This window comes from Alteromonas sp. AO-Serp (assembly GCF_017849675.1).
In the GTDB taxonomy this organism is placed as follows: Bacteria; Pseudomonadota; Gammaproteobacteria; order Enterobacterales; family Alteromonadaceae; genus Alteromonas; species Alteromonas macleodii.
The window spans coordinates 1-51,142 of record NZ_JAFLMX010000100.1 but is presented as its reverse complement, the minus strand read 5'-3'; the positions used below and the strand labels follow the sequence as shown (position 1 = coordinate 51,142).

Annotated in this window: 48 protein-coding genes; 2 read left to right on the top strand and 46 right to left on the bottom strand. The window is 41.1% G+C overall.

Annotated elements, in window-relative coordinates:
* Positions 1 to 148 precede the first annotated feature (148 nt).
* From QVA83_RS07920 to QVA83_RS07800, 25 genes are all read right to left on the bottom strand, one after another.
* Positions 149 to 1,336: a nucleotide sugar dehydrogenase gene (locus QVA83_RS07920; RefSeq protein ID WP_287498323.1), complete on the bottom strand. Its 1,188-nt coding sequence runs from the start codon at positions 1,334 to 1,336 to the stop codon at positions 149 to 151.
* A gap of 159 nt (positions 1,337 to 1,495) precedes the next feature.
* Positions 1,496 to 3,175 carry a glycosyltransferase family 2 protein gene (locus QVA83_RS07915; RefSeq protein ID WP_287498322.1) on the bottom strand — a complete coding sequence of 560 codons (1,680 nt, stop codon included), beginning with the start codon at positions 3,173 to 3,175 and terminating at the stop codon, positions 1,496 to 1,498.
* Positions 3,176 to 3,262: 87 nt separating this feature from the next.
* Positions 3,263 to 4,345, bottom strand: coding sequence for a dTDP-glucose 4,6-dehydratase (gene rfbB / locus QVA83_RS07910; RefSeq protein ID WP_287498321.1), 1,083 nt, complete (start codon positions 4,343 to 4,345; stop codon positions 3,263 to 3,265).
* 35 nt (positions 4,346 to 4,380) lie between these two features.
* Positions 4,381 to 5,250 carry a dTDP-4-dehydrorhamnose reductase gene (gene rfbD, locus QVA83_RS07905; protein ID WP_287498320.1) on the bottom strand — a complete coding sequence of 290 codons (870 nt, stop codon included), beginning with the start codon at positions 5,248 to 5,250 and terminating at the stop codon, positions 4,381 to 4,383.
* Between the two features lie 35 nt (positions 5,251 to 5,285).
* Positions 5,286 to 5,831, bottom strand: coding sequence for a dTDP-4-dehydrorhamnose 3,5-epimerase (gene rfbC / locus QVA83_RS07900; protein ID WP_287498319.1), 546 nt, complete (start codon positions 5,829 to 5,831; stop codon positions 5,286 to 5,288).
* Positions 5,832 to 5,906: 75 nt separating this feature from the next.
* Entirely contained in the window at positions 5,907 to 6,791 is an 885-nt protein-coding gene (rfbA, locus tag QVA83_RS07895; protein WP_287498318.1) for a glucose-1-phosphate thymidylyltransferase RfbA, read from the bottom strand.
* A gap of 12 nt (positions 6,792 to 6,803) precedes the next feature.
* On the bottom strand, positions 6,804 to 8,144 hold the full coding sequence (gene glmM / locus QVA83_RS07890) for a phosphoglucosamine mutase (RefSeq protein ID WP_287498317.1): 1,341 nt from the start codon (positions 8,142 to 8,144) through the stop codon (positions 6,804 to 6,806).
* A gap of 67 nt (positions 8,145 to 8,211) precedes the next feature.
* Complete coding sequence (gene glmS / locus QVA83_RS07885; protein WP_287498316.1) at positions 8,212 to 10,044, bottom strand: glutamine--fructose-6-phosphate transaminase (isomerizing); 1,833 nt, start codon at positions 10,042 to 10,044, stop codon at positions 8,212 to 8,214.
* Positions 10,045 to 10,501: 457 nt separating this feature from the next.
* Positions 10,502 to 11,365: a glycosyltransferase family A protein gene (locus tag QVA83_RS07880; protein ID WP_168479975.1), complete on the bottom strand. Its 864-nt coding sequence runs from the start codon at positions 11,363 to 11,365 to the stop codon at positions 10,502 to 10,504.
* Positions 11,358 to 13,448 (bottom strand): glycosyltransferase family 2 protein, encoded by a 2,091-nt coding sequence (locus tag QVA83_RS07875; RefSeq protein WP_168482008.1) that lies wholly within the window; start codon positions 13,446 to 13,448, stop codon positions 11,358 to 11,360. Before QVA83_RS07875 ends, QVA83_RS07880 begins: the two co-directional genes overlap by 8 nt.
* Position 13,449: 1 nt before the next feature.
* A complete protein-coding gene (locus QVA83_RS07870; RefSeq protein ID WP_168477701.1) occupies positions 13,450 to 14,067 on the bottom strand; it encodes a hypothetical protein in 618 nt (205 codons plus the stop codon).
* A 118-nt stretch (positions 14,068 to 14,185) separates the two neighbouring features.
* Positions 14,186 to 15,214 carry a hypothetical protein gene (locus tag QVA83_RS07865; protein WP_168482006.1) on the bottom strand — a complete coding sequence of 343 codons (1,029 nt, stop codon included), beginning with the start codon at positions 15,212 to 15,214 and terminating at the stop codon, positions 14,186 to 14,188.
* A complete protein-coding gene (locus QVA83_RS07860) occupies positions 15,207 to 16,112 on the bottom strand; it encodes a hypothetical protein (RefSeq protein WP_168477629.1) in 906 nt (301 codons plus the stop codon). Before QVA83_RS07860 ends, QVA83_RS07865 begins: the two co-directional genes overlap by 8 nt.
* 91 nt (positions 16,113 to 16,203) lie before the next feature.
* Positions 16,204 to 17,172 carry a GDP-L-fucose synthase gene (fcl, locus tag QVA83_RS07855; RefSeq protein ID WP_287498315.1) on the bottom strand — a complete coding sequence of 323 codons (969 nt, stop codon included), beginning with the start codon at positions 17,170 to 17,172 and terminating at the stop codon, positions 16,204 to 16,206.
* Positions 17,173 to 17,228: 56 nt separating this feature from the next.
* Positions 17,229 to 18,344 carry a GDP-mannose 4,6-dehydratase gene (gene gmd / locus QVA83_RS07850; protein WP_168477633.1) on the bottom strand — a complete coding sequence of 372 codons (1,116 nt, stop codon included), beginning with the start codon at positions 18,342 to 18,344 and terminating at the stop codon, positions 17,229 to 17,231.
* Positions 18,345 to 18,415: 71 nt separating this feature from the next.
* Positions 18,416 to 21,241 carry a 6-hydroxymethylpterin diphosphokinase MptE-like protein gene (locus QVA83_RS07845; protein WP_168482004.1) on the bottom strand — a complete coding sequence of 942 codons (2,826 nt, stop codon included), beginning with the start codon at positions 21,239 to 21,241 and terminating at the stop codon, positions 18,416 to 18,418.
* Between the two features lie 53 nt (positions 21,242 to 21,294).
* The gene (locus tag QVA83_RS07840; protein ID WP_168477563.1) at positions 21,295 to 22,056 is read right to left on the bottom strand and encodes an SDR family NAD(P)-dependent oxidoreductase; all 762 of its coding nucleotides are present in this window, start codon (positions 22,054 to 22,056) and stop codon (positions 21,295 to 21,297) included.
* Positions 22,043 to 22,984, bottom strand: a complete 942-nt coding sequence (locus QVA83_RS07835) for a phosphoglycerate dehydrogenase (protein WP_287498314.1) — start codon at positions 22,982 to 22,984, stop codon at positions 22,043 to 22,045. The genes QVA83_RS07840 and QVA83_RS07835 overlap by 14 nt, the downstream gene beginning before the upstream one ends.
* Positions 22,981 to 23,697: an acylneuraminate cytidylyltransferase family protein gene (locus tag QVA83_RS07830; protein ID WP_168477561.1), complete on the bottom strand. Its 717-nt coding sequence runs from the start codon at positions 23,695 to 23,697 to the stop codon at positions 22,981 to 22,983. Before QVA83_RS07830 ends, QVA83_RS07835 begins: the two co-directional genes overlap by 4 nt.
* Positions 23,654 to 24,595, bottom strand: a complete 942-nt coding sequence (locus QVA83_RS07825) for a glycosyltransferase family 2 protein (RefSeq protein ID WP_168477558.1) — start codon at positions 24,593 to 24,595, stop codon at positions 23,654 to 23,656. The genes QVA83_RS07830 and QVA83_RS07825 overlap by 44 nt, the downstream gene beginning before the upstream one ends.
* Complete coding sequence (locus QVA83_RS07820) at positions 24,585 to 25,514, bottom strand: SMP-30/gluconolactonase/LRE family protein (protein ID WP_287498313.1); 930 nt, start codon at positions 25,512 to 25,514, stop codon at positions 24,585 to 24,587. Before QVA83_RS07820 ends, QVA83_RS07825 begins: the two co-directional genes overlap by 11 nt.
* Positions 25,495 to 26,178 carry a 6-hydroxymethylpterin diphosphokinase MptE-like protein gene (locus QVA83_RS07815; RefSeq protein ID WP_168482000.1) on the bottom strand — a complete coding sequence of 228 codons (684 nt, stop codon included), beginning with the start codon at positions 26,176 to 26,178 and terminating at the stop codon, positions 25,495 to 25,497. Before QVA83_RS07815 ends, QVA83_RS07820 begins: the two co-directional genes overlap by 20 nt.
* 2 nt (positions 26,179 to 26,180) lie before the next feature.
* Complete coding sequence (locus QVA83_RS07810; protein ID WP_168481998.1) at positions 26,181 to 28,145, bottom strand: hypothetical protein; 1,965 nt, start codon at positions 28,143 to 28,145, stop codon at positions 26,181 to 26,183.
* 4 nt (positions 28,146 to 28,149) lie between these two features.
* On the bottom strand, positions 28,150 to 29,658 hold the full coding sequence (locus QVA83_RS07805) for a coiled-coil domain-containing protein (RefSeq protein ID WP_287498312.1): 1,509 nt from the start codon (positions 29,656 to 29,658) through the stop codon (positions 28,150 to 28,152).
* Between the two features lie 56 nt (positions 29,659 to 29,714).
* Positions 29,715 to 32,459: a glycosyltransferase gene (locus QVA83_RS07800; RefSeq protein WP_168481994.1), complete on the bottom strand. Its 2,745-nt coding sequence runs from the start codon at positions 32,457 to 32,459 to the stop codon at positions 29,715 to 29,717.
* 166 nt (positions 32,460 to 32,625) lie between these two features.
* Between QVA83_RS07800 and QVA83_RS07795 the strand changes: the two genes are divergently transcribed.
* On the top strand, positions 32,626 to 33,336 hold the full coding sequence (locus QVA83_RS07795; RefSeq protein ID WP_168481992.1) for a hypothetical protein: 711 nt from the start codon (positions 32,626 to 32,628) through the stop codon (positions 33,334 to 33,336).
* Positions 33,337 to 33,363: 27 nt separating this feature from the next.
* The gene (locus QVA83_RS07790) at positions 33,364 to 34,731 is read left to right on the top strand and encodes an alginate O-acetyltransferase AlgX-related protein (RefSeq protein ID WP_168481990.1); all 1,368 of its coding nucleotides are present in this window, start codon (positions 33,364 to 33,366) and stop codon (positions 34,729 to 34,731) included.
* 1,128 nt (positions 34,732 to 35,859) lie between these two features.
* Here QVA83_RS07790 and rplQ read toward each other — a convergent pair.
* The 21 genes from rplQ to rlmB form a co-directional block, all read right to left on the bottom strand.
* Complete coding sequence (gene rplQ / locus QVA83_RS07785; RefSeq protein WP_012519212.1) at positions 35,860 to 36,261, bottom strand: 50S ribosomal protein L17; 402 nt, start codon at positions 36,259 to 36,261, stop codon at positions 35,860 to 35,862.
* 41 nt (positions 36,262 to 36,302) lie between these two features.
* Entirely contained in the window at positions 36,303 to 37,292 is a 990-nt protein-coding gene (locus tag QVA83_RS07780) for a DNA-directed RNA polymerase subunit alpha (protein WP_039226687.1), read from the bottom strand.
* 19 nt (positions 37,293 to 37,311) lie between these two features.
* Positions 37,312 to 37,932, bottom strand: a complete 621-nt coding sequence (rpsD, locus tag QVA83_RS07775; RefSeq protein ID WP_012519214.1) for a 30S ribosomal protein S4 — start codon at positions 37,930 to 37,932, stop codon at positions 37,312 to 37,314.
* A 24-nt stretch (positions 37,933 to 37,956) separates the two neighbouring features.
* Positions 37,957 to 38,349: a 30S ribosomal protein S11 gene (rpsK, locus tag QVA83_RS07770; protein WP_012519215.1), complete on the bottom strand. Its 393-nt coding sequence runs from the start codon at positions 38,347 to 38,349 to the stop codon at positions 37,957 to 37,959.
* A gap of 14 nt (positions 38,350 to 38,363) precedes the next feature.
* The gene (gene rpsM, locus QVA83_RS07765; protein WP_012519216.1) at positions 38,364 to 38,720 is read right to left on the bottom strand and encodes a 30S ribosomal protein S13; all 357 of its coding nucleotides are present in this window, start codon (positions 38,718 to 38,720) and stop codon (positions 38,364 to 38,366) included.
* A 175-nt stretch (positions 38,721 to 38,895) separates the two neighbouring features.
* A complete protein-coding gene (rpmJ, locus tag QVA83_RS07760; protein WP_012519217.1) occupies positions 38,896 to 39,012 on the bottom strand; it encodes a 50S ribosomal protein L36 in 117 nt (38 codons plus the stop codon).
* 38 nt (positions 39,013 to 39,050) lie between these two features.
* Positions 39,051 to 40,370, bottom strand: a complete 1,320-nt coding sequence (gene secY, locus QVA83_RS07755; RefSeq protein ID WP_014977524.1) for a preprotein translocase subunit SecY — start codon at positions 40,368 to 40,370, stop codon at positions 39,051 to 39,053.
* 5 nt (positions 40,371 to 40,375) lie between these two features.
* Positions 40,376 to 40,810: a 50S ribosomal protein L15 gene (rplO, locus tag QVA83_RS07750; protein WP_014950906.1), complete on the bottom strand. Its 435-nt coding sequence runs from the start codon at positions 40,808 to 40,810 to the stop codon at positions 40,376 to 40,378.
* 3 nt (positions 40,811 to 40,813) lie between these two features.
* On the bottom strand, positions 40,814 to 40,993 hold the full coding sequence (gene rpmD, locus QVA83_RS07745; protein WP_014950907.1) for a 50S ribosomal protein L30: 180 nt from the start codon (positions 40,991 to 40,993) through the stop codon (positions 40,814 to 40,816).
* Positions 40,994 to 40,999: 6 nt separating this feature from the next.
* The gene (gene rpsE, locus QVA83_RS07740; RefSeq protein ID WP_012519221.1) at positions 41,000 to 41,500 is read right to left on the bottom strand and encodes a 30S ribosomal protein S5; all 501 of its coding nucleotides are present in this window, start codon (positions 41,498 to 41,500) and stop codon (positions 41,000 to 41,002) included.
* A gap of 9 nt (positions 41,501 to 41,509) precedes the next feature.
* Entirely contained in the window at positions 41,510 to 41,863 is a 354-nt protein-coding gene (gene rplR, locus QVA83_RS07735; RefSeq protein ID WP_014999707.1) for a 50S ribosomal protein L18, read from the bottom strand.
* A 12-nt stretch (positions 41,864 to 41,875) separates the two neighbouring features.
* On the bottom strand, positions 41,876 to 42,409 hold the full coding sequence (rplF, locus tag QVA83_RS07730; protein ID WP_014950909.1) for a 50S ribosomal protein L6: 534 nt from the start codon (positions 42,407 to 42,409) through the stop codon (positions 41,876 to 41,878).
* Between the two features lie 13 nt (positions 42,410 to 42,422).
* A complete protein-coding gene (rpsH, locus tag QVA83_RS07725) occupies positions 42,423 to 42,815 on the bottom strand; it encodes a 30S ribosomal protein S8 (protein WP_012519224.1) in 393 nt (130 codons plus the stop codon).
* Positions 42,816 to 42,828: 13 nt separating this feature from the next.
* A complete protein-coding gene (rpsN, locus tag QVA83_RS07720) occupies positions 42,829 to 43,134 on the bottom strand; it encodes a 30S ribosomal protein S14 (RefSeq protein WP_014950910.1) in 306 nt (101 codons plus the stop codon).
* Between the two features lie 12 nt (positions 43,135 to 43,146).
* Entirely contained in the window at positions 43,147 to 43,686 is a 540-nt protein-coding gene (rplE, locus tag QVA83_RS07715) for a 50S ribosomal protein L5 (protein WP_014950911.1), read from the bottom strand.
* A gap of 17 nt (positions 43,687 to 43,703) precedes the next feature.
* Entirely contained in the window at positions 43,704 to 44,018 is a 315-nt protein-coding gene (rplX, locus tag QVA83_RS07710) for a 50S ribosomal protein L24 (RefSeq protein WP_014950912.1), read from the bottom strand.
* A gap of 12 nt (positions 44,019 to 44,030) precedes the next feature.
* Complete coding sequence (gene rplN / locus QVA83_RS07705) at positions 44,031 to 44,399, bottom strand: 50S ribosomal protein L14 (RefSeq protein ID WP_012519228.1); 369 nt, start codon at positions 44,397 to 44,399, stop codon at positions 44,031 to 44,033.
* A gap of 221 nt (positions 44,400 to 44,620) precedes the next feature.
* A complete protein-coding gene (locus tag QVA83_RS07700) occupies positions 44,621 to 46,729 on the bottom strand; it encodes a GAF domain-containing hybrid sensor histidine kinase/response regulator (protein WP_156078904.1) in 2,109 nt (702 codons plus the stop codon).
* A 132-nt stretch (positions 46,730 to 46,861) separates the two neighbouring features.
* Positions 46,862 to 48,256: a DUF4397 domain-containing protein gene (locus QVA83_RS07695; protein ID WP_014950914.1), complete on the bottom strand. Its 1,395-nt coding sequence runs from the start codon at positions 48,254 to 48,256 to the stop codon at positions 46,862 to 46,864.
* A 311-nt stretch (positions 48,257 to 48,567) separates the two neighbouring features.
* On the bottom strand, positions 48,568 to 50,238 hold the full coding sequence (locus QVA83_RS07690) for a S8 family serine peptidase (protein WP_039226695.1): 1,671 nt from the start codon (positions 50,236 to 50,238) through the stop codon (positions 48,568 to 48,570).
* A 514-nt stretch (positions 50,239 to 50,752) separates the two neighbouring features.
* Positions 50,753 to 51,142, bottom strand: a 390-nt coding sequence (rlmB, locus tag QVA83_RS07685) for a 23S rRNA (guanosine(2251)-2'-O)-methyltransferase RlmB (RefSeq protein WP_287498311.1), incomplete at its 5' end; no start/stop codon positions are given.

The following is a 51,142-nucleotide window of genomic DNA, read 5'->3' as shown; positions in this document are numbered from 1 at the left end:
CTTCTTCCCCGCCGGGTGTGAGTGAGCTTGAGGCTTGATGGCAGGGGTTGAATTGGCGCGGATTTTATTTTGAATTTTGGGGTTTGGGAAGTTTTTTGTGAGGTGGATTGCGAAAAGACTTATGCTTTTCGCAATCTCAATTATTTTATTAGTCTGCGTTGAACAGGTCGCGGCTGTATACTTTATCTAGTACGTCTTCAATATCGCCCGTTACACGGTTGGCTACGATTACGTCAGAAATTTTCTTAAACTCTTCTAAGTCGTTAACTACGCGTGAATTAAAGAAATCTTCTTCCTTAAGCACCGGCTCATAGACTACAACTTCAATACCTTTCGCTTTTATACGCTTCATGATGCCTTGAATAGCACTTGCTCGGAAGTTATCAGAACCAGACTTCATAATAAGGCGATAAATGCCTACGATCTTGGGACCACGGCTAACAATTGAATCGGCAATAAAATCTTTACGGGTACGGTTAGCATCTACAATGGCCTGAATCATATTGTTAGGTACTTCACTGTAGTTAGCTAGTAACTGTTTGGTATCTTTTGGTAAGCAATAACCACCGTAACCAAAACTTGGGTTGTTGTAGTGATTACCAATACGAGGGTCTAAACCGACACCTTCGATGATTTGTTTAGTGTCTAAGCCATTACGCTCTGCATAGCTATCTAGTTCGTTAAAGTACGCAACACGCATTGCCAAGTAAGTGTTGGCGAAAAGTTTGATGGCTTCGGCTTCAGTGCTGTCGGTGAATAAAACATCGATGTTCTCTTTTATTGCACCTTGCTGAAGCAGTTTTGCGAAAACGTCCGCGCGCTCACTACGCTCGCCTACGATAATACGGCTTGGGTAAAGATTGTCGTAAAGCGCTTTGCCTTCACGCAAAAATTCAGGCGAAAAGATAATATTGTCAGAACCAAAACGGGCTTTTGCATCTTTAGTAAAGCCTACCGGTACGGTCGATTTTACAATCATCACAGCATTAGGGTTGATTTCCATCACGGTTTTGATTACTGCCTCTACACTACCAGTATTGAAATAGTTGGTTTGTGGGTCGTAATCCGTAGGTGTAGCAATTACCACATAGTCAGCATCTTTATATGCTTCTTGCGCATCCAAAGTTGCTTTTAGGTTTAACTCTTTTGTTGTCAGGTATTCGGCTATCTCTTTGTCTTCAATTGGAGACTTTTTGTTATTCAGCATTTCGACTTTTTCAGCTACCAAGTCAACTGCTTTCACTTCATTGTGCTGCGCAAGTAACACTGCATTTGAAAGCCCCACATAGCCTGTGCCTGCTACGGCTATTTTGAGCTTCTGCATAGTACTATCCATTTAAATTCTCTCCAGTTTTGTACAAATAAATTTCGATAACTACACAACTAATATCGCATAGTAATTTTAAACAATGATGAACACTACGCCTAACTTCCCTAATTCTTGAAATAGTGTATCAAAACTATGTTTTATGCACATGCATCAACTATGCCTTTGTCACTCAATCTTTAACTCGGCAGCATTTTTTATTGAAAAGTTCTCTCGCTTAAGAGTCAAGTTTGGATTATAAGCCGGATCACACTTTATAAATGCGCGCCATGTAGTTTGTAAAAACGATAATTCTCGATTAAAACGCGCAGCCTTTTCGGGCGAGATATCTAGTCCTCTGCTAACCGACTCATGATGGAAAAGCTCAGCTTCTGCACAATAGACGTTCTGAACACCTAAACTTTTTACTTTCAAACAAAAGTCCACGTCGTTAAAGGCAACAGAAAGGTTCTTTTCGTTCAACCCGTGTACGGCATCGAAGTGTGCGCGTTTAACTAACAAACAAGCAGCTGTAACGGCACTATAGTTATTTGTAGCGACGATCCTATTTAGGTAACCCGCATGAGACCGAGGAAAATTCTTATGTGCGTGACCGGCCCCGCCACCATACCCTAATACGACACCAGCATGCTGGATACGCGTATCGGAATAAAGCAACTTTGCACCAACACAGCCAACGCTTTCTCGCTCAACGTAACCAACCATATATGTTAGCCAATTAGGCGATATGACCTCAATATCATTATTGACTAACCCAAGAATGGAACCTTTTGCATGTTCAACACCGAAGTTATTAATTGCAGAGTAATTAAATGGCGCTGGATAACGAAGAACTCGAACCTTATTCAAAGTGTCTAAATAGTCAAAGTACTCAATACTTTCCTGCTCGTCAGAGCCGTTGTCAATGAGCAATATCTCGTAATTTTTATATGTTGTTTTTTCTAGAATTGATTCAATACAAGCTTTAACCAGTGCTTTCCCATTTTTCGTGGGGATGATTAAGCTCACCAGTGGATTTGTATTGGGCCAGCAAAGTCGGTTTACGTTAAACTTTTCATCCAATTCAACTGTAGCTGTTGAATGTCTTTCTATCACCATCCTCACACGTTCTAGCAGTTTTGCTTCATTATTTTCTGTGACTGAAAGATGCACCAAGGGTAACGGCATATGATTAACCATTAAATCATTGATAGATAGAGAAAGTTCAGCAATTACCTCAGCAATCGTTGTTTGATTAGAAATATGTAGCGATTTTAACCGCGAAGTTTTGACCATTACCCCGCTATTAATATATCCCGTAGAATATTGAAGCTCAGGGTTCCAACTTGGTAAGAACCTTGGTGACGTTTTAGTCCCATTACTACTCAACTCGTCAGTATCACAATAGACTAAATCATTATCTTTTAACGCTTTCAAAAGATGGTAAATAGCAGAGCTTTCTAATAGGTCACCACCATTTAGCAATAATGTAGGTAACCTGTCGTCTAACAACGAGATTTTCTTTTCTATTGCACCCGGCGCCAATTCGCCCGTTATTAAGCAAGTTTTCACACCAAGGGTTTTAGTATTTTCCTCTGTCACACCCTGGTTGTCGGTGCCAAATATTACTGCTTGCCACTCGCCAATTTTAGTTATTGAATCTGAGAAAGCAGATTCGTTCACTTCAAGCCAGTGGTTGTATAACGCCTGCGTTTGCTTTGGTGTTGGTGCATCAAAAAATAGCCCAGATTTTCTTACCGACCTTACATACAAACCAGTTAAACGCTCGTTTTGTTTAAGCTTGTCTTTCAGAGTTTTGGGAATTAATTGAAGGGCGGCACGAACAGACCGCATTACTATTTTTTTCATGTAGACGATTTAGAGCCTCAAAAATAAAGAAAGCCGCTTTATATAAAAGCGGCTTATTAGTTTAACACTTGTAAGCTTGTATGGGTATTAGCTACCAGTCCCTAAGCGTTCACCTTGATAGCTCCCATCTAATACCGCTTTCCACCAGCCTTCGTTCGCCAAATACCATTCAACAGTTTTACGAATGCCGCTTTCGAAAGTTTCTTGTGGTTTCCACCCTAATTCACGCTCAATTTTACTAGCATCAATGGCATAGCGCATATCGTGGCCAGGGCGGTCTTGCACATAAGTAATTTGATCTGCGTATTTAGTCTCTTTGGGCTTAACTTCATCCAAAATTGAGCAAATAGTTTGCACCACTTCAATGTTCTGCTTTTCGTTATGGCCACCAATATTATAGGTTTCACCAATCTCACCGTTAAGCGCGACCACCACCAATGCACGTGCGTGGTCTTCAACATACAACCAATCGCGAATTTGATTACCTTTACCATATACAGGAAGTGGCTTTCCAGCTAGCGCATTTAGAATAACCAACGGAATAAGCTTCTCTGGGAAGTGATACGGCCCGTAGTTATTCGAGCAGTTAGTAACTAGTGTGGGTAACTTATATGTACGAAGCCACGAACGCACCAGTTGATCTGAACTCGCTTTACTTGCTGAATACGGTGAGCTAGGTGCATACGGTGTATTTTCTGTAAAGAGTGGAAGCTCTGCTCCTAGTTCAACCTCATCTGGATGAGGAAGGTCACCGTATACTTCATCGGTAGAAATATGATGGAACTTAAAGCCTGCTTTCTTATCGCCTTCTAGTGCAGACCAATACGCTCTTGCTTGTTCAAGTAAGGTGTACGTGCCAACTACATTAGTCTGAATAAATTCGCCTGGGCCGTCGATAGAACGGTCTACATGTGACTCGGCCGCTAAGTGCATAATAATATCGGGCTGGTGCGTATTGAACACGCGCTTTACTTCTTCAGCATCACAAATATCAACTTGCTCAAAGCTATAGCGGTCGCTATTTGAAACTGATGTTAATGACTCTAAATTGCCCGCATAGGTCAATTTATCCAAATTGACTACAGTATGGTCTGTATCGTTTATAAGGTGGCGAACCACGGCTGAGCCAATAAAGCCTGCACCACCTGTTACTAAAATTGTTTTACTCATTTTATTTACCAAAAGTATAATTCTATTTCGACCATTTAGGCTTTCAATTCATCAAGCATATCGGACAACTGCTTTCGCCAGTGAGCGGGCTTGCACGAAGTAAATGCTTCGCGCGCAGTTTGTTTATCCAACACGCTATAGTGCGGGCGCTTCGCTGGGGTTGGGTACTGGCTAGAAGGAATTGGTAATACTGGAATAGTACTACTGAGTAACCCTTTTTCAATTCCAAGCTCTTGAATAGCTATAGCAAAATCGTACCAGCTTGCTACGCCCTCGTCGGTCCAATGATAGACACCTGCTGTTTTATTTTCAGATGCCGATACACACGCTTCAGCCAACCCTTTGGCCCAGGTAGGTGTACCAATTTGATCGTCTATAACAGAAAGCTGTGGTTTTTCACTCATCAAACGCAGCATGGTTTTCACAAAATTATTGCCATGAGATGAATAAACCCAAGCGGTACGAATTAAGCAGCTAGCCTCTGGCAATATTTCAAGCAGTGCTTTTTCGCCTTCCGCTTTTGATTTGCCATACGCACCCTGAGGTTCAATAGGGTCGTCTGTTAAATAAGGCGAACCTTTTTGACCGTTAAACACATAGTCGGTCGACACATGTACCATAAAAACGCCACGTGCTTTACAAAAAGTCGCCAAATTCTTAACGGCAATGGCATTAATGGCATTACACGCTTCGGTGTCTTCTTCAGCTTTATCAACAGCGGTGTACGCTGACGCGTTAATCAAAACATCTGGTGATAGAGGGGCTAAAGAAGCTTCAATGATATCGCTATTTGTAATATCAATATCATCGCGCCCCAACAGTGTAACTTGATGATCGCTATTTTTTAGTTCACGAGAAAGCTCAAATGCTAGCTGACCAGACTTGCCTATAATTACAATATTCATTAATTGCTATTACCCCAAAAAAGCCCCAATAACAATTAGAATGTAGGAGCGTCTACAAATGCTAAACCCGCTTCGTCTTTACCAGACAACGAAGGTTTCTCACCGTTTACCAACGGCCAAGCGATATTTAATGTAGGATCGTCATACTTAACAGACACCTCAGACTCTGGGTGGTAGTAATCAGTACACTTGTACACGAACTCTGCTGATTCACTGGTGACATAAAAGCCATGAGCAAATCCGGCAGGCACCCAAAGCTGGCGCTTGTTTTCGGCAGAGAGTATTACCCCAACCCATTTGCCATAAGTTGGTGAGTCTTTACGCATATCTACGGCTACATCGTACACTTCGCCGCTAACTACTCGTACTAACTTACCTTGAGTTTGCTCCATTTGGTAATGAAGGCCACGAAGAATACCTTGGCGAGATTTAGAATGGTTATCTTGAACAAAGTCTACATCTGCGCATTCTTTTTTAAACCAATCGGTACGAAAGGTTTCTAGAAAGAAGCCGCGCTCATCGCCAAACACTTTCGGCTCAATAATTTTAACGTCAGGGATATCTGTCTTGATTACTTGCATTTACTTTCCGTACTAACGTGCAAATGAATATAAGAAGAAAGGTGGCAATGCCACCTTCTATAACTTGAATATAGGTTAAACTTTTACTCTGTCCTTAAGTACTTTCAATAGGTAATCACCATAGCCACTCTTCTTAAGTGGAGCCGCCAGCTTTTCTAGCTGCTCAGCGTTGATATACCCCATTCTGAACGCAACTTCTTCCGGACAACATACTTTTAAGCCCTGACGTTTCTCTATAGCGCCCACAAAGTTCGCTGCATCAAGTAGAGAGTCTAGAGTGCCCGTATCAAGCCAGGCTGAACCCCGTCCCATTAACTCAACTTTAAGAGAGCCATCTTTTAGATAAAGATTGTTTAGATCGGTAATCTCAAGCTCACCACGAGGTGATGGTTTTACCTCTTTCGCGAAATCAACAACTCTGTTGTCGTAGTAGTAGAGCCCTGTAACTGCGTAGTTAGATTTGGGAACAGCAGGCTTCTCTTCAATAGAAAGCGCGTTCCAGTCATCATCGAAGCTAACTACACCATAGCGTTCTGGGTCATTGACATGGTAACCGAATACAGTAGCGCCCTGCTCTTGGTTATAGGCGCTCTGCAGAGAGCGCTTTAGATCATGTCCATAATAGATATTGTCACCGAGAATAAGCGTGCAGCAATCATTACCAATAAAGCTATCACCTATAAGAAATGCTTGGGCCAAGCCATCGGGTGAAGGCTGAACTGCGTATTGAACATTAATTCCCAGTTCACTCCCATCGCCGATAAGCGCAATGAAACGACTCTGCTCTTCTGGTGTTGTGATAATTAAAATATCCCTTATCCCAGACATCATAAGCGTAGCTAGGGGATAATATATCATCGGCTTATCGTAAACCGGCATCAGTTGCTTGCTCACGACTTTCGTCAATGGGTGCAATCGAGTGCCAGAACCACCTGCTAAAATTATACCCTTCCGTTTCATAGTTATTCCTTTTTAATTTTCTCTGATGACTTCAGCCAAGCTATTGGCTAACTCAGAAGCAAGCCCCCTATCTCTAGCTTCTATCATCACACGAATTAATGGTTCTGTTCCAGACTTTCTAAGAACAAGTCGTCCATTCTTACCTAAAGCCTCTTCTACGCGACTGACCTCATCTTTTACTACATCTAAATCAAGCACTGAATCCAGATCGTTATGACGAACGTTCACCATACACTGAGGAAGCTTTGTCATCCCTGCTTTTAGTTCACTTAAGGAGTATTCACTTTTTACTACTACGGTTAAAATTTGTAGCGCAGCGATAATGGCGTCTCCAGTAAATGCATAATCTAAGTTAAGAATATGTCCTGAGGTTTCCCCCCCAATTCGCCAACCAGTTTCCTTAAGTTTCTCTACGACATATCTATCCCCAACTTTTGTTCTAACAAACGGGATATCAAGTTCTTTTAATGCTATTTCAAGGCCCAGGTTGCTCATCAGTGTGCCGACAACACCGCCTTTATAGCCAGCTTGCTTAGCTTCACGAGCCATTAAAAAGAGAATCTCATCTCCATCCACCACTTCACCTTGTGAGTCGACAAACATGATTCTATCGGCGTCGCCATCGACAGCGATCCCTAAATCAGCTTTATTTGTCGTCACAGCCTTACTCAACGAGTCGAGGGAAGTTGCGCCGCAATCATTGTTAATATTTATGCCATTCGGCGTATTGGCTATATTAATTACTTTTGCGCCCAGTTCCTCAAATACACTAGGAGCGACTTTATAAGCAGCACCGTTGGCACTATCGACAACAATTGTTAGGCCTTCTAAACTAAGCTCGCTCGAAAAGGTGCCTTTACAAAACTCGATATAACGACCAGCGGCATCTTCAACTCTTCGTGCTTTGCCTAAACGTTCTGAGTCAACACAATCGATACCATTTTCCAGTGCATACTGGAGCTTTTCTTCAATTGCCCGCTGCTGTTCACTGCCTAGTTTAGCCCCGCTACGGCCAAAAAACTTAATCCCGTTGTCGTAATATGGATTGTGAGATGCGCTTATGACTACGCCTGCGTCAGCTCTAAAAGTCGAAGCTAAATAGGCTACCGCTGGAGTAGGAATAGGCCCAGCGAGAGCAATGTTTACGCCGGCAGCCGACAAACCAGCTTCCAGTGCAGATTCCAGCATGTATCCACTGGCGCGTGTATCTTTTCCTACTAGCACCTCTTTTGTACCGTCTGCCGCCAAGACTACACCTGCAGCCCAGCCCAGCTTCATTACGAAATCTGGTGTCATTGGGAAATCGCCAACTTTTCCGCGAATTCCATCAGTGCCAAAATATTTTTGAGACATTCTTACTTCCTAAAAAAACGAAAGGCCACAACTTAAAAAGTCATGGCCAAATATCAAGACATTAGCGCTATTCTACTGTAACTGATTTGGCTAAGTTTCGTGGCTGGTCAACATCAGTCCCTTTTATTAAGGCGACATAATAAGAGAGAAGCTGTAAAGGAATAGTGTAAACAATGGGGGCAATAATATCTTCACAATGTGGGATATCAATAACGCGCATTGTTTCATCACTTTCAAAGTGTGCGTCAGCGTCTGCAAACACGTACATAATACCGCCTCTTGCACGCACTTCTTCTACGTTAGACTTCAATTTTTCGAGCAACTCATCATTTGGGGCAACCACGATGACAGGCATTTCGTCGTCTATTAACGCTAATGGACCATGCTTGAGTTCACCTGAAGCGTATGCTTCGGCGTGAATGTATGAAATCTCTTTGAGCTTAAGCGCGCCTTCCATAGCAATCGGATATTGAGCGCCGCGCCCTAGGAACAAGCTATGATGCTTATCGGCGAACTCTTCAGCCAGCGATTCGATAGCGTCTGCAGTACTTAGCGCCTCTTCAATCTTACCGGGTAGTGTCTTGATTGCAGTGGTGATCGCTTGAGCCTTGTCATCAGACAAGCCATTAAATTTACCTAACGCTAGTGTAAGCATTAGAAAGGCGGTAAGTTGGGTTGTAAACGCTTTAGTTGATGCAACGCCAATTTCAGCACCGGCAAGAGTCATGAATGCAAGATCTGATTCGCGTACCAACGATGACCCTGGCACATTACAAATCGTAAGTGCAGACATGTAACCTAATTCTTTAGCCAAGCGTAATGCTGCTAAGGTATCTGCCGTCTCTCCACTTTGCGAAATCGTAACAAGCAAACTGTTTTGATGAACGGCTGACTTGCGATATCTGAATTCAGAAGCTATCTCAACTGAGCAAGAAACATTTGCATGCTCTTCAAGCCAATATCGCGCAGTCATTCCAGCATGGTAACTCGTGCCACATGCGATAATTTGCACATGCTTAACTTGCTTCAAAATTTCTTCAGCACCATCGCCAAACAAAGCGTCGATGTTGTGAATATTATCTACTCTATCCTGAAGAGCATTTCGAATAACCGCAGGCTGCTCATAAATTTCTTTTAGCATATAGTGGCGGTAACCACCTTTGTCACCAGCATCATGCTCTACCGTCGATTCGATAATTTCACGTTCTACCCGAACACCAGATTTATCAAAAATTGTTACTTCTCGGCGGGTAACTTCCGCTACGTCACCTTCCTCTAAAAAGATAAAGCGGCGTGTTACAGGTAGTAATGCTAATTGATCGGAAGCTATGAAGTTTTCACCTAAACCCAGACCGATTACTAGAGGGCTACCTGAACGCGCTACTACCATTTTATCCGGGTCTTCTTTGTCGATAACTACTGTACCGTATGCCCCAGTAAAGTGTGTTACTGCACTCTGAACAGCTTCTAATAAAGACTTACCGTCGTTAAGCATTTCGTGAACTACATGCGCAATGGTCTCGGTGTCGGTATCGCTTGAAAAGGTGTACCCTTTTTCAGAAAGGTTCTTACGCAGCGAAACGTAATTTTCGATAATACCATTGTGTACTACCGCCACACGGCTTGAGGAGAAGTGCGGATGTGCATTATATTCCGTCACACCACCATGCGTAGCCCATCGAGTATGGGCAATACCAGTGGTACCTAAAGCAGTTTCACTTTCAACAGCTTCAGCTAAATTTTTAACCTTACCAATTTTACGAATGCGCTTTAAGTTGCCATCCTTGTCTAATAAAGCTACGCCAGCTGAATCATATCCTCTGTACTCTAGCCTTTTTAAGCCCTCTAGTAGTATTTCAACTACATTCCTTTCGGCGACTGCGCCTACTATTCCACACATATATTTACTTTCTTCTTTTTTTAAAATATAACAATTTCAAGGTTAGATATTACCTAAATGCGCACTTTTGTAACCCCCAATAAGAACAGCGTTCCACCAAGCTCTATTTGCTAATTACAATTCGACTGTTTAACGAGTATCTTATCCAAAATTTGCCTTAGGCTTCTGACCCAGCCTGCGCTCAATTTTAATTGCATCTATGGTATGGCGCATATCGTAACCGGGGTGGTCTCGTGCATAATTGTTCTACACAAAGTACTTGCATCCTATCGGCTTAATTTCAAAAAAACAGAACAGATGGTTTCGCCACTTCAATTTCTGTTTGTTGTTGTGCCCACCAATTTTTTAGATTTCGTTGTAAACCTCCCCTAATTAGTTACATCCATAAGTAAGGGAGGTTTACACACCCAGTTAACGAAAACAACAGCGTATATAAAACTAATATAGTTCTTAGCACTTAGGTATCACAGAACGAATTAATGAATTTTTCACCCAGCCAAGTAGAGCTTCTATTTACGTTCAAATTGAAAACATCGAGCATATTCAAATTGTATCGCTCCAGAAAATACTTAACTAGATTAGCTACCGCTTTATCATTTCCGCCATGTTTATTTATTTTGCGATACAACGTATTCTCATCTTCCGCTCCAATATCTTCGAATGTTTCCTGTAGCGATGATGCAAGTAGAACTGACTTGACTCCATTTATGGCTGTATGAAATTTTAACCACAAATCATCAGCATGGTTACAAACTCTGAGAGCACTAGATACATCAATAACATCAGGATGAAAATATTCAGGCTTGTAAATAATTCCGTCTTTCCCTGTCCCCACCGTCCGTATATCTGGTTTTAGTACAGTTTCGTCGGAATGTGTCCATTTTTTATATCGGTGAATAGTATTGCTGTCACAGCTTAAAACTCTTCCTCGATACGCAACGACGCAGTCTAGCTCTTTAGCGTTATCTACAAGAGTTTGCAGCCAAGAAGAGGGATACCTGGTGTCGTCATCTACAGTAACGAAATATGTAAAGTCGTCTTTATCTAAAAAATAGTCCCTTAAAATAGGTATAAATTTGCGATATGGTCCAATATTTTCGGTATAGTTTACAGAAAATTTGTTGTCGTTATCACGTTCCAACACTTTCAATATTTCCGGTATCTCAGATATCCCTTCATCTAACAAGTATCCTTCTTTTGATATAAATAACTTAATCTCAAAAGGTATATTGCAATTTTGAGCTAATAAAGAAGTGATTACATGATGTATTTTTTCAACACGAGAGTGAATAGTCGTTAAACTAATAATTACTTTACCCATTGGTGAGCACTTCCTCCGATGCTTTTTTTGCTTTTAGCAAATTGATCTTGCGCCTAAAGAACTTTAATTCATCGCCTTTAAGGTATTCATATAACGATGATACCGTGGTTAATGAAGAGCGCATAAAGTAAAGAGGAACATCAACTCTCGTTATTGCGTTTTTCCCAACAATCGTTTCGATACGGGTTCTGAAATCAATATCGCCCCTCGAACGATAGTTTCTGAAACCGCCTATAAGCTGAATTAAGTTTCGTTTGAATATTAGCGTTGCAGGGCCATCCCCTAACGCGAGCAAGTTTCGTGGATCATCAACAGATAAAATACCACTGTCAGAATACCTAGCATGTTGGCTGAAGCAGGCTAAAGCTTGGTTGCTTACTATCGCTCTAACTTGAGTGGCTATTCGCTCTGGATGACTGACATCGTCATCATCTTGGATGGCTATGAATTCGCCTTTTGCCATTGCTACCGCTGTATTTCGGCTTAAGTATTGCCCAACATTCGTCTCGTTGCGATAATATTGAATTTGAATGTCGCTTTTAGTCCCGCAGAGAGTTTTAATGTTTTTGCTAATTTCCAAATCAGAACAATCGTCTATGATTATAATTTCAATATTCGGATAATTTTGATTAAGAATTGAATTGATCGATTGTTTTAAAAATAACACATCCGGATTGAAAGTAGTTATGACTACAGAAACCATTCCTTCATCCTGCGCCACCTTAAGTTTATTACTTTCAAGAACGTGCGAAAATATGTTTTTGAGGTCATAGTTTAGCGTTTGAGGTAAGACTGGTTTCAGTCCATACGCTTTAAGCGCATCGTTAATAATCTCATTACTAATCTGCTTTAAGCCTAAAGACGCGCATAACGTTAAACTCTCCTCACTATTAATCGTAGAGAAGCCACATGAAATCAGACCTTTACAAAGAAAGTTAAGCTTTTCAGTTTCATCTAAATCTACCGGCAGTAGGCTATACAAATATACTAGTTTATCAAAACTTAGGTTCTCTACGTCGATATCCAGTAACAATGCGGTTAAGTCGCCCTTTTCCATCGGCTTTTCTAATGAGCGCCTTACATCACGATATAACTCATTAAACTCTCTACTGCTAAACGTAAGCGCCTTATCCAATACTTTATTAAATGGATACTTGGTTAGCCAGGTTTTACAAGCGCCATCACCGAAATAATGAGCTTTAAACAGCAGTTTAGCGTGCGGAGTTCTTTCTGAGCTTAACTGCTCAAAAAGCTTAAGCAAAAATGGTACTTTACTTACAAAATTTATCTTTATTGGAGAGCGAGAAAAAGTCTCTATTGTTCTTTCATAAACTCTCACCGGCGATGAAGGTTCTGACAATTTATGCTTCTCGAAGATGTATAACATTTCTTCCGGCTTAGTAACTACACTTAGCACCAATGAAACAAATGCATCTTCTGATAGGCCACTTTCAACTGGGTTTACTTTTAACATCGCGGCTTTAACTTCATCAGTTAGTCCAGTAAAAGCAATAAATTGCTGGAGAGCCCTCATATTGGGTGCATGACTAATAAACTTCTGATTCTCGATTAAAAATTTTAATTGCTTAAGCACGGAAACTAAAAGGTCTGCTTCTAATTGAATATGCAACGCAATATCGACAACGACATCAAACGAAGTAACTAAACTCTCCTGTGTTGTCGCTAAAGTAAATATAGTTTGACTGGTTGCATCAGTTAAATTTATATCATTCTGTAGAAGTATTTCTAATTCTTTCAATCTTTGAGAGAGGTGTTCACCAGTTGAAGACTTAATAGCCGAAAGTAATTCATTCAATCTAGAATGATAAACGTGTACATGCTCTTGCACTACTGAAGCGCCAGAAATGTTATGATTAACTTGTAACGCTACTTTAGTGGCCGCGTTAAAACTAGGGCTTTGCAGCGTTGCGAGCAAAAACTGATTTCCTTTCTCATCAACAATTTCGAAGTTATAACTGAGTTTTCCCGCCGCACTTCCAAATTCATTTTCACTTAAGGACGCACTGCCTAGTACTTTTCTAGCAAATGTATTAAATGATGCGAAACGATGATGGTTATGCAAACTATGCTCCTTCTGCACATGAAGGCTTTATCTTTCTTTTTTCTAACTGCCCATTAACTAGAAAATGAATCAAAGGATTAATTGGAGCAGCCGCTACGTCGCTATACTGTGTAACATAAAATTGAGTTGAAAAGTCAGCGCTGGGGTCGTTAAGGTGCTTATAACCTTCCAACAAATAATGTTTGGCAACTATCTCATCAGACCCAGTAATCTTATATTTTTCTCGATACCAATTAGCATCGAAGAGATTACTATTTAAAAGTCTTCGAATATCTCGCTCAATCGCTTTCGAGTCAATTAGTAAACTTTCAAACCATCGATAAAAAAAATGTCTAATCCCTCGCGCCAGTTTTGTTGCATATCGACCTCGATTAACTGCGTCGCGGTGCATTTCAGAGTTGCCAATATAAATATCAACGTTGTGGCTGGCGCTTACCCTCACGTTAGTCCTACGAGTTACTTCACTCGACTTGAAGTCCTTTCTTCTTGATCTTGAAGTATTTTTTATAAAAATCTCAGGGTATAATGCTTTGACATCTGCTTGAGTTATATTTTTGTCTTTCAAGATTTTTTTACTGTCACCAAATGCGGCTTGATAAAAGACGTTATTGTTTTCCATACCTACACTTTTCGGAGAGGTTGCTTAGTACCTTCTTGCCGAAGAAGGTGCTATTTAAGTTAGTCAATTAGTTTCAATAATACTATATCTAGAGGAAAAATCGGCTAATAGTTGTAATTTAATTACATTCTGACAAGATAAAGTTTGCCACTTTGAGAGCAACACGTCTCCGTTCTTCGTGGAGAATTTCCGGATGAGAAAAGAGATCAGCTAAACGTGTTAAAGTGCTATAGTAGGCTTCCATATTTACAAATTCAGGCGTCCATTGAGCAATAACCCCAGCAGCCTCTAACTCATTAACTTTGTAGAAATTTAATACACTCTCTTCGTCAACAAATTCAAACACACGGTGTGAAGGACCTGCATAGTAAAGTGGAAAGCTACCAAGCATAAAAACGTCGAAAATTTTTTCTGTTATATAGTTATCAACATGGGTATTTTCGAATGCTGAAAAAAGTGGGTACTTTCCTCGGTTGGTAAGTAGTTTATCTAAATGCCAATCAGGCAACTGTTGCCTTGCCACACCATCTTTCCACCCTAAACCTTTCTTTTCGGCAACGCTCTCGTCAAGTAAAGCCGCTAAGTTTGTTCGATAGCTAGACAATGCTATTTCGCCAAATTCTTTGTGATACTGAACTTCACTTTGTCTCTTTTGCTGAAGAAAGCTTATTTTTTTATTCTTTTCCGTCCAGTCTTGCTTAAGTATCTGGTCGTTAAAATTAACTAAGTGTTTTTTAATTTCAAAAGCATAACGCGCAGCATATTTACTTTCCGTAGTTATGAAATAAGGCAACTTATCAAATTTAAATATATTACTATTAAAAAAATTTGCCGTTGCAAAACTGAGCGACACATCTTTGTAAGTAATTGTAGCGTACCGTTCAGTAGGGTGGTTGGGGGACATTAAGTCCCATAAAGGTTCTTCGGATATTACCAATACTTTAATTCTAGGATTCTTTTCTAAATAGCTACCATACTTCTCAATAAGCCCATTAATATCTATTGAAAATCCAGTTATCACAACGTCTGCTTCAAAGATATTTGACGTGAAATCAAAATAAATAGAAAAGAATGTCCGGTATTCGCTATATGAAAGTGGTGTTCTATTTGCATGCCTGCCATGTAAGTGAATTTTTATTTTAGACATAATCACGGCCTCTCACAGATGATAGCGAATAAGCTAATTCTATAATCTCTCTTATAAAGTCATCACTTGAGTTAGAATATCCCGTCAAGCAGCTTCGATAAACTTCAAACTGTTTCAAAATTTCCTGAAGGTTGGAATGTGGATGATTGAATAGGTACAGCTTATTCCAGTCTCTTGACACTGCCCGTAATAAAGATTTATTAGAGTGCGCAAGAAGTTCAAAGCTACTCTCAGGGATAACTGGCAACACTCCGCTCTCAATACTTTCACAAATTACATTAACTACTTCGGCGATATTCGCTCGTATGATGACGACGGAAGAGGTTAAAAGCAGCTTTTTAAACGCATCACTGTCACGAATATCGCGAGACGCTATTTGAATTGTATTTAACGGAATCTTATCGTGATGGTGAACTATTCGCCCATCGTTTGCTTCTACCCTAGCAATATTCTGCTGTTCAAAAACTGAAGCTTCTAAAGTAACGCCCGTCTTCCCCATAGCTCTAATGTAAAGTAGATTTTCTGCACTACTAATCAACTTTTTTTCTTCTATGTTGGGCAGATATAGAATCGTTACACCATGCTTTATGAATCTATCGACCGTTCCGTTATCGACAAAAAAAGTTACTATAAGGTGGGTGACTCCGAGGTTGGCGACTTGAGAAGCAAAATTTACCACTTCTGATGCACTGCAAATCGAAATTGAGAATTCTGAATTAGAAAGACGATGTTCAAAAGCGCTATCAATATCGCCTACTTGATGAGCATGACACCATGCGTCCCATTGCATTGATATATATGACACTTTAGAAAAACAACTTTCATAAACACGCAACAATTCAAAAGTTCTGCGCTCGGGGCCGTGACAGCTTTGAAATCGCTCGTAATTGATAATCATAGAATCCGCTCTGCATCAATAACATTAAAGCAGTCAGTTCGTATGCTCATGAATAGGGTAATTTGTAAGGGAAAAGAGGTCATCCATTTACCTATTTATTTAATTTATCTAACTCATTCTGATTTTGAACGTACCATTCGAACACATTTTGAAGGCCGTTTTTTAAACTGTACGTATGCTGCCATCCTAGCGAGTGCAACAAACTAACGTCTAACAGTTTTCTTGGCGCACCATCCGGTTTACTTTTATTCCAGATGATATCTCCTTTGAAGCCAGTAATATCAGCAATCGTTTCCACTAACTCTCGGATTGAACAATCTTGACCGGTTCCAATATTTATGTGGCTCAATGTGGGACGTGTAAACCTTTGGTAGGTCTCAGGCGAGAGGTTCATCACATGAACACACGCAGACGCCATATCATCTACATGTAAAAACTCCCTCTTCGGTGTGCCAGTGCCCCAAGCAACAACTTCACGATTCTTACGCCTTGCAGCTTCATAAAATCGTTTTAATAGCGCAGGAACTACATGCGAATTTTCGGGGTGAAAATTGTCATTAGGACCATAAAGATTTGTCGGCATTACGGAACGATAGTCTCTACCATACTGACGATTGTAACTTTCACAAAGTTTTATACCCGCGATCTTGGCTATAGCATATGGCTCGTTTGTTGGCTCAAGAGGCCCGTCCAATAGAACATTTTCACTCATCGGTTGCCTTGAATTTTTTGGGTAAATACAACTAGAACCTAAAAACAATAATTTCTGCACATTGTTTAGGTGCGCAGCGTGAATAATATTAGCCTCGATAGATAAATTTTCATATATGAATTCAGCTGGATAGGTACTGTTTGCATAAATACCACCTACTTTGGCTCCAGCTAAATACACCTCATCAATACGGTTTGTTGAAAAAAAATTGAAAACGTCTTTCTGAGAAGTTAGGTCTAATTGATTTCTACTTCTCACAACTAACTTAGTGTCAGGCTTATTTTCTAATTGCCTAACTAGGGCAGAGCCGACCATACCTTTATGACCAGCAATGAATACGTTTTTCATTTCACTCCTCAAATCCATCATAAAAATCAGTTGGTATGACAAACAAAGTCTAATTCTTATTCTTTAGTTAGAGAAATCGAAAAGCCGTGTGTTTTGAGCAATGCATGACGTCTTGCTTTTTCGAGATCAGACTCGACCATTTCAGCACACATTTCCTCAACGCTAATTTCAGGTTCCCACCCTAACAATTCTTTGGCTTTAGACGCATCCCCAAGCAATGTTTCAACTTCGGCAGGTCTGAAGTACCTTGGGTCCACCTTAACGATGACATCGCCAATTTTAACGCTTGGCGCTTTCGTAGCGTCAACGTCAGTGACTGTAGCGATTTCATTTGTACCACTCCCAGAAAATGCAAGAGAAATTCCAGCTTCAAATGCAGCAAGCCTCACAAACTCTCTAACAGAAATCTGTTTGCCCGTAGCTATCACAAAATCATCTGGTTTATCCTGTTGTAGCATCATCCATTGCATTCGAACATAGTCTTTAGCATGCCCCCAATCCCGTTTAGCATCTAAGTTACCAAGATAAATGCACGTTTCAAGGCCTTGCCCTATATTGCAAATACCTCGAGTAATCTTTCTAGTAACGAAGGTTTCGCCTCTGCGAGGACTCTCATGATTAAAAAGAATCCCATTGCAAGCGTACATACCATAAGACTCACGGTAGTTCACTGTAGCCCAATACGCGAAGAGTTTTGCAACCGCATATGGAGACCTTGGGTAAAATGGTGTGCGCTCTGTTTGGGGAGTTTCTTGTACTAAGCCGTATAATTCTGAAGTAGATGCCTGATAGAACTTTGTTCTGTGTGTAAGCCCCGCCATGCGGATAGACTCCAATAACCTTAAAGTTCCTAGTGCATCTACGTCTGCAGTGTATTCCGGTGATTCAAAGCTTACCGCAACGTGACTCTGTGCAGCTAAATTATATACTTCGTCCGGCTTTATCTCTTGAATAAGCCGAGCCAGATTAGAAGAGTCTGTCAAATCGCCATAATGCAAAATTAGACGAGGGTCGTCGATATGGGGGTCTTGGTATACATGATCGATTCTGTCAGTGTTGAAGCTAGAGGCACGGCGTTTAACGCCGTGCACCTCGTACCCTTTGGACAGAAGAAATTCCGCTAAATAAGAGCCATCCTGCCCCGTTATTCCTGTTATTAGAGCTTGTTTCATTTTTTATTGGTTCGTCCATATATTCATAAAGGCCTTCACTTATATGAAACAACCTTTAACGTAGAAAAGGTTTACAAAAAGCCTTTTATGAAGTCTACAAGCTCACGTTGCACTGGCTGCTCCTTATCTTTCGCCTTCAAATAAGCTCTAACAGCAGCCTCTTTATAAGGTAAGAATGATGGCTTGTCTTTAACCAAACTGACATACCTAACTAGCGAATCAGTGTATCTACCTTCTAAAAACAACTTGTTTGCCTCAGCAAATGTCGATGGCTGATTAAAAATTGACTCGCTCGAATCAACATTTTTATTGAACAAACTATTGTAATCTTTCCTCTCAAAAATTTCTAAGCTACCACCAACAGTTGCGTTATAAACTTTTCTACCAACGCTCTCAAAAGCAACCTTTGCCATACGATAGTTGTTTCCTACTCTATCAAGCTTAGGATCTTTCCATGTTTTTCCAGCGCCGAAATAATCTTTATGGAAATGATTTGGATCGTCGGAGTCGGATAATAGCACATCACCACTTCGCTTATGAGAGTCTGGAATAATGTAAGAAAAATCCATACCTATGAGATAAACTTCTTTAAATCCCATATAGTAAGCAAGTTGCAAGTTGATATAAGTTACCGATTGGCCACAGAACAACTCTTTAGTTGCATCAGTAGAGAACCTAGGGACACAAAAGTTAGGAGATGACTTTTCGTAGAACCCTCTATTCATTTTAAAGAAAAACGTATTTGGCTGCTTCGGGTGCAACCTTTTATACACTGTTGGGAAAAACTTGAAAGGAGCATAAAAGGACTTTATTTCCTTAAGATTTTCTTTAATAACAGAACTATCCTCCACAACATAGAAAGTTGGTCTAAATCCTGTTTCTCGTGTTTTGTAAAAGAATGAATTCACACCAAAAGTATATTCATTTTTCAGAAGGGACAAGTCATGCTCGTTCAGAGAAGGACCATTGCCTATAATAAAGCAGCGCTCTCCTAAGAATGCATTTCTAAATTGTTCTAATTCATCAGTATCGGGATCTGGCGCTTCGTAAATCTCATTAGCTTGATAACTATCAAAATCTTTAAAATTTGGTGGCAATAACATCCCATCAATGTCTTTGTCATCTAAAACTTCTTGTCCATTTATCGAAATGGATTTTCCTTCTTCATAAAGAGCTATATCAGCAAAACTCTTGCTTTTTTTGATCAGAAGTTTAACTAAATCCTTCTTACTGGGATGATTACAAAATGAATGGATAAACTCTGTAGGACCAAGCTTTGGTGACCACTCACAAGAATAATTTTCTTTTAAGTGAGCATAAATTTCCTTGAAATTTTTCCTCGCAGCTTTATCCGTCGGGTGGTAGAGATGCACATAAGCATGAGGAGATATTTTGATTCTCTCTTTTTTGACAAGACCCAGTGCGAGAACATCTAATGAGCGATCTTCGCAGCCGTAACCAACGTATTGCTCGAAGCCCTTAAGCTCCAAATAGGTTTTTCTGTTAACAATAACAATCCCACCCGTTATGGTAACAGGGTTTTTGATCTTCTCGGGATCATTTAAATGAGTTAGAGACTTAGTCTTTACTATCTTGTCAGCTTCAATCTCGTCTGTGTAATAAACATTTTGATATGGTGAAATAATATCATATTTATCAATATAGCAATCTCTAATATCTGCAATGAAATTAGAGCCAGGCAATACATCAGTATCCATTAGCGCAACAACTTTAGATTCCTCGCAGAAGTGTTGAACCGCTACGTTATACCCCCATCCTCTATTATATTCTTGAGGATTGTAAATAAATTCATATCGAACAAATTTATATCTACTCAAGAAGGTTTCTTTTAATTTGCGCTTGTCTCCCTGTTCAACAACTAGAACGTCAAACATATCTTCATAATGATGCTGTATCCACTCTAACAAAACGGATAGGTTATGAAGTCTTTGCGAGTCACTTGACTCTAGCATTAATCCTATTATTAGGGTTGCAAACGGCTTACCTTCAGGAGCATAGTTTTTAGAAAATTTGTCTTTCTTCGCGCCAAAAAATCTTTCAATGGGCTTAAACTCAACTAACTTACTTTTATCTCTAATTAAGTTTTCTGCGAAGAATTCACTTGTGACGTTCCAATCAGACTTCATTTCCAATCCCAGCCTTTTTATTAGCTCAAAAAATATCCAATCACTTCCTTGCTCTGTAAGGTGCATATTATCGCAAGTGAGTTTTTTGATCTGTTCTTTATCCCACTTTCTTAGGTCGATAGTCCGTTCAGGACCAAGAATATTAGTAAAAAGATCCGAATACCGGTGAGTGACATCTATATTTTCCGGCCTACCCCTTTTAAAGTCCCCTTCCCAGTCAGGTAGTAATCTATTTGAGTTTATGAAAATTAAATTCTTTATGGCTTTGAGTTTTTCAGCAACCACTCTTGCCATTTCGAGACTATACATATTTATAGTCTTCTTTCCTTCATAAGTAGTCTCAAATGGCCGCTCAAGATAATTAACAATATTCTCTTCACCAAAAAAGTTATCAAATAATGTTTTTTTGTTATTTACTATTTTCTTGGAGTAATCTCTTGTATTTGATTGCCAATCACCTTCATTATCTATTTTCAGATTATTGTAAAGATCGTTGATTGCGCTTTCTTGCGGCCTAGGCGACCACTCGACAATACCAGTGTATAGAACAATCGCATCATAATCCTCGACACTCTTTTCGTTAATATAATCAAAGAAGTCTAATGTTGTAGTCCATTTCATTGGACATAAAACCATTTCGACTTCAACATTACTGGCTTCTGAGGCTAATCTTTCGGCAAATATTTTATGACTACTTCCAGCAGGCTTATGTTGCCCCCTACTGTCTGTAAATATGAGAACCTTTTTCATATCAATACTTTTTCATTTTATTAATTTTTCACTAGGTAAGACTTATAACTTTGTTACTCAAATGACGGGTCACTTAAACAATTATGTATTCCACCTGAAACTGGAACACATGCGCCTTGAATAAATCTGCAATTATCTGAACACAGATATACGGCAAGTTCAGCAACTTCTTGGGGTTCTGAAATTCTGCCAAGCGGGTGATATCTGTTCAGCTGTTCATATTTTTCCGGCGTTTTACTGAAACCATCAACGAGCATATCGGTTGCAACTGCTGCTGGTTCAATTGCATTTACACGAATTTTATCTCTTAAATCTACGGCCAAATTTCGAGTAAGGCTACTCAGTGCACCTTTAGAGGAAGCATAGGCAACAAAATCTCTTTTAGTTTGTGTTGCGTGAATACTACTTATATTCACTACTGAACCATTATTCTCAGTAAGCGTATCTAAGAACGTTTGTATTAAAAAGAATGGTGCATGAAAGTTTACATCCCACGTCTTAGCCCAGTCTTCGCTAGAAATATTCTCTGTGGCAGAGGTTATTTGAACCGCTGCATTGTTCACCAACGCATTTAGTCCCTTACCCTCTGTCAATTCCATTACACTTGAATGCAAAGACTCTAATTCTGTGGAATTAAAAGCCAAACGCTCCAAATTCAGACCCAGCTCGTATACATCTTTGTTACGCGCTTTGGATTCCCATTTAATGTCTGCGGCGATAACTCTATAACCAGAATTAACAAACGCATCTACCAATGCTTTTCCTATACCACCAGCTGCTCCAGTTATAAAGGCCCAAGGCTTATTTGTCGGCATAAAGAAACTCCGCAATTTTGTCTATAGCCGCTTCGCTGGCCCTGTGCACACCTTCTATTGTATTAGACCCATTATGAGACCCAAAAATACATTGAGGCATATTGCGTAATGGTGATTCTACTGGCAATGGCTCTACTTCAAATACATCTAGCGCGGCAGAGGCAGTATGTCCTCTTTGAAGAGACGCTATTAAAGCTTGTTCGTCAATTAATGGACCACGAGCTACGTTCACAACTTTGCTTCCTTTTTTCATCTTGCTAAGTGTTTCAGCATTCAGCATATGAAAATTATGTTTATTCAACGCACATGTAAATATCAAAAAGTCTAGTTTTTCTAAACACTCCGGCCAAGCTGCTCGCTTAACGAAATTCAGTTCTTTGTTGCCATCTACACCAGGGTCATAAGCAATTACTTCTACGTCAAAACCAGAAAGGCGCTTCGCTGTGTTAAAGCCTATATCACCAAAACCAACAACACCTATGGTCTTCCCAGTTATGCTCATTCCAGCTGGCTTTGGCCAACCGTTGGTCGTACGAATTTCTCTATCAATATAAAAAGTTTGTCTTGCTAAACCTAGCATTAAGCTCATTGCAACATCAGCGACTTCAGATCCGAACATGTTGGGAGTGTTCGTAATGGGAATGTCCAACTCTTTGCATGCTTCGAAGTCGACGTTATCAACGCCAATTCCCCATTTAACAGCAGCGGTTAATCCGCCTTGCTTGGCTGCAGTAAACACTTCTCTTGTTGCTGGGTCATCGCCAATAATCCACCCATCAAAACCTTTCAATAACTCTTTCAGCTTTGTTTCGGACAAAACTTGAGTTGTTTTGGCCGCCACCAATTCAATACCTTTCGCCGCTGCAGGCTCTTTAAACTGCTCAAAAAGCCCTAACATTGGAGGACACGTTACTAATACTTTTTTCATTTGTCACTTGCCTCTAAAGATTGAATAAGACCTTTTTCTATAAAATACTGAGTTGCAACGACAGCCATGTCCCAATCGTCTGGCGTATCAATATCTGAACTCTCCATTGCTGGCGATTCCATCATCATTGGCTTCGCCCCAATTCTTGCTCTTGTTTTTGCGAAACTACTTTTAGTGAAAAGATACAAATTCGAATTTTCTTCAAACCAAGGCTCTAAGTCCTGAGTTGGAAGTAAGTTATCCGGATCATGGTTTACAGGCGAGCAGTCTTCTCTGTAAAAGCGCGTTTGAATTTTATTAACAGTAAACAGTGAGTCAGCCGTTTCGTTAGCTTCTGCATTGTTAAATTCAGAAATGGCTTTCGATATTGTTTTTGCACTGAGCAGAGGGTTTGTAGTGTGCGTCATAATGTACAAATCTGCTTCAACATTCTCAATGTCATCAGCTAACACTAAATTCATTGATACTTCGTCTCCACAAATTTCCTGTTTTCTATCTCTTATCACCACTCTATCACTTTCAATTAAACCGTTTTCTGCAAGGATTTCTCTCGCATCTGTATTTATCACGACGGTATCAATTTCCTTTACTTCTAATAAGCTATCAAGTATCCACCGAAATAACGGTTTTCCACAAAAGTCTCTAAAATTTTTACCTTTAACACGTGTACTATTTGCTTTCATTGGAAGCAATGCGACTATTTTCTTGCTCATATAATTTTTTCTCTACATCCTTGGGATAGAAATAATGATACTTCATTTTAGAAGATAATTTGCGCACTTCGTGATTGCCGATATAGGTACCCCAGTAGTGCATAAGCCTAAACATAAATATCTGCGGAAATTTTTTTAGAAATACTTTTTGACGGATCGCAGCAGCCGAATCGGAGAATAAGCTAGAAACAAAAAAGCGACAAAAGTCTCGAGCTGTAAAGTGTACCTCAGGCATAATTTTTTGCAGAGCGTAAGCTTCGCGCTCATATCTAGTTCTAACCTGCAGCCACGATTCGTCATGAATATGGTGAACAGAGGCTTTCGAGGCATATGCAACTTTACCACCCGCGCTCACTAGCTGCTTAGCTAGGTACATATCCTCTAAACCCGTTAACTCTTCATTAAACTTATACTTCTGCCAACTTTTTCTAGTGACAGCTGCATTTGCATTGTTACAAAAAAAACCTTCTTGAGGTACTTTATCATAGGCAGGAAAGCACTTTTCAAAGTGCTGATACTCAGAGAACTTAGTAGAATCTCTTCCCTCTTGTCGGCCGTATGAATAGTCAGCTACTCCCTCAATAAGAGGCTTTACAAGTTCGTCTATCCAATATTGATCTACAGGAAGGCAATGACCGCTCACAAAAATAAGGAAGTCACCTTTTGAGAATTCACATCCAACATTCAGTGAACGGCCGAAAGTGAAGTCAGCCTTATCAATATGAGTGATTTTGCAAGGATATTTTGCCGCGATATCTAATGTAGAATCAGTAGAACCAGAGTCTACAATAACAACTTCTAGTTCAACTGTTTCACATTTTTGGGAAAACACAAGCTCGAGCAGCTGATCAAGGTACTTTTGCTCGTTGAAAGTTCGGATAATAACACTAGCAATCATCTTTTAGTCCATCAAAAGTCTCAACCACTGCACCGGTATCATCAAGGTTAATCATAAACACTAATCCAGAAAGCGCATAGCTTTGAGAGCCGTCATCTATAAGCCCCTCTTTAGCAGTTGTAATAAACAATGTAGATAGGCCTTTCCCGCCGAAACAACAACTTGAGGGTTGTGATACTGGTAGCTTAATCTCGTTTTTCATAACGCCATCGGGATTATAACATACTACTCTTCCTTCACCCCATACAGCGACCCAGATATTTCCATTTCTATCTATTGCACCACCATCTGGTGTTCCTTGGTGGCCCTTTTTGTCAATGAAAACTTGCGAGTGCCGTGTCGATTTATCTAAGCGATAGCAAATTTGTTCCAGTGAATCACTTACTAACAATTCATTTTGATTTATCCAGCAAAATGTATTCGGAATAGCGACTGAGCTCTTCTCTTTTCGAATATCCCCCATTTTACCTATGCTAAAAATTTCTCCCTTACCAGGTTTGGGAGACCAAAGCATAGTTCCAAACCAATATCTACCGTCCGGACCAACTACCCCATCATTTGTTCGATACCCTTTTTCTAAATTTAAAGGATACACAAAATCAAATTTTCCACTCTGAACATGAAAGAGACACAAATGTGTTTCCGTCAAAAGCCAAAAGCTGTTCTTACTTATTGAGTCGGCTGCAATAGACGAAGCTGCTACAGGTAGCGACCAATAAAATTCATCGCCAGTTTCAACCTCTTTCTTATAGAGTCGCTTACTTAGTATGTCCACCCAAAACAAACTATGAGTGGCAGCGCTCCATAAAGGCCCTTCTCCCAATTCACAATTTGAGCTTGAAAATACTTTTAAACTTTCCCAAGTCGAGTTTAAGCTATTATTTTCAATTTTAGTTTTTTCAAGTATTAAAGATTTCACGATAATTTACTTTATTAAATATTTTGCATTTACCATCTAAGGTGGCATCCAGAATTTCTCTTCCATCACGCTCAAAATTTTCTCGAGCTATTGCGTAGAACTTTTCAGATTTTTTTAAGTCGGGGTTATCCCAGTTTTGACCAAACCCAAAGTAATTGTCTGCAAAGTGATTTGTATCTGCACCTTCCATGCGATTACTTTCGTTCGGCTTCCCTTCAAACTTAAACGAGTGATCCATTCCTATAATGATAACTCGCTTAAAGCCTAAGTAGTAGGCTATTTGTAAAGACGCATAGGTTACCGTTCCCCCTTCTCTCACCCCCTTGGCTATATCTTTACAGAAGCTATCAGGAGGAGCTTTAGTATTTATCTCGTATGTTATTGAATCTTCGTTAATAATGCTTCCCTTTCTATTACCGATAAATTTCACACAGTTTAACTTTTTGATAGATTCTTCGCTTTGCCTCACAACCGTCGGATTCACGGCCACATAATAATTTGGATAAAAAGCAAACTTTTCAAATCCTAGAAAAATCTTATTCATACCTATTGTGGTCTGATGCGCTAAAAAATCTAAATTCATTCTGTTTAGCGAGGGGCCGTTTGCGATTAAAACACACGTCTCTCCCTTATGACGATCCTTAAGTAGTAATTCGACTCGCATGCTTACAACCTCTTGAGAAGTACTGCTCGGTTTCGTTCATCGATAATTTCAAATCCTCGTTCTAAAAGAAACGGAACAGCCAATGTTCCCTTCGCAGTCCAATTTCCATCCTCATCTCGCCAAGTATCATCAATACACACCACTCCATTTTGGCTAAGAATGCCAATTAAGGACTCAGCGCATTTCAGGTGCATTACATGACATTCTTTTTCGTCAATCCTATGGCCCAGATACTTTTTGTACCTTGCCTGTCTTAACTCACTGTGATTACCATGATCAAAGTCATAGGCATCTAAAAACACAAAATCTAACTGGCCATCGTACTCTGCTAGAAAGTCTTCTCCTTTTTGATTAATAGCTTTTCCGGATAAAGATTCACTGGTCATAGTAATAGTTGCTAACTGAGTGTTGTTGGGATCCATATCTACTGTAATGAACTGAATACCCAATTCATGGCAAAGCGTAGCAAGTTGAATCGTTGACCCTTGCCCTGGGATGTCTTCGCGAGTTGTCCCTATTTCTACAAACGTTTTTTGCTTTTTCTGTTGAAATGTACCGCTCTTGTTTGAATTGATGTACTCAATTAAAAGGTCATGTCCATGCTGCTGTCTCTTTTTAGAGGCTCGTCGTATCTCGGTAAATGCATGTAAATAATGCTCTCCATCATACTCTCTGTTGCTTAAAAACTTGCTCATAGCAACTACCGAAAAGTCAACGGCCAAATCCCATTTCTTCAACAAAATAGAGCGTTGTGCCAACTCAAAATTAAGTTGGCCATTATCACCTGAATCGACATATCTCGTTGCAGTATTGATGAAATGAACAGCCATGAGTTCATCATTTCTTTTGGAGAATAACTGACTAGCTTTACAACAAAATGCAAACTTCGATAATTGGCTGGTGTTTTTATCTGTCAATATTGAAGATATTTTCTCTAAGAGCGCCAATTGATCTTTCGCCTTAAAGCACTTCGTCGCTAATTTCACTCCATTTTCAATCTGTGATTTCTGTAAATCAGTGAAAAAAAGTTGAGCGTCTTTTAAATCTAAAGGAGTCTTTTTTAATAAATCTAGTAGCTTACCGCTTTCTTTCACTTGAATAGTAAGCTCTTTTTCTAATTTTTGATTAAGTTCAGAACAAAAGTTAAGCCGTTCGTTTAATACTTCAAGATTTCGCTCCAATACGCTCTTTTCACTTATTAATAAAGCTTTATCGCTTTCGTACTTATCGCGGAGTATCAATTCATTTTTTTCAAAGTACTGCTTATTAAGCTGAATCTCCTTTGTAGCTTCTCGCAATTGTTCTCGCATGCTATCGAGCTCAGCGTTTGTTTGCTCAAGTTTTGATTGCAACTGATTAATTTCGTATCTTTTTGCTGAAAAAGAAAATGTGAAGTAAGGGATATCTGGATCACTATTATCTACACTGACTAGTTCAAAGAACTGTTGTTCTAACAGTTCTCTTATCAAAGCTATAGGAGCCATGCCCTCGTATAACTCAAATTCACTACCCAGTACAATTATCGTCTGAAACGCTTTAATGTGGCCCGATTCAATTAAATCTTCTATTACGCCAAAAGCTTTGTCAGGTATATCTAGAATAAGATCGCTACTGGCTTTCGGTAGCTTCAGCTTATTGATAAACGAAGTAGCTGAAACCACATCCACAGAAATGCACTTTTGCTCTTTTAATCCAGGAAATAAAGAACAAAGCTCTTTTGCTGTAGAAAGAGATGAAAACTCTTCTATGCTGTAGATAGTAAACAGCTGTTGACTTTTCTCTGTATGCTCGCCAATTGCGACACTATTGAACGCTATATTTTCATGCGAAAAATGGTTAGCTAAGTGTTCAAAGCAGTCATTCCGTGCATCAACTAATATAACATTGTCATAATTGCTCAGGTCGATTTGAGGTTGAGCTCCGCAGCCAACACCTAGCCATATTAGTGTCCTTTTGCATTTGCCCATGTCCTTACCTAGTACTTTTTTTCTTGTTGTGCTCTAATAATTTAGGGCTTTGAAGGCGGCCTTCATCTTTGCCAAATTTTAAGTAATGCAGAAGCGGATTGGTATCTGATTGGGAAACATCCGGATAACGATTTAAGTACCATGTACCATCAAAATACTGGCTTGGATATCTACCTTCTAACCACCCAAAATTGAGATAATGCTCGGCAGGATCTATTCCCGACTTTTTAACATCGGGATAAGTTTTTACGTACCATTCAGCATCAAATAAATCACTTGAATTGATAATGTCCAAATCGGCTTGTATCTTTCGATTCTTCGTCTTTGTTTTACTCACCGCACTTGTCAGCACTCTGACGGGTTTGCTAGCCTTCCAAGCAACTGACGATCGTATGGAAGCTAGCTCACTCTTTACGTGCCGTAATTCAACGCTCAGCAGTCTTTCGCTTTTCGACAATTCTTTAACTTGTTTATCTGCAATCTTTAATTGTCGTTCTGCTAATTTCAACTTAGTAATTAATTCGTTCTTTACCAAAACATTTTCATGTTCCTTGGTGTTTTTTGCTTCGCTTTGTTTTAACGTTGTGAAGTATGCCTCCAACTCCGCTTGCAAGTTAAAAATTTGATTAAGCAAAAGCTTGTTCTCGATTGCAAGCTCTAATTTTTCATCCACAGATTTTTCTAACAATTCATCTATCTGGTTTTGAAGCTCACGTTTATCAGCTTTGTGGCTTTGCGCTTGCCTCTCTAATTGCTCTTGTATCTCAACAAGTTGAGTTAAATGGAGTTTCGCCTCTTGCGACTTTTCATCTAATTGTGACATCAAATCAGCTTTTTCGGCTTCAGCTTTTTTATTCATTTTCTCTAACTTACTAATTATTGAATCTTTGTTTATCTGTGACTTTCTTAACTCTTTGAGATTCGCTACCGACTGCTCAACCACAGACTCTTTCCAACTATTGTTTATGACAACGCTACATCCATCTAACGTATTAACAGCTCTATTAAGTTCATTATGAGATTTGATTATATGGAGTGCTAGTGTAGTAGCAGTAGTTGCGCTTCTTATTGGCCTTAGATTTGTTACTCGCAAGCCTAACTGGTGAATGCTTTCTATTCCCTTAGTGGTGGCGTAATCAACATGACATTCATTGAGTAATTTAAGCTGTTTTCGATAATTTTTATATACGCTAACCAAGTCCTCTGAATAACTCGCCGTTAAATGAACCGCTTTTTCCAACTCCAATTCACGATCCAAGTGTTCTTCCAATATTACCTCTGGGCTAGGGTAAAGAACGAAACACTTAATCCCTTGCTTAAGTAAACTAGTCAACTCTTCAATACTAATGCATTCTTCATTGGGTGCTAAGTCCACTTTTTCGAAAGACTCACCCGCTTCTTCTATTAACTCAACAGATCGCCTTTTGGCCAAACTTTCACGGATAGCTAAATGTTTGAGCGAGACAACTCTAACCATTTCTTTTCTCCAAAATATTTCAAGCTTCCCTACCATTATTTTTGGCTTAGCTTTAACGATAAATACCACTAAGACTTAGAAATCACTCTTATTTACCTTGCGACAAGTTTAACCAACTTAGCTGATACCACTTCCGGTAAATAATTGTTTTGAACTTTTTTCTGAGCTTTCTCAACCATTTGCTGCATTACACTTTGGTCTTTCAGCACAGTTTCTAACTGATAAACTATGGCTTGCTCGTTGCGAGGTGCCACGAGAATACCACATCCTCCCTCCAATAATTCAACAATAGCTCCAAATTCATACCCGATGACAAGGCAGCCATGCGCCATTGCTTCCAACGCTGTTCGTCCAAACGATTCTGCAAAATGAGAAAGACAAAGTAAAACATCAATATTGATAAATGTCTCCGATATATTATCTGTAAAACCTTCAAATCTGACATTTTTGCCAGCGTAATCTCGAAGCAAGCCTAATAATATATCTGTTTCGGGGCCATAAATTAAAAAGTTTATAGGTAAGCACTTTTCTTCGCACAATCTCGCAATTTCGAAAAAGTCTTGGATACCTTTTTTGGGAAGATTGCTACTAATTATCGTAACATTTAATGACTCTTTATGGCTATTACGCTTTTTCTTAAGGCTTTTGCTATCAATGATGTTAGGGATAATTTCACAAGGAAAAAAAGACTCGTAGTGTTGGGCGGTAGTTTTGCTGTTAGCGATATAAAGGTTGTTGAGGTTCTTCAGGTGCTTTAGTATATCTATCGAGTCTGCTCCCAAGAGACTACATAACTCAGGATCTTCTTCTGTTATTTCCCTTATATGCATAACTTTTTTTATGCCACATAAGTCTGCAGCTAAAGTAGGTTCCCACAGGGTGATAGTATTGCTATAAACACAAGAAATTTCATATCGTTTTATACAATGAGATATAAGCTCTACGTGCTCGTCTACTATACTCCTACCTTTCTTCCACCATTTAAGTGGGATAAATGTTATGTTCACACAATATTTCTTGAGCTCTTCAATGTACTGCTTGTTTTTTGCTTCGGGTAAGATGAGATAAATATTTACGCCGTGCCCATGTAGAAGCGTTACACAGTCCAAAAAACTTCTTTCAGCTCCAAAAAGGTGCTCACCTGCAAGGTGCCCCACCATTAGTACCTTTTTACTGTCTTCTGTACTGATTCCATTTCCATCAATGTGCACAATTGTAGACAGCTTGTCTGGATCTGTTGCCCAACGTAATACTCCGTCATATAAGGAACAATCATGTAGATAAGAAAATGCGGACGGGCAAAACAATGCATTCAGCTCTCTCCCTTCGTATATTCCATGAGAAACATAATGTTCAATTGGGTTGATACCCGCAATTCTGATGTCTTCGTATTTTTCTAAGTACCACTTCTCATCAAACAAATTATGCTCAACCAAATAATTTCTTAAATTATTTTTCCGAACTCTATCTGATCCTCTGCAAATATACGGAGGTACAACAAATCTTCTTTTCCCATCAAAAGGCATATACAGCCTTCTATCTTTTTCATGCCATTTTTGGGCACTATCTAGGTAGTCCTTCCTAACTCCCCTAAATTGTGTGCTTATATGAGTTAGGCTCTGCTGTGTTAGCGACTTTGCCTCTACACGGCCTAATGCCAGTGGCGTGCCGGGCATCACCTCTACTATGGAATTCGCCCCATACACGCTAAGAATTCTATAATAATATTCAGTATCCGCATTCACTGAAACAGAATCCCAGTAACCAAGCCTTCTAAATACTGCTCTGTCAAACATTAGGCTAGAAACGTTGCGGTGTATCAAGCCACTTTCAATTCGCCAATTTTGAAATGATAAGTTTGATTTACAACGAGCCCAGTGGCTAACGCTAGCTTTTGCTTGCCTTTGACTTTTTAGCGCCTTAACTTGGAATTCAATTTTTTGAGGGTGTGACCAATCGTCTGCATCATGTGTGGTAACATACCGACCTTTTGCAGCTTTTAGACCTGTATTTCTTGCAACGTAAGCGCCGCTGTTTTTAGTTAACTTTAAATAGCGAATGCGCTTATCTCTCTTGACAAACTCACAAGCTACTTTAGCTGAGTTGTCTGTAGAAGCATCGTCAACGATGATTATTTCAACTTTCTTATAAGTTTGCGCTAGCAACCCCCTAATAGCCACACTGACTGTTTTCTCGGAGTTATAACAAGGAACTATAATACTGACTAATGGTGAGTACCAATTGGCAGCTACTTGGTATTGGGGGAAAGCTTGAAGTCTATCAAAATACTCAACACTTTTAACCAAGCTAATGAGCTTGTTGTTTTGAAACAATGCATTCAAGTGATGTTTTTTATCTTTGGCTTTCGCAACCGAGCAGTGAGCTAAACTTTTTTCGTTTCTGTTGACCCAAGGTAGCTTGTTTATTAATGTATCGATGTCATTGATTATCTGCAGATTTTCATAACATGACACTAATAAAATTGACGGCCCATCATGTTTAAGCAAACTAAATATTTCGTTATTTTTTTCAAAACGACGAGTATAATGATAGGCATTTTTCCAATCATTTCGACTAGCAAACCAGCGGCCAAGAAACCAAGCTGCTAGGTCGCTTTCACCGTCTTCGTTTCTGCTAAAAATCCCATCTAAGTCATTCAGAATTTTTTCATTTTGTTTAGAAGACCACAACTTCTTATCAAGCATTACAGCGTTAAAATGACAAGGCCAGCGTCCTTCATCAATGCCAAACCTTAAGAAATGAAAACTCGGTTTCATTCCAGACTTCTCAACATCGGGATAAGTTTTACAGTACCAATCAGTATCAAAATACTTCATTACTGATTGGGTGGTAGATCGTGGCATGGTAATATCAGATTTGGTACAACAATGCATGTAATGGTATTAACGTTTTGGTATTCCGTCTAGGAGAAATATTGGCTCCAATTCACAAAGTTTCGATCCATAACGTCAAACTATTATCTATAGTAAGCAAAAAGTTAAAATGTTCTACAAAAAACGAATTTGGGCTCTAGAAAAGCTCCTATATCCGAAAAAATCCTGCGAACTTAACCCTAACCAGAACGTTCTTTGGCTATCTTATCATATTCCCAAAACAGCAGGCAGCTCCCTACGGTACAGCTTTGAATCTGCTTTTAAAGCTACAAAGGTGTTTGGAGCATATGCCAGTAGCGGAGCAAAAGAGTTAACTAACGGTTTTCCAGTTTGGACGCCGAATAATTGTAAAGTGATACATGGTCACTTCAAGCCACAACCGTCACATTTAAATACATTTCCAAATGCGCGTCGCATTGTATGGCTTAGAGACCCAATTGAGAGAATATACAGTTTAGTCAGACACTTACTACAAATAAAAGGTGCTCACCCTCAATATGCTTTCCTTAAAGAGCAGTACATTGACAACAACATCACTAGCATCGATGACATTGTTTACGACATTATTGTTAATAATTCGTCGCCTATTTTTACGAAGGCATATTCACGCTTTTTTAGCCGAGTCCCTGTATTTGACTTAGAATTTGTTGGCTCTGTGCACAACTATAATAGGGATATAACGAGATTGAGCAAAATCATGGGTGTAGAACTCAAAGAATCCTTTAAAAACGTGAGGAGTAAGCAACAAATAACCTCTAACGTTGAGATTTTAAAGCCCTATTTGCAAGAAGAATACGATATAGTTGCACCATATATCTAGAGGTAGGGGCCAAGTAAGGAGTTATGATTGGCATCATTCACAATAAAAGAGACTATTCTTTCACCAACGACGGCAGATGGGATTATCCGATGGTGTGTAGATGAACCTTTTGGTAATACTACAGTTGACGATTTGGATATCGAAAAGAAGGGCTTGCGCGTTAGCGGCTGGCTACTGGCAGAAAAAAACAAACCATTTCAAATGGTTATAATCCAAAACAACTCTATCATTCCTCTTGAAACTAATGTAGAGCGACCCGACGTTATAGAAAAAGTACTTCAAAAATCGAGCTCTGGACACGAGGACGTATTGTGTGGATTTAATTCTTTCGTAAAATTGTCCTCTCCTTATTTTCAAGTAGGTGTTATTCAACAGGGTCGATATCAAGCACTAGTCGAATACAGAGTTGAAGGGGCTTTAAAGGTAATAGAAGGTGACAGAAATTGGCTCTTTTTGGACAACGATAGTAACAATAGCGTTGAGCAATATACAGGCAGACTCAAACTTACGAGAAAAGAAAGAACATATTGGAAAGAATACTTTCAAGAGCTAGTACAGTATAAAGAAAGTCTAGGCATTCACATTTGTATGCTTATAGCGCCCTCCAAAGAGATGGTGTATTCCGAATACTATCCACACAAAAGAGCAAAGGTTACACCTATTGACCAACTAGAGAAATTGGCCCCGGAAAGCTTTGACTTAATTATTCCTATTCAAGAACTAAGAAACTCTGATAAGCGAAGCTACAGAGTATGTGATACTCATTGGAGCCACTATGGAGCTATGTGTGCTTCTATTGCTGTATTATCTCGTCAAAATAAAAATATACAGGCAATTGAGAAACTCTTTAGTTCAGATATATATAGAACAAGGCACGTAACCGGTGATTTAGGAAATAAAGTATTTCCCCCCCAGAAGCATGATGAAGAATTTTTAGGTTCATTTAATCACCAGCACTTCATAGTATTCGATAATCAACTCCCAAATTTTGGCAGAATTAGGATAATTTATTACGATGATGCTATGTATGATGAAGTGCTCTTAATATTAGGTTCCTCTTCGAGTTACACGATGTTTAACTATTTATCAAGAGTCTATAAAACTGTTGTTTTCGTTCATTGTGCAGGAAACGTCGATCCATCCTTTATTAAACGAATAAAACCCGATTTTATTGTAAGTCAAAGCAATGCTAGGTTTATCGTTAGGCCCCCTTCTGCCCGAGAGGATTACACGTCCTTTGTAAGGGAGAAAGCAATGTTACAACAAAATAAAAAAATTGCGCCTACGGTCATTAAAAGTGATGTAGTTAAAGAGTCTTGTCACAAAAACCTGAAACGAATTGTGGGACACATTTCAAAATTAAATAATGATGCTATCGCTAGTATACCATTTTGATTTTTGAACATCGTCACTACACGAGAGTGCTTATTCGTATGGTACACAGAAGACATTTTAGAAAATCTATCGACAGTTACCTCAGGTAACCATAGAGTTTTACTAACTCAGAAAGGCAAAAGTAGGTCTGAAGACGGCTAAAGAGTTAGCTACTTTACTAATTCTTTTGCATAGCCGTACACTGGCTAACTTGAAGGCTTAAAACTATTTTCTATGGCGGCATTTTCTAATTCTTGGAGTGAATTACCGGAACATACTTCAATAGGGCGACATTGTTCTACTGCAAGTGAAGTTAGTGTCATGGGCGAAGAGCGTTTTTGAGCTCTGTCGTCACATACAATCCTACGTTTATCATATTCAAAGCGTCTGCTTATGACACAAACCTTTTTTAGCCTTATCATATAGCGAATCACCATCAGGAAAAAACCTTTCAATCACAATTGACCAAGATATATGGATAAGAGATGATATCACTTCAGTTATCGCCTTACAGTTGGTAGCGGCGCTGTGACTGCTACACGGACGGTTGTAATGAAGGATGTCCCTCCCTACGCCGTCGTTGTCGGTGTACCAGCTACGATAATTAAATATAGTTTTTCCGAAAAAAAAGCGATCCTCATTAGCACATTGTCGTGGAAGTTGCCTACTGTGACTTCAAAGATATCTCTGCAGATGCTGTACCGAATAAGTTTTAGAAAGATTAGTGAGATAAGCGCTACAGATAAGTTTATCTCTTATACTGCTATACGAATCCTCTTTCACAAAGTGTTCAGTTAGGAACAACTTAATCATTCATCGCACGCTGTTTCTTAGCAAGTTATTCAATTACCACATCGTCTAGCCAGCTTTTTTTGATTCAGCCTTCATCAGGTATTGATGTCAACAAATCTTCACCACTTTAGGGCTTGCTACTACTCTTTGAAACGAATACACAGCCAATTCGGTGAGTAGTATCTAGAATAAATTGAATGCTAAATTCGATATGAATTTAACAGTATATATAGCATGCATTTATCTTTACTTTTCGATTACATACTAGCTATAGAGTCCTTATTTTAAATACTCCACAACCAACAAAAAAAGGGGCCTGAGTTTTCACTCAGGCCCCTTTTTCTAATCGAGTATTAATTACTCTTCAGTTGCTTCTACTGCTTCTTCTTCAGCTTCTACAACTGGACGGTCAACTAGCTCAACATATGCCATTGGGGCATTGTCGCCAGCACGGAAACCGCATTTAAGAATGCGAGTGTAGCCGCCTGGACGAGCTTCGTAACGAGGACCAAGCTCGTTGAATAGTTTACCTACAACCTCTTTGTCACCAGTGCGGGCGAAAGCTAGACGGCGGTTTGCAACGCTGTCTTCTTTAGCCATAGTGATTAGAGGCTCGATTACGCGACGTAATTCTTTCGCTTTTGGTAACGTAGTTTTGATCACTTCGTGCTTGACCAAAGAACCGGCCATGTTTTTGAACATAGCTTGACGATGGCTGCTGTTGCGATTCAACTGACGACCACTCTTACGATGGCGCATAGTTTTATCCTTCTCTACAAATCAGTTTGATAAAAACCTGATTAATCTTTTTCAGCGATGCTCTCTGGCGGCCAGTTTTCTAGGCGCATACCTAGAGAAAGACCACGAGATGCTAGAACATCTTTGATTTCAGTTAGCGATTTCTTACCAAGGTTTGGCGTTTTAAGTAGCTCAACCTCAGTGCGCTGTACCAGGTCACCAATGTACTGGATAGCTTCTGCTTTCAAACAGTTTGCAGAACGTACTGTCAGCTCTAGGTCATCTACTGGACGAAGCAGAATCGGATCGAATTCTGGCTTCTCTTCTTTCGCTTCTGGCTCAGACACATCACGTAGGTCTACGAATGCATCTAGCTGTTCAGCTAGGATAGTAGCAGAACGGCGGATCGCTTCTTCAGGATCCAAAGTACCGTTCGTCTCCATGTCGATGATTAGTTTGTCTAGGTCTGTGCGTTGTTCAACACGAGCAGACTCTACACTGTAAGCAATACGTTCAACTGGGCTGTATGAAGCGTCTACTAACAAACGACCAATTGGACGATCATCTTCTTCAGAGGAGCGACGGGTAGAAGCTGGTACATAACCGCGACCCATTTCTACTTTAATGCGCATGCTGATTTCAGCTTCGCCAGTTAAAGTACAAATAACGTGGTCAGGGTTTGTAATTTCTACGTCGCCATCATGCTGAATATCACCAGCAACAACAGGGCCAGCGCCAGATTTCACTAGAGTTAGGGTTGCCTCAGTTTTACCTTCAAGGCGAACCGCTAAACCTTTAAGATTTAGCAAGATTTCAATTACGTCTTCCTGAACACCTTCTTTGGTGCTGTACTCGTGAAGAACGCCGTCAATTTCTACCTCGGTAACTGCACATCCTGGCATAGATGACAGTAAAATACGACGTAGGGCGTTACCTAGAGTATGGCCAAAGCCGCGCTCTAGTGGTTCCAAAGTTACTTTGGCACGAGTAGGAGAAACGTTTTCGATCTCAACTAATCTCGGTTTTAGGAATTCAGTCACAGAACCCACAATGCTTCCTCTTTAGTTAGCTTTACTTAGAGTAAAGTTCGACGATCAACTGTTCGTTAATTTCCGCAGACAGGTCAGTTCTTTCAGGAACGCGCTTGAAAGTGCCTTCCATTTTGCTGCTGTCTACTTCAATCCAGGTTGGCTTCTCACGTTGGTCAGCCAGTTCCAAAGCAGCAACGATACGCGCTTGCTTCTTAGCCTTTTCACGAACAGAAACCACGTCTTCGGCAGAAACGTTAAACGATGGGATGTTCACAACTTGACCATTTACCATGATCGCCTTGTGGCTAACTAGCTGACGTGCTTCTGCACGAGTGCTAGCGAAACCCATACGGTAAACTACGTTATCAAGACGCTGTTCTAAAAGCTGTAGCAAGTTTTCACCTGTGTTGCCTTTTAGACGTGCAGCTTCTTTATAGTAGTTGCGGAATTGCTTTTCCAGAACGCCGTACATACGACGAACTTTTTGTTTTTCACGCAGCTGAACACCGTAGTCAGACAGACGGCCACGACGGGCACCGTGCTGACCAGGCGCTGTATCGATTTTACATTTAGAATCGATTGCGCGAACGCCGCTTTTTAGGAACAGGTCTGTTCCTTCGCGACGGCTAAGTTTGAGTTTTGGACCCAAATATCTTGCCATGATCTTTCTCCAACTGTCCGTCGATTAAACGCGACGTTTTTTCGGTGGACGACAACCGTTGTGAGGAATAGGGGTCACATCGGTAATGTTTGTGATCTTATAACCTGTAGCGTTAAGAGCACGGATCGCAGACTCACGGCCTGGACCTGGACCTTTAACGAAAACTTCAAGGTTCTTAAGACCGTATTCTTGTGCAGCAACACCTGCACGCTCAGCAGCTACCTGTGCAGCAAATGGGGTAGATTTACGTGAACCACGGAAACCTGAACCACCAGATGTCGCCCATGCTAGTGCATTGCCTGAACGGTCTGTAATAGTCACAATTGTGTTGTTAAAAGACGCATGGATATGAGCCATACCGTCTGCAACCTGACGTTTAGCGCGCTTACGCGTGCTACGAGCTGGTGCTTTAGCCATAACTTACTCCCCGTTTACTTCTTAATTGGCTTACGAGGACCTTTACGGGTACGCGCATTAGTTTTAGTGCGCTGACCACGTAGAGGCAAGCTACGACGGTGGCGAATACCACGGAAGCAACCCAGGTCCATCAAACGTTTGATGCTCATAGAGACTTCACGGCGTAGGTCACCTTCAACGGTGAATTTAGCCACTTCGTCACGAAGCTTATCAATAGTAGCTTCGTCTAGCTCTTTGATTTTTGTATTTTCTGCAACACCAGCACCCGCACAAATGCTTTTCGCACGTGTGGGACCAACGCCATAGATCGCTTGGATAGCGATTACAGCATGCTTGTGCTCAGGAATGTTAATGCCAGCGATACGGGCCATTAACAGCACTCCTCTTGTTTATTTGTCGACGACCTAAAAAGCCCGATAGGATACTTACCCGTCGACTAAATTGCAAATTAAGGTTCAAAATACTTTAAAACAAAACTAGCAGAACCAGACAAGTACTATCTAGGTTCTGCTTACTTAGCTTTGCGAATATCTTGTTCCGCTTAGATTAGCCCTGACGCTGCTTATGCTTTGGGTCAGAACTGCAAATTACACGCACAACACCGTTGCGCTTGATAACTTTACAGTTACGGCAAATCTTTTTTACTGATGCACGAACTTTCATTACATCTTTCCCCTTTCTATCAATATTAAGGGGCTAACTTATCGGCCGTAGCCTTTAAGGTTAGCTTTCTTCAGCACAGACTCATATTGACTAGACATCAAATGTGTCTGTACTTGTGCCATAAAGTCCATAATAACTACTACGATAATGAGAAGCGACGTACCACCGAAGTAGAACGGCACATTCCAAGCAATTAGCATGAATTCAGGCACTAAACAAATAAAGGTTATGTACAGTGCGCCAGCCAGTGTAAGGCGAGTCATTACCTTGTCAATGTATCGTGACGTTTGCTCACCCGGGCGGATGCCTGGGATGAACGCGCCAGACTTCTTCAAGTTATCTGCTGTATCACGCGGGTTGAAAACCAACGCCGTGTAGAAGAAGCAGAAGAAGATAATCGCAGCTGCGTACAACATCACGTACAGCGGTTGACCAGGAGATAGCATAAGCGCTACATCTTGCAACCACGCTGTTGATTCATTCTGTCCGAACCATCCTGCGATGGTACCCGGGAACAGAATAATGCTAGAAGCAAAGATTGGTGGAATTACACCAGCAATGTTGACTTTCAGCGGTAAATGGGTGCTTTGCGCAGCAAAAACCTGACGGCCTTGCTGACGTTTTGCGTAGTTTACCACAATTCTGCGCTGTCCGCGCTCTACAAATACAACTAGGTATGTAAGAGCGATAACAATCACGCCAATCAACAGTAGGAACAACAAGTTAATGTCGCCCTGCCTTGCTTGTTCCGCAGTCTGACCTATCGCTGTTGGCAGACCGGCAACAATACCAGCAAAAATCAATATAGAGATACCGTTACCAATACCTCGTTCGGTAATTTGCTCACCCAACCACATAAGGAACATAGTTCCTGTGACTAGGCTCACTACTGCCGTAAAGTAGAATCCGAAGCCAGGGTTTATCACCAATCCATTAATCAGGTTAGGCAAACCAGTCGAAATTCCAATTGATTGGAAGATAGCCAATACAAGCGTTAGGTAACGCGTGTACTGACTAATTTTACGACGGCCTGCTTCGCCTTCTTTTTTAAGCTCCACCATCGGTGGATGAACCACCGAGAGCAACTGCATGATAATGGATGCAGTAATGTATGGCATAATGCCCAAAGCCAGAACGGATGCACGCTCAAGCGCACCACCAGAGAACATGTTAAACATTTCTACAATGGTGCCTTTTTGTTGCTCGAACAAGTCAGCAAGTACAGCTGGATCGATGCCAGGGATAGGAACGTAAGAACCTAGTCTGAATACAACAATCGCACCAAGTACGAACAACAATCTTGCCTTAAGCTCACTCAAGCCGCTTTTAGCGCCTGAATCCAATCCTGGTTTAGCCATCTAGCTTATTCCTCTACTTTACCGCCAGCAGCTTCAATCGCTTCTTTAGCGCCTTTAGTAACCTTTAACCCGCTTACTGTAACAGCGCGTGAAACTTCACCGCTCTTAACAACTTTAACGAACTGGATTTCTTTCTTAACGATACCAGCTGCTTTTAAAGTCTCAAGAGATGCAGTATCACCATCAACCTTCGCGATTTCAGCAAGAGTTACTTGATCAGTAACAAAGCTCTTGCGTGAAGTGAAACCGAACTTAGGAAGACGACGCTGGATAGGCATCTGACCGCCTTCGAATCCTGGCTTAACGCGGCCACCTGAACGGCTTTTTTGACCTTTGTGACCGTGGCCACTCGTTTTACCAAGACCTGAGCCGATACCACGACCAGAACGCTTACCAGTAGGCTTTGAACCTTCGGCTGGAGAAATTGTGTTTAAACGCATGTCTTACTCCTCCACTATCTCAACCATGTAATATACACGGTTGATCATGCCACGAACGGCTGGGGTATCTTCCAGTTCACGAACATGGTTGATTTTACGAAGGCCTAAACCTTTAAGCGTAGCTTTGTGCTTTGGCAGACGGCCAATTGCACTTTTAGTTTGCTTTACTTTAATCGTTGCCATGTCTGATTACCCCAAAATTTCTTCTACAGACAATCCACGCTTCGCAGCAACTTTCGCCGGGCTGTTCATTTCTGTCAGCGCGTTGATTGTTGCACGTACAACGTTGATTGGGTTTGTAGAGCCGTAACATTTTGAAAGTACGTTTTGTACGCCAGCTACTTCAAGTACTGCACGCATCGCACCACCGGCAATAATACCGGTACCTTCAGATGCTGGCTGCATGTAAACTTTAGAGCCAGAGTGACGACCTTTAATCGGGTGCTGTAACGTGTGACCGTTAAGGTCTACGTCAACCATATTGCGACGTGCCTTTTCCATTGCTTTTTGGATTGCAGCAGGTACTTCACGTGCCTTACCGTAACCAAAACCAACGCGACCGTTACCGTCACCCACTACTGTCAATGCAGTGAAACTAAAGATACGACCACCTTTAACCACTTTAGATACGCGGTTTACGGCGATCAATTTCTCTAGAAATTCACCATTTTGAACGTCTTGTTTAGCCATTATAAACTCCTAGAACTGAAGACCAGCTTCGCGAGCTGCATCAGCTAATGCTTTAACGCGACCGTGGTATTGGAAACCACTGCGATCGAAAGCCACTGTTTTAATGCCTTTCTCAAGAGCGCGCTCTGCGATTGCTTTACCGACTACCGTCGCTGCTTCAGCGTTACCTGTAGACTTAAGACCTTTTGCAAGATCTTTCTCAACAGTTGAAGCCGCTGCCAACACTTCAGAACCGCATGGAGCGATTAGCTGAGCGTAGATGTGGCGAGGTGTACGGTTAACTACCAAGCGATGCGCGGCCAGTTCACGAATTTTTGCTCGTGCGCGAGTTGCGCGACGAATGCGAGCTGTTTTCTTATCCATCGTATCACCCACCTACTTTTTCTTAGCTTCTTTACGACGTACGTGTTCGTCAGCGTAACGTACACCTTTACCTTTGTAAGGCTCTGGTGGACGGTAACCGCGAATGTTCGCCGCAACCTGACCAACCACCTGCTTATCGGCGCCTTTGACGACGATTTCAGTTTGGCTAGGAGTTTCAACCGTAATGCCTTCAGGCATTTCGTATGCTACAGGGTGAGAGAAACCTAGTGTAAGGTTTAGTTTGTTACCTTGTGCTTGTGCACGGTAACCAACACCTAACAACTGAAGTTTTTTCTCAAAACCTTCTGAAACACCTTGAACCATTGCGTTAAGGATAGAGCGCGCAGTACCAGCCTGTGCCCAACCGTCAACAAAGCCTTCACGTGGAAGTGCTTTAAGTTGGTTCTCTTCCTGTGCAACTTCTACAGCGTCGTTGAAAACGCGGGTCAAAGTGCCTTTACTACCTTTAACAGTAACTTCTTGACCAGAGATAGAAACTTCTACACCTGATACAACGTCTACTGGGGCTTTTGCTATACGTGACATTTCAACTCCTCCGTTATGCTACATAACCGATGATCTCACCGCCCATGCCAGCGTTACGCGCTGCACGGTCAGTCATCACACCTTTAGAAGTCGACACGATAGCTACGCCTAAACCACCCATAACCTTTGGAAGCTCATCTTTTTTCTTATAGATGCGCAGACCAGGACGGCTTACACGTTCGATAGTGTCAATTACTTGCTTGCCTTCGAAGTACTTAAGCGTAACTTCTAAAACAGGCTTAACGTCACCAGAAGCAGCGAAGTCAGTAATATAACCTTCAGCTTTCAATACTTCACAGATTGCAACGCGAAGTTTTGAAGAAGGCATAGTTACAGAAACTTTCTGTGCCATCTGGCCGTTACGGATGCGGGTAAACATATCCGCGATAGGATCTTGCATGCTCATTATCAGCTACTCCTTACCAGCTGGCTTTCTTAAGGCCAGGGACTTCACCGCGCATCGCTGCTTCGCGAAGCTTAATACGGCTAAGACCGAATTTGCGTAGGTAACCATGTGGACGACCAGTAACACGGCAACGGTTACGTTGACGAGACTTACTAGAGTCACGTGGCAGTTGTTGTAGCTTCAGAACAGCGTCCCAACGCTCATCTTCAGAAGCGTTAACATCGCTGATAATCGCTTTAAGTGCGGCGCGCTTTTCAGCATACTTAGCTACTAGCTTAGTACGCTTAGCTTCACGTGCCTTCATTGATTCTTTTGCCATAACCCTACACCCCTACTTTTTGAATGGGAAGTTAAACGCGTCCAGCAGAGCACGTGCTTCTTCATTTGTATTCGCACTGGTAGTGATAGTGATATCCATACCGCGAACCTTATCCACTTTATCGAAATCGATTTCAGGGAAAATGATTTGCTCACGCACGCCCATGCTGTAGTTACCACGTCCGTCGAATGATTTAGGATTCAAACCACGGAAGTCGCGAACACGTGGGATAGCGATTGAAATCAAACGCTCTAGGAATTCCCACATACGCTCGCCGCGTAGGGTTACTTTACAGCCAATCGGATAACCTTCACGGATTTTAAAACCCGCTACTGATTTTCTAGCAACTGTAACAACAGGCTTCTGACCGGCGATAGCCGTCATGTCAGCTTGAGCATTCTCAAGTACCTTTTTGTCAGCAACTGCTTCACCTAAACCCATGTTTAGAGTGATTTTTTCAATCCGAGGGACTTGCATGACGCTTTTGTATCCGAACTGCTTAGCAAGTTCAGCTACTACTGTTTCTTTATAGAAATCATGCAGTTTCGCCATCGTACTCTCCAATATAATTAAACAAGTTCGCCGTTAGACTTGAAGAAACGTACTTTCTTCTCATCTTCGAAACGGAAACCAACGCGATCTGCTTTGCCCGTTGCCGGGTTAACAATCGCAACATTAGAAACGTGAATAGAAGCTTCTTTCTCAACGATGCCACCAGCTACGCCCAGTTGTGGGTTTGGCTTAGTGTGCTTCTTAACGAGATTAACGCCTTCTACAATTACACGGTTATCAGCAATAAGCACTTTAAGGACTTTGCCTTGTTTGCCTTTGTCTTTACCCGCTAATACGACTACTTCATCATCACGACGAATTTTATTAGCCATTATCGTGACTCCTTATAGTACCTCTGGGGCCAATGAGATGATTTTCATGAAGTTTTCACTTCTCAACTCACGGGTAACCGGGCCAAAGATACGCGTACCAATTGGTTGCTTGTTAGCATTAAGCATAACAGCCGCGTTACCGTCAAAACGAATGGTAGAACCATCTGCACGACGAACGCCTTTTCTAGTACGCACCACCACTGCATTCAGTACGTCACCTTTTTTAACTTTACCGCGAGGAATTGCTTCCTTAACAGTAACTTTGATGATGTCACCGATACCTGCATAACGGCGATGCGAGCCACCAAGAACCTTAATACACTGAACCCTGCGAGCGCCGCTGTTGTCTGCAACGTCCAGGTTAGTTTGCATTTGGATCATGTTAGTGCTCCGCTCTTAAAATTAAGACTCTCCCGAGTCGTTAGTGCTGCTAAAAACAACTGGATGTCGTTGCTTTTATGTACATACCCCCATAAAAAGGGCGCGAAATAGTAACAGAAAACATTTGGAAGTGATAGCGGTAAATTGAATTATTTTTAAACTATGTGAGCAATAAAAAAGCCCCGACTAAAAGTCGGGGCTGATAACCACGTCAGAGGTTATCAAGCAGGATCTTTTAGGCGATTTTCATTACTTACAAGCTGCTTACTCAAGTGCCTGTAAAGGCACTCTTTCAACCGGCTTACACCAACAGGTTTTGATATGAAGTCATCCATGCCGGATTTCAAGCATTTTTCTTTGTCGCCGGTTAGCGCATTTGCGGTTAATGCAATTATTGGGATGTCCCGCGCCTTGTCTCCCATTGACCTAATTAGCTTCGTCGCCTCTAATCCATCCATTACAGGCATATGGCAGTCCATCAAAATGATTGTGTAGGGTGACTTTCCTTTTAATGCGCCTTTAACTTTTTCTACTGCCTCTTCACCGTTTTCTGCTAAATCGGCTGCAATACCTATCTCTTTTAGTTGCTCTTTAATGACAAGCTGATTTATTTCATTGTCTTCAACTATTAGTGCTTTAAACGCGCTCAGTTCCTGTTTAGAAGGGATATAAACAGCATTATGGCCACATGCTTTTTCGGCTACGGTGCCTGCGTTAGCATCGTCTAGCATGAGGGTTACGATAAATCGCGCCCCCACGCCTAAATCGCTGCACACCTCAATTTTACCACCGTAATGCTTCACGATTTGACTGACTATAGACAACCCTAAGCCTGTGCCACCATATCTCCGCTGCGTCGAGTTTTCTGCTTGAACGAACGGCGAGAAAATGAGCTTTTGCTGTTGCTCGCTAATTCCGATCCCTGAATCAGTCACGATTAGTTTTACTCTGAACCGCCCTTTTCCGTATCGGGTGCTTTTAGTTTCAACCGTTACCTTCCCCTCTTTTGTGAATTTAATGGCGTTATTCAATAGGTTAATCAGAATTTGCCCAATTCTTAGTTTGTCAGCTATGAAGGTTTTTCCCTCAACCCCCTTTGTGCTTACTGAAAGTTCAATACCTTTCTCGTGAGCTAGCCGCGTGAACATCGGCACTTGCTCTTCTATGGTGTCAGCAAGGTTGGTGGGCGATTCTTCAAACGACATGTTGCCAGAGTCGATTTTAGAAAAATCCAATATATCGTTCACGATGTTGAGTAATGAATCTGCACTTTTCATAGCAATAGTGGCATGTTCTAGCTGGGTAGAATTTAGCGAGGAACTAATAAGTGCCTCAAGCATGCCCTGAACCCCATGAATTGGTGTTCTTATTTCATGGCTCATATTCGCAAGGAACTCACTTCGCGCTTTCAAGGCGCTTTCTGCCATATCCGTTTTTTGCTGCAGCATTGCCTTGTCCATGTGAAGCTGCGTAATATCAACTGTAGCACCAATTACCTTAACGCAACGGTCATTTTCCATGACCGGATGAGCGCGGCTTTGTAACCAACGGGTTTCTCCCGCATCGGTGCGAACTTCAAGTTCATAGGAAAAGTCTTCGCCGGTTTTTATCATCTGATTGAACTGGGCGACGTATTTATTCCGCTGGTCTTCATCAACCACGAATTTGATCACGTCTTCTGGCTTTACTACTTTTTCACCATGCACATGCAGCATTCGCTTCAGTGCACCAGACCAAATCAATGCTCCCGTATCAATATTTAACTCCCATGTACCTACACCGGCAAGGTTGGTCACTTGGTGTAATAACGAGTTTCTCTCTTCTAATATCGCTTTTTGTGCATTGAGATTACTTATCGCTTGTTGACGCTCTAATTCGTTGCCTATCCACGAAGCAAGCAAAAGTAAATAATCCATCTCTAAGGGCGTAAAGGGTGTGTCCCGTGGACCGAGAGATGAGAAGTTTACTGTACCGAAAAATTCACCATGTACTCGCACTGGTGAAGCGAGATAACTCTTTAATGTGTATTTTTCAAAACACGGATGCGAGGCACCTGGCGCAGTATCTATATTGTGATAAGCCACAACAGCATCGCTGTTCACCACGTCTGCACAGTAAGTGTCTGGTAATGCGAAGGTCGTATTTAATGGTATGTCGTTGTCGGGCGTAATAACGCTAAGCACACGGTAATTATCGCCTTGAATGTTACTTACAATCCCTGTTTCCAACCCGAGTATTTCCGTACCTATGCTTAGCAAGCTCTCGAGCTTTTTATCAAATGAAAGTGCTTTGTCATTTGATATGGTTTGTAGATCTTTAATGATACTCATGAGGATTTTCGCCCTCCCGGACAGCAAGTAAAAAGGCCAACGTTTTTAGCGTTGACCTTTTAAACTTACGTGAAATACACGCAGATGAAAGTTTTCACCCTTATCAATTAGTATAATAAATATACTAACCGACTAATAAAGCACGTTAATTTCATATCCCGTTGGCGTATCCGCTGGCTCAACAGTAACTATGTAGTTTTCTTCCTCTGTAAAGCCAAACAGCGCGGTTCTATCAAGCAGCACTTGCTCCTCGTTGTCATCTTCGTATACGGCAATCACTTCATAATAGTCTGACGGCAGCACTTCACTGGTACTTTCAGCAAATTCAAGATTCTGTATATCGTACTCAGCAGTATCAATGGTTTCGTCATTTCTTACCAAGTAGAAGTCTACGTCATCAAAGTCGCTAACTAGGTTGATGAAGTTTACTGTCTTATCGTAGGCCTGAGGCAAACCACTTTCTACAAAGGTTGCTGCGCCTAATTTATTGTTGGTGTTGTAGATGAGAATAGCCTTACTCTCACCCTGATTAAGCGTAATTAGCTTGTTGCTCAGTGACGTCACTGTACCTGATGGGTCGGTTACGGTAACGCGATAATCGCCATAGCGGATAGTACTAAACTCAGACAACTCGCCCGCCGCGAGTGTAAAACTGACGTCCTCTTCATCAGTGTTTCCACCAAAGGTAACCTGAAGCTCTGCATCTAGATTCGTAGAATTGTAAATACGATACTGTGAATCTGCTTCTACATCTGTAAGCGCTGTAACTGATGAAGAGTTAAGAATAGTGTCTACAACTAGCCCTTCTTGAATGGCGCCACTGACATCGCGCAGTGTCATTAGATACTCAGTTTCGTATACAAAATCGATGGTTTGTGATTCAAAGACAACATCGTCACTTCCTGGTTCGGTCAAATAAATCGTGTACTCGCCCTCATCGAAGTATTCACTGTCATCATCTGCATCCCAGAAGTCAAATTCAATCATGTCGCCCGTTGTAACCGTGCCAAGGAAGTTGGCTGCTTCAAACGGGTCGCCAGACTCACTCATGTAGAAATCATAAGAAGATTCATCTACTGCTACCGACAAAGCGAATAGGCGGAAGTGATCTTCCAATGTTTCGCGCTTATAGGAATAGGTGGTAAAAACGGGGTTACTAAAGTCACCACTCATAACAACAATGGTCTTATAACCGGTTTTTAAGTTAACGGTAATCTCGTCAATAAATACTTCTTGGTCGTCTGAATCAGTTCGAATGAACTCGAGTTCTAATTCTCCATCATCCATAGAGTACATTGACGTAGTATCACCAAATTGAGCAGAGCCAAAGCTATCGCCATCAACTTCACGCATTTCTACATTGGCACCGTTAGGCGAAGCGTTGTAAAACTGAATGTAAGCATACGAATAATCTGAGCTACTGCTGCCTGAGCCACCACAAGCGGTAAGCCCAAGCAGTGCAATAAGCCCAATTGCCACTGTTTGGAACCATGTTCCACGAAGCAAAGATTGAGAGGTCAATTGCATAAATTGAATGTCCTTTGAAGTTGTTCTTGGTTGGATAAAGCCTGCGTAAAAGCAAATAGGCACATGTAGAGAGTGCTGATCTTGGCACGCACAATACAGCGATATGGCTATGTGAATAGGGCTTAGTTCGCAGCTTTACGTCAACTTTGCAAAGCTGACCTTTCTTTATGGAAACTTGACATTCAAGCTTCTAAAAGTGCTGGTAACAGGCATAGATGTGCGAATAAACGTAAACAAACCGCGCACAAAACTGAAACAAAAAAAAGCCTGCATAAGCAGGCTTTAACTGTGTCTTAGGGAGACGGGATTACTTACTCATACGAGTATGATAGCGTCACACCGCTGTATGACGAATAAGCGCGAATACCAATGTGCCACGTGCCTGACGCTGGCGCGTCGAATGTACATACTTCGCTGTTGCCATTTTGATAAGGACGACAATCATAGCTATTCGTTTCTGGCTGTGAGCCAAACTTCACGTATAGATCGGCATCACCTGAACCACCAGAGGTACGAATAGTCATCTGCGTTACACCTTCAGGAATCGTCCAAGTGTAGCGGTCCCAGTTTCTGCGCGTACCAGAAAGGCCGGTTAGCTGACCTGATACTGGTTCTACGCCAGGCTCAGAGCCGCCACCGCCACCAGTACCGCCACCGGCACAACCGTTGGTGTTAAGGTAGTTGTAGGCATCAGCAAGCTGCATTAAGCCATAACCGTAGAAGTTATCACGACCCGCACTGCCTTTATCTTCTGCCGTTGCATTAAGTGCACTACGAATTTGGTTGTTTGAACACTGCGGGAAGTAACTCCACACTAGTGCTGCACCACCAGCTACGTGTGGCGTCGCCATAGATGTACCGCTGAGTGAAGCGTAGGTATTTGTTGGATAGGTAGACTGAACTGCACTGCCTGGCGCGGCAATTTCAACCTGATCGTTATATTGGCTGTAGCTTGCACGATTTTCGTTTGAGTCTACTGCCGCAACTGACATTACTGCATCATATGAAGCAGGGTAAGACTTCGCACTGTTACCATCGTTACCTGCCGCCGCAACTAACAACATGCCTGCATCTGTGAAGCTCTGCATTGCATTTCGCTCGGTAGTTGACGAACTGCCGCCACCTAAGCTCATGTTAACAACGTTCGAGCCGGCATCCTGACATTGGGTGATAGCATCGATAAGGTCAGATGCGTAAGTCCATTGGCCATTGTCGTTAAAGATTTTAACGATATGCATATCCACGCCAGGATACACACCAACTACACCTTCGTTATTATCGTATGCTGCAATGGTGCCCGCTACGTGGGTACCGTGACCGTTACCATCGTTATACCAGTTACCTACAGCACTATTATTTGCCTGACCTGTAACGCCATCGTTGGTTCCAGGCAAATCTGGGTGACCCAGGTTGTAACCTGTATCGATGATACATACTTTGCGAGCCGTAGTATCTGACTGTGCAAATTGATTAGCCTGAACCATGGTGTAGCCGTAAGGCGTGGTCTGCGCCATAGGCTTACGACGAACGTCCACTTCAATGCTTTCTACATTTGGATTTTTACGAAGCTTGTTCAGCGCTGACTTACTCATCGTAGCCGCTACCATTTTATGCTTCTTAAGCTCTTTCTTAATTGCACCACCTGCTTTTCTAACTTCTGATTTAGCAGACGCGATATCGAAAGGCTTTTTACCTTTTACTTTGGCACTTGAGATTTGACCTTTACCTTTTAATGCACTCACTTCAACCGTTTCACTGGTCATCTCATCTTTGAACTTGATGATGTAACGCTCTTGGTCAGTGGTGACAAGACGATCGACAGTCAATCGCTTACCTAGTGCTTGTTTTAGGGTTTGAGGCTTTTCTTTAACTTTTACCAGACCTTCGCCTGCTGCCATTGCAGAATTACCCATTAAGCCAAGTGATACAGCTAGAGCAGCTGCTGTTAGACATGTGTGTTTCTTATTTAATTTTGAGTTCAAAATTTATTTCCTGTTTTATCTGTCTTATTAACTTCAACACTGTTTTATTCCGTGCTTTGGAAGCTATTTGTTATTAAATGACATACAGGTATAACCATTACCTCATACGAAAAGCTCATCCATGACAACCGACGCAACTGCGTTGCAACGACCTACCCGTTTGTCAGGTATGCAAATAAACGGTATTACCAATTATTCACAGAGCTCATATTAGGCGGCGAATCAGGCTGTTGAGTATGTTGCCTTAACCCTGGTGAGCATTTTTAATACCTTTAAAAATGCACAAAAAAACAACACAACTTACGAAAGCCGCGCACAATGTATGCTATGAGCCAATTCATGGTAGGAATAAAAAACTATAATTAACATTAATTTTACAAACTCAAATGTAACAAAATATTAAGCGCTTTATAGCAATGCTTAAAAATAAAAAAGCGCGTACTAAATAGCACACGCTTTTTTAAAAACTAACTAGGGTTTACACGCTTAGCGCGTTAACCCGAACAATATGAAATTACAAACTTCGTTGTCTCACAATCTCGTATAGGCAAACACCCGTAGCTACCGACACGTTCAAACTTGTCACGCTGCCGGCCATAGGAAGCTTCACCAACTCATCGCACGTTTCTTTAGTAAGCCTACGCATGCCTTTACCTTCAGCCCCCATAACTAGCGCTGTTGGGCCTTTTAGATCTACATCGTAAAGGGTTTTGTCGGTTTCACCCGCGGTGCCTACAATCCATAGCCCTTTATCTTGAAGGTGCTTTAAGGTTCTGGCCAGGTTCGTGATTTGAATAAGTGGAACCACTTCAGCTGCGCCACAGGCAACCTTTCTTACGGTTCCGTTCAAGCTTGCCGATGTATCCTTCGGTACTACTACCGCGTGCACTCCTGCTCCATCGGC

What these genes read in the sequence shown, in the direction of transcription:
- QVA83_RS07920 (WP_287498323.1), bottom strand. Translation starts at nt 1,336, where the DNA reads ATGGATAGTACTATGCAGAAGCTCAAAATAGCCGTAGCAGGCACAGGC.
- QVA83_RS07915 (WP_287498322.1), bottom strand. Translation starts at nt 3,175, where the DNA reads ATGAAAAAAATAGTAATGCGGTCTGTTCGTGCCGCCCTTCAATTAATT.
- rfbB (WP_287498321.1), bottom strand. Translation starts at nt 4,345, where the DNA reads ATGAGTAAAACAATTTTAGTAACAGGTGGTGCAGGCTTTATTGGCTCA.
- rfbD (WP_287498320.1), bottom strand. Translation starts at nt 5,250, where the DNA reads ATGAATATTGTAATTATAGGCAAGTCTGGTCAGCTAGCATTTGAGCTT.
- rfbC (WP_287498319.1), bottom strand. Translation starts at nt 5,831, where the DNA reads ATGCAAGTAATCAAGACAGATATCCCTGACGTTAAAATTATTGAGCCG.
- rfbA (WP_287498318.1), bottom strand. Translation starts at nt 6,791, where the DNA reads ATGAAACGGAAGGGTATAATTTTAGCAGGTGGTTCTGGCACTCGATTG.
- glmM (WP_287498317.1), bottom strand. Translation starts at nt 8,144, where the DNA reads ATGTCTCAAAAATATTTTGGCACTGATGGAATTCGCGGAAAAGTTGGC.
- glmS (WP_287498316.1), bottom strand. Translation starts at nt 10,044, where the DNA reads ATGTGTGGAATAGTAGGCGCAGTCGCCGAAAGGAATGTAGTTGAAATA.
- QVA83_RS07880 (WP_168479975.1), bottom strand. Translation starts at nt 11,365, where the DNA reads ATGGGTAAAGTAATTATTAGTTTAACGACTATTCACTCTCGTGTTGAA.
- QVA83_RS07870 (WP_168477701.1), bottom strand. Translation starts at nt 14,067, where the DNA reads ATGGAAAACAATAACGTCTTTTATCAAGCCGCATTTGGTGACAGTAAA.
- QVA83_RS07865 (WP_168482006.1), bottom strand. Translation starts at nt 15,214, where the DNA reads ATGTCTAAAATAAAAATTCACTTACATGGCAGGCATGCAAATAGAACA.
- QVA83_RS07860 (WP_168477629.1), bottom strand. Translation starts at nt 16,112, where the DNA reads ATGATTATCAATTACGAGCGATTTCAAAGCTGTCACGGCCCCGAGCGC.
- fcl (WP_287498315.1), bottom strand. Translation starts at nt 17,172, where the DNA reads ATGAAAAACGTATTCATTGCTGGTCATAAAGGTATGGTCGGCTCTGCC.
- gmd (WP_168477633.1), bottom strand. Translation starts at nt 18,344, where the DNA reads ATGAAACAAGCTCTAATAACAGGAATAACGGGGCAGGATGGCTCTTAT.
- QVA83_RS07845 (WP_168482004.1), bottom strand. Translation starts at nt 21,241, where the DNA reads ATGAAAAAGGTTCTCATATTTACAGACAGTAGGGGGCAACATAAGCCT.
- QVA83_RS07840 (WP_168477563.1), bottom strand. Translation starts at nt 22,056, where the DNA reads ATGCCGACAAATAAGCCTTGGGCCTTTATAACTGGAGCAGCTGGTGGT.
- QVA83_RS07835 (WP_287498314.1), bottom strand. Translation starts at nt 22,984, where the DNA reads ATGAAAAAAGTATTAGTAACGTGTCCTCCAATGTTAGGGCTTTTTGAG.
- QVA83_RS07830 (WP_168477561.1), bottom strand. Translation starts at nt 23,697, where the DNA reads ATGAGCAAGAAAATAGTCGCATTGCTTCCAATGAAAGCAAATAGTACA.
- QVA83_RS07825 (WP_168477558.1), bottom strand. Translation starts at nt 24,595, where the DNA reads ATGATTGCTAGTGTTATTATCCGAACTTTCAACGAGCAAAAGTACCTT.
- QVA83_RS07815 (WP_168482000.1), bottom strand. Translation starts at nt 26,178, where the DNA reads ATGCGAGTCGAATTACTACTTAAGGATCGTCATAAGGGAGAGACGTGT.
- QVA83_RS07810 (WP_168481998.1), bottom strand. Translation starts at nt 28,145, where the DNA reads ATGGGCAAATGCAAAAGGACACTAATATGGCTAGGTGTTGGCTGCGGA.
- QVA83_RS07805 (WP_287498312.1), bottom strand. Translation starts at nt 29,658, where the DNA reads ATGGTAGGGAAGCTTGAAATATTTTGGAGAAAAGAAATGGTTAGAGTT.
- QVA83_RS07800 (WP_168481994.1), bottom strand. Translation starts at nt 32,459, where the DNA reads ATGAAGTATTTTGATACTGATTGGTACTGTAAAACTTATCCCGATGTT.
- QVA83_RS07795 (WP_168481992.1), top strand. Translation starts at nt 32,626, where the DNA reads ATGTTCTACAAAAAACGAATTTGGGCTCTAGAAAAGCTCCTATATCCG.
- rplQ (WP_012519212.1), bottom strand. Translation starts at nt 36,261, where the DNA reads ATGCGCCATCGTAAGAGTGGTCGTCAGTTGAATCGCAACAGCAGCCAT.
- rpsD (WP_012519214.1), bottom strand. Translation starts at nt 37,932, where the DNA reads ATGGCAAGATATTTGGGTCCAAAACTCAAACTTAGCCGTCGCGAAGGA.
- rpsK (WP_012519215.1), bottom strand. Translation starts at nt 38,349, where the DNA reads ATGGCTAAAGCACCAGCTCGTAGCACGCGTAAGCGCGCTAAACGTCAG.
- rpsM (WP_012519216.1), bottom strand. Translation starts at nt 38,720, where the DNA reads ATGGCCCGTATCGCTGGCATTAACATTCCTGAGCACAAGCATGCTGTA.
- rpmJ (WP_012519217.1), bottom strand. Translation starts at nt 39,012, where the DNA reads ATGAAAGTTCGTGCATCAGTAAAAAAGATTTGCCGTAACTGTAAAGTT.
- secY (WP_014977524.1), bottom strand. Translation starts at nt 40,370, where the DNA reads ATGGCTAAACCAGGATTGGATTCAGGCGCTAAAAGCGGCTTGAGTGAG.
- rplO (WP_014950906.1), bottom strand. Translation starts at nt 40,810, where the DNA reads ATGCGTTTAAACACAATTTCTCCAGCCGAAGGTTCAAAGCCTACTGGT.
- rpmD (WP_014950907.1), bottom strand. Translation starts at nt 40,993, where the DNA reads ATGGCAACGATTAAAGTAAAGCAAACTAAAAGTGCAATTGGCCGTCTG.
- rpsE (WP_012519221.1), bottom strand. Translation starts at nt 41,500, where the DNA reads ATGGCTAAACAAGACGTTCAAAATGGTGAATTTCTAGAGAAATTGATC.
- rplR (WP_014999707.1), bottom strand. Translation starts at nt 41,863, where the DNA reads ATGGATAAGAAAACAGCTCGCATTCGTCGCGCAACTCGCGCACGAGCA.
- rplF (WP_014950909.1), bottom strand. Translation starts at nt 42,409, where the DNA reads ATGTCACGTATAGCAAAAGCCCCAGTAGACGTTGTATCAGGTGTAGAA.
- rpsH (WP_012519224.1), bottom strand. Translation starts at nt 42,815, where the DNA reads ATGAGCATGCAAGATCCTATCGCGGATATGTTTACCCGCATCCGTAAC.
- rpsN (WP_014950910.1), bottom strand. Translation starts at nt 43,134, where the DNA reads ATGGCAAAAGAATCAATGAAGGCACGTGAAGCTAAGCGTACTAAGCTA.
- rplE (WP_014950911.1), bottom strand. Translation starts at nt 43,686, where the DNA reads ATGGCGAAACTGCATGATTTCTATAAAGAAACAGTAGTAGCTGAACTT.
- rplX (WP_014950912.1), bottom strand. Translation starts at nt 44,018, where the DNA reads ATGGCTAATAAAATTCGTCGTGATGATGAAGTAGTCGTATTAGCGGGT.
- rplN (WP_012519228.1), bottom strand. Translation starts at nt 44,399, where the DNA reads ATGATCCAAATGCAAACTAACCTGGACGTTGCAGACAACAGCGGCGCT.
- QVA83_RS07700 (WP_156078904.1), bottom strand. Translation starts at nt 46,729, where the DNA reads ATGAGTATCATTAAAGATCTACAAACCATATCAAATGACAAAGCACTT.
- QVA83_RS07695 (WP_014950914.1), bottom strand. Translation starts at nt 48,256, where the DNA reads ATGCAATTGACCTCTCAATCTTTGCTTCGTGGAACATGGTTCCAAACA.